This is a genomic window from Bartonella sp. AU15XJBT (assembly GCF_028618615.1).
GTDB lineage: Bacteria > Pseudomonadota > Alphaproteobacteria > Rhizobiales > Rhizobiaceae > Bartonella.
Window position 1 is genome coordinate 1 of record NZ_JAQITG010000007.1, and the last position, 57,671, is coordinate 57,671.

Sequence of the window (57,671 nt, forward strand, 5' to 3'; positions counted from 1 at the left end):
AGAGGCTTTAAATGATCTTTGAAAGGTCTTTGAAGATCCTTTGAGAACCACTTTAAAACTCTTTGAGAAAAAATAAATTGCTACAAAACCTAGTGGCAAATTATACAAAACCTACTGGCAAGCTACACTGGCAAGCTACAGCTACAACAAGCTACAACAGACAAGCTACAATCTGAAAAAAATGGTAGCGGAGGAGGGATTTGAACCCCCGACACAAGGATTATGATTCCTCTGCTCTAACCTACTGAGCTACTCCGCCAAAATAAAATTATATTGCAAATAATTACATCTTCTGCGGATATAAGGGGTAGAATAGTGACATGTCAAGCATCGTTTTTAAGCTTTTCTCTTGTCATTCTATTTTATCCTCGATATGTAAAAGTATAATTTTATAGATAAAGTAGGGTAAGGCATAAAAATGGTGCCACGTGTAGCGGTTTTAGGATGCGGTCATTGGGGTGAAAATCATATACGGACACTCCATTCTCTTGGGGCTTTAGCAGCAGTTTCTGATATTAATGCTGATCGCGCTGCCAGCTTTGCAGCAATGTATGGTGTAGAGGTTGTTCCACCAGATGATCTTTTCACTCATCAAAATATTGATGCGCTAGTATTAGCGCTGCCTCCACAATTTCATACGCAAAATGTGCTGCGGGCTGTTAAAAATGGTAAAGATGTTTTGGTGGAAAAACCAATAGCCTTGAATGTGGCTGATGCTAAACGCCAAGTTCAGGAGGCTGAAGCCTATGGGCGAGTTTTTATGGTGGGTCATATTTTACGTTTTCATCCCGCTTTTGAAAAAATGTGTGAATTGGTGAAAAACGGAGAATTGGGGGAGGTGCGGTATATTTATTCTCATCGATTAGGCTTTGGAAAATTTCACACACATAGTGATGCTTTATGGGATCTTGCCCCTCATGATCTCTCAATGATTTTAGCATTGACAGGATGTGAACCCTCCGAAATTCGCGGTGAGGGGACTGCTGTCGTTGATCAGATTTCCGATTTTTCCCATGTTCATATGACTTTTCCAAATGGTATACGGAGTCATCTTTTTGCTTCACGCTTGAGTCCTTATCGTGAGAGGCGTTTAACTGTTGTGGGGACAAAGGCTATGCTCATTTTTGATGATATGGAACCATGGAGCCGTAAATTGGCAATACACCATTTTGCCGTTTGGAAAGAGAATCAAGAGTGGGCTTTTAGCATGGAAGAGCTGAATTACATTGATGTTTGTGAAGATTTGCCGCTTACTTGCGAATTACGGCATTTTCTTTATTGTATTCAAATGCGTCAATTGCCTCGTACAAATGGTGATGATGCTATTGCGGTTTTACGGATTTTAACAGCTGCTGGTCTCAATTATGATAGATAAAAGAGATAAGTAGCGCTTTTGCATTTTTGTGATGATCAATGGAGTTAATATGCAATTCATCGACCTTGGGGCGCAGCGTGCGCGTATTGAAGATAAAATTAATTCTGCAATTGCGCATGTGGTCGCGAGTGGTCAGTATATTTTGGGGCCAAAAGTAACAGAGTTTGAAGGGAAATTGGCTGAATATCTTGGCGTTAAACATGTCATTGCATGTGCGAATGGAACAGATGCTTTGAAGATGCCTCTTATGGCTAAAAATATTGGTCCAGGGGATGCTGTGTTTTGTCCTAGCTTTACCTTTTCGGCAACGGCCGAAGTGGTGGCTTTGGTGGGGGCTGAGCCTGTTTTTATTGATGTGTTACCCGATACATTTAATATTGATGTTGAAAAACTTTCTCACGCTATCGAAATGGTTAAAAAAGAGGGACGGTTAAAGCCAAAGGCTATTATTGCCGTTGATTTATTTGGGCTTTCCGCTGACTATGTGCAGATTGCTCAAGTGGCAGCAAAGGAAAATCTTTTTGTCATTGAAGATGCTGCTCAATCTATGGGTGGAAGAAGCGGTAATACTATGTGCGGTGCTTTTGGTGATGTGGCTGCCACAAGTTTTTATCCTGCAAAACCATTAGGGTGTTATGGCGATGGAGGCGCTATGATGACCAATGATGATTATTTGGCAGAACTTTTACGCTCTATTTTGTTTCATGGTAAAGGTGAAACACAATATGATAATGTCCGGATTGGTATGAATTCGCGTCTTGATAGTATTCAGGCTGCAATTTTACTCGAAAAGTTTGTGATTTTTGAAGATGAAATGGAAAAGCGTGTAGAAATTGCTCAACGCTATTCCAATGGTTTAAGAGATATTGTTACAGTTCCAGAAATAGAAGAAAATATTCGTTCTGCTTATGCACAATATACGATTAAGGTCAAAGAGCGTGATAAATTAAAAGATTTTTTACAAAAAAATTCTATCCCTACAATGGTTTATTATAAAACCCCTTTGCATCAACAGCCAGCTTATAAACATTTTCCTTATGTAAAAGATTCCCTTTCTGTTTCAGAGTCTTTAGGGGAGTGTGTTTTAAGTTTACCAATGCATCCTTACTTGACGCAAACGGATCAGGATATGATTATAAAAAAAATAAGAGATTTTTATTCCTCTTGAGAGCGTGCTTTTATTTTTAAAACTTATGGTAAAAGCTTTATGGGTGGTCCATCTTAGAAGATATTTTTTGTTAGAGTGTGTGATGAATATTTTAAAGTATTATTTGCCTCTAGGACTCATGAAATGTTGTCTGGGCTGTGATATGACAAGTAAGTCGCATCGCTAGACAAGGAGATGGATTTTTTTAAATCGGTGTAGGGTAAGAAATTTTGTCTTTTCGCTTCAGAAGAAAGCCACGCTTAATGAAAAATATTTGGTTTTATGAAAGTTACCATGAACCTTTGTTGGTTTTATTCTTCATTTAAGGTGTTTTCAAAGGTAACTTATTTAACGGGACTTTTGGAGAGAAAAATTATTTTTTTGCGAATACGTGATGCTAGGTCGTTTTTGCTTTTGGATTTTTGAATCAATGTGTTGATGGGTGATTTATTCCCTTCTTGTAGGGCTATTTGAGCGGCTAATGTTGCTGCAAGTTCTTTTGTTTCTTCACGGAGTTTTTCCAGCAGTTGGTGGTTAGCAGTTGTATCAAGCCCATGCGTTTGGATTTTTTGTAAACGTTTCTGATAGTGTGCGATTTTTTCATGCATCGTTTTGCTTTCCTTTGGAGGTGTTTGTTGTGACGATATTTTGTTTGATTGCGATCGTTTCTTTGGGAAAAGCGTTTTGTGCAGAAAGGTATAGCTGATAAAGTTGTTCTTTTAATTGGCTCAGGTGTATTTTCTGTTGGGCATATTTTTTTTGCAAAGATTCGTACTTTTGTTGGTTTTTTGCTAATTCTACAGCATGTTGTGCGCGGACAAAATCGTGGTTTGCTTGTATTTCCGTGAGCGATAATGGAATTTGTGCACAAACATTTTTATGCGCAAAATGAACAGCTTTACGCCAAATAAGAGGGGATAAAAGCACCAGTAACCAAGAAGTGGAGGCGACGCCAAGAATAAAAAAAAGAAACGATTGGATAAGCATAATACCTCTTTTCAAATAAGAAACCGTTTAAAACGGATTCCATGTCGGTCTCGGTGTTAATTTTAAATACCCTATGTTAATACCAAGGCGTGCACCGATTCCTGTCCGTATTGGGATTAACAAGGTATCATGGTATTTAAGCACATGAAAACCAACCCCTGCAATTAAATAGGCCGAACCTGAAACACCGCCATAGCGTCTCCATAAATTATTTATGCTCTTAAGATTGTAAACCAAGATCATGAGACGGGAACCTTGGCCACCAAAATCCCATCCTACTGAGGGACCTTGCCAAAAAACTTTATGCTGACCATAACTTTTACTAAAAACTTTTCCTTCGCCATAGGTTAATCCAGCAAAAAAGGCACCAGAAGCTTCTTCTCCTAAAATATAGGCATTGGGATAACCGTATTTTGAAAAAATATTTTGAATTGCGATCGCCAGACCACTAGCTGTTTTTCCAAAAAAAATATGACCAGAATCAATAATTTCTTGAAGTGAATAATGGGGCTCGTTTTGCTCTATTGGTTTTAGTTGAGCATGTGTAGTGTTTATGGTGACGAATAAAAGGAAAATTAAAGATATAATATTTTTGTACCAGTATTTTAGCAGAGAGAGAGCCATAGAGTTTTCTCCTTTTATTAGTGACAAACAAAAAGATAATATTAGAATTTTCATTCTATTCAAATAAAAAATAAGGTGTAAGGTTATTTAAATTCTTGAATTTATTTCTGATTTTTTTTTAGCATGATTGTTAATGTTTTCTCTTATGCATTAGATGTTAAGAGTTTTCCTTTAAAATAAAGTTTGTTTTCTTGAATTTAGGAGTTTTCAACCGTTATGACGTTCGCTATTTCTTTGAAGCCTATGGATCTTGCTGCTTTGCTTTGTAGTCGTATTTGCCATGATTTGATTTCACCTGTGGGGGCTATTCAAAATGCAATGGAGCTTTATGACGACGGGGGCGCTGAAGAAGAGGCTTTGCAATTGGTGCGTTTATCCGTTGCGAGTGCTTCTGCACGTCTACAATTTGCGCGATTGGCTTTTGGTTTTGCTGGTGCAAGTGGCGGACAAATAGATACACGTGCTGCAGAGCAGGTTGCTCAACAATATATGCAGCAAGAAAAAGCAACTTTAAAATGGCAGGCTCCTTCTTTGTTGTTACAAAAAGATGAAGTTAAACTTTTGCTTAATTTGTTATTGATTGCCAATGCAACAGTTTCTCGTGGTGGTGAAATTGTTGTTATGATTGTGCAAGAGGGAAATAAACGTTCTTTTCGATTTGAGATTTTGGGTCAAACTCTCCGTATTCCTCCTCATTTTTTGGCATTATATCATAGAGAAGTTAAAGAAGAGCTTATTGATGCACATGTCATCCAATTTTATTACACAATGTTACTTGCTCAGATGACAGAGATGAAAATAAATATTGATGAAAGAGATCATTGTATTGTTTTAGAAAGTGTGAAAAAGCTTTGAATGAGAGAGAAGCGCTTAAGCCGTGTTGGGGAAAAAGAAACTTCGATTAAATTTACGAGCGATAGGAGTATATTTGTGAATAGGGTGTGGTTACTTCTTAAGCTTTAAGCGCTTTCTATATGAGATTTTTTGTGTGCGAGTTTTTTTATTTGTGACAGAGAAAAATCTTGGGAAAAATCTCGGCCCGCTACATTCCGAGATTTTACAATGTGTATTTTCACTGCTTAAGCGGTTTTTCGTACGTTTTCTTCAACTGGATCACGCAACACATAACCACGTCCCCAAACGGTATCAATGTAATTTACATTGGAAGAGACTGCTTCCAATTTTTTCCGTAATTTACAGATAAAAACATCGATAATTTTCAGTTCTGGTTCATCCATTCCACCATAGAGATGATTGAGAAACATTTCCTTGGTCAGTGTTGTACCTTTGCGCAAAGAGAGAAGCTCTAGCATTTGGTACTCTTTACCGGTTAAGTGAACAGGGCGTCCTGCAACTTCGACGGTTTTTGCGTCAAGGTTAACGGTGAGATCACCGGTAACAATAACTGATTGTGCATGTCCTTTAGAACGACGAACAACTGCATGAATACGCGCAATAAGTTCATCCTTATGAAAAGGTTTTGTCATATAGTCGTCTGCCCCAGAGCCAAAACCACGGACCTTGTCCTCAATGGCATTCATCCCGGAAAGGATAAGGACAGGCGTTTTTATTTTTGCCAACCTTAGAGTCCGCAAGACATCGTACCCTGACATATCAGGTAAATTCAGATCAAGCAAAATGATATCGTAATCATAGAGTTTTCCTAAATCGATACCTTCTTCACCAAGATCAGTGATATAAACATTAAAATTGGCTGACTTTAGCATCAACTCAATGCTTTGAGTAACCGCTCTATCATCTTCAATTAATAATACGCGCATTTTAGATCCCTCACTTCGCTCCTTTACGAATCACAAGGAGCATTTCTCTTTTATAAACAGTTAATAAAAACCACTGCTTATAAAAACAATTCATGAAATCAAACACTTAGCAATAAAGCGTTTATGAATATTTCAGTAGTACGCGTAACAATCACTACTAAATTCCCCACTATCCATGATAGTGGTTAACAAAATATTTTTATTTTTGAAAGAGGCTATAAAATTATTTTAAAAAAATCGCGGACTTTTTAACATAATAAAAAATGAAGGGTCTTTTCTATAAACTTTAACCTAAAAAAAATCTTGTAAAAAAGCCTTATAAATTACTTTTTTACAATTTCAGTGTTTATTTACGGAGCTTTAAACCTCTTTATTTTATAGTGGGAGGGAAAAGTAAAGAAATAGTTATGGCTCTTAAAGAAGGTTGTGTTTGCAGATGCTTTAAGGAAGGACGAAGTTATAGTCTCCTTAATGGACTGTTTTTTTCGGATAGGCATATAACTAAAACAATATGAATTGAGTATGGATGCGCGTTTTGAGTTGGCACAATCAAGGAGTAGTGAGTATGAAACCACGGGACAATATGGTGCGATTGAGGATGTTTCAAGTGCGTGGAAAGCGCCGTGAAATTGCACAGCTTGAGATGATGATTGCAGAATTTGAACGAATGGTGTTAGAACTGGAGTCACAGATTTGTCACGAAGAACGTAAATCTGGAAACAATGATGTTCACCATTTTGCTTATTCTGCTTTTGCGCGTGCAGCTCGGCAAAGACGCGATAATCTGCTCAATTCCATTCGTGATTTACAGCTTCAAAAAACAAATGCTGAAATTGCTCTTCATGAAGCTAATACAGAGCTACAACACGCACAGCTTTTGGAAGCACGAGAAAAGAAGACTGCCGCGGATGATGAAGATATTTTGATTCAATCTAATTCAATGGTTGGCTAATTCAATAACTGGGTGATCAAAACAATTATTGAAAGATCGATTTTTTCAGTTTTATCATTTTGAAAATAATATAAAAACAGCTAAACTCGATAAAAGTTTAGCTGTTTTTATTTCTATAAAGCGCTTTATGTTATCGAATCATGATCAATGGCAACTTAATGCCTGTAGTGTTGGATCTTGGTCGTTCGTAATCCCGCTAAGCCGTGTTCATCGATCAAACTTTGCCATGAAAGAAATTCTTCCACAGTCAAAGTATAACGTTGACACGCTTCGTCAAGGCTTAACAATCCACCTCTGACAGCCGCAACAACTTCAGCTTTGCGACGAATCACCCAGCGCCGTGTTGTTTGTGGCGGTAGGTCGGTAATTGTAAGTGGACTTCCATCTGGCCCAATAACATATTTCATTTGTGTTTTTATCAAATTGGTCATTCGTATCCTCTACCTTTAGTCAAGGACTTGATTCGTTTATAGAGCATGAAATTTAAAAAAGAACTAAACGCGCTGAAAGAAAAAATTAATAAAGTGATTGAGCGTGTAAAAAGAGGCTCAAGTGAACTGTGTAGAAGCGCCTCTTGTAACATTTTTCCTGATTTTATTTTGCCAGATTTCAAAGAAGAGAAAAAAGTTTTCCTAAATGATTTTCTCCAAGTGATTTCCATTATGCCTTATTTCTATCACTCTTTTTTATTTACAGCTGCTTTTAAGAAAATGATGCTATGGTTGTGGAAAGGATAAAAAAACAATATAAAGACAATCAATAGCATAAAAGTGGTGAAGAAGCGCGCATCAGAATGTTAACATATGAGTATCCATTAATAGAGCACTAAATAGAGAATGAATACATGTTTTTGAATAGTCTTGATTTACCAGGACAACCTAAGGACTCTCGCATTGTTGTTGCAATGTCAGGGGGGGTTGATTCATCTGTTGTTGCAGGCCTTTTGAAAAAGGAAGGGTATAATGTCATTGGCATTACATTACAGCTTTATGATCATGGGGCTGCAACGCATCGGGTAGGGGCGTGTTGTGCGGGACAAGATATTGAAGATGCGCGCCGTGTTGCAGAAACGTTGGGAATACCGCATTACGTTCTTGATTATGAAAAGCGCTTTCGCGAAGCTGTTATTGATCCTTTTGCAGAAAGCTATGCTCATGGAGAGACGCCAGTGCCATGTATTGCGTGTAATCAGACGGTTAAGTTTGCTGATTTATTAGCAACAGCACGTGAATTAGGGGCAGATGCTTTGGCAACGGGACATTATATTCGTTCGCGTTCTCATGGGGCACATCGAGCACTCTTTCGTCCTCTCGATAACGATCGTGATCAGAGTTATTTTCTTTTTGCAACGACACAAGAACAGATTGATTATTTGCGTTTTCCGCTTGGCGATCTTCCAAAAGCGCGCGTTCGTGAAATAGCTGCAGAAATGGGCTTTGTGGTTGCCAATAAGCATGATAGTCAGGATATTTGTTTTGTTCCACAAGGAAAATATTCAGATGTTATTGCAAAACTGCGTCCAGAAGCCGCTAATCCTGGCTTTATTGTCCATATCGATGGAAAGATTTTAGGCAAACATTCGGGAATTGTTAATTATACTGTTGGTCAACGTCGTGGTATTGGGGTGTCAACGGGTGAAGCGCTTTATGTGGTTTATCTCGATGTGGAAAATGCACGTGTTATTGTTGGTCCGCGTGAAATGTTGGAAACGCATAAGCTTTTTTTACGTGATGTGAATTGGCTTGGTGATGAGCTGTTAGATAATTTTCCTTCAGAAGGTATTGAGGTGGCTGTAAAGGTGCGTTCAACGCGTCCTCCCCACCTTGCGCGCTTGCATTATAAAGAAGGTGTTTTTTCTGTTGATCTGTTGGAATGTGAAAATGGTGTGGCACCAGGGCAAGCTTGCGTTCTTTATGATGGGAATGGTCATGAGGCGCGTATTCTTGGGGGAGGATTTGTAACGCATTCAGAACGTGCCGCTGACATTGAAATGATGTTGAAGCGTGTTTTATGCAATCTTGAAACAAAAGATTCTGTTTCCTCTCAACTTAAAACAACAGTTTCATAAAAAGATCGTGAATTAATTTATAATGGTAACTTTTATTCTCCAACTTGAATGAGAGATTTCCGTAAGATTTTCTCATTGCGGATTTGTTTTATGATCGAATCCATTAAAACCATGTTTCTTACACATTACACGTGGGATTATGGTGGGGAAAACCATAAAAGAAAAATGTAAAAATCTCTTTGATGAATGCTCTCAAATGCTAAGCGATAGCAACCTTGGGGGCTGGTGAAGAACATACATCATCGGATATTTGTTACAACTTAAAGTATTATCATCTTGTGTGGTCAAAGTCGGTAAAATGGGCGAGAGCGATCCCTGAGGCTGTGGCAACATTGAGGCTGTCAAAGCCGTCAGTCATGGGAATTCGTAAGGCTTTTGATTGTTGTAGTATATGGGGTGGTAAGCCATCTCCTTCTGTTCCAAAAATAAGTGCCATTCTTTTGTTTTTGTTTGCTTGCTTGAGCGTGTGCGAGGCAGAAGGAGAGAGTGCATAAAGATGAAAATTTTCATTGTGTAAAGCAGCTATAAAGTCATCTATATCAGCGTTTTGTGTATAGGGCACTTTTAGAGCAGCGCCGGCAGAAACCCTGATTGATTTGCGATAAAGTGGATCGCATGAGGTTTTGTCAACAATAATGCCGTGACTTGCAAAGGCTGCTGCATTACGAAAAATTGATCCCATATTATCATGATTCGAGATACCACATAAAACCAGAATCAAAGCTTTTTCTGGAAGATTTTTTAAAAAACTTTGTAATGATGGGAGCGTTTTGCGTTTACCGATACCCAGAACACCGCGATGAACATGGAAACCGGTGATATCATCCATGACTTTTTGTGGAACGCAATAAATGGGACATCGAGGCTGTGTTTTTTCTAAAAGTGGTAGAAGTCCAGGGAGGCGTTTTGCGACAATAAGTAGCGAGAGAGCAGAGAACTCTTTTGAATGCAATAATGCGGACAATGTTATTTTACCTTCAGCAATAAATTGCTGTTGTCGTCCAACGAGATCTTTTTCACGGATATTATGATAGTCTCTCAGACGTGGGTCATTCGTTTCGTCGATTGTTGTGATATTCAAATGCATGCGAGATTTTTAATGCTTTTTTCTTTCAATTTCCAGATGTTAGAATTTGCTTTAGTTTTAAGTTTTATTTTTAAAAAGAGAGATAAAAAAATATTATTTTTTAAAACTTATAGTAGAATTTGTGTTGACAACATATATTAATAAGTGTATTGTAGAAATACTGATGCGGGATAATAATATTGTTTTCGTATCGGGTGCAGTGTCTTGGGTCCCCGCTATTTCCCAAGCTCTGTATGCCCTTAAATTATAAGGGAAAAGAATCTGGGTCCCCAATGCCCAGATTCTTTTTGGGGGCATAACTCTTTTTCTAAGTTTTTTAGCAATCATATTTTAAAATGTCCTTAAGCTGTGAGGTTACAGGAGAGCGCTCAGTCATTTTTTCTAAGGTGAAAAGATGTTTATAGATGGCTTATAATGCACATCATAAGATATGAAAAATAATGCATGATCATGATATATTTGAGCCAAGGCCAAGTTTTTCGTTCATAAGACGTGAGACGGCTTTACGTTATTCAGAAAACGTTTAATAGAGGGGATGTATTTGTTTTTTGATGTGTATATTTCTCTCGGGAAAGCTGTTTGTTTATGACTTGTTTTCTTCATCCTTTATTGCTGATGTTCGTGTAACTTGAGCAGTTTTTGCGATAACAATAGTGAATTGAGACGTTTAGTGTATGATGAAGCTTCTGTAATATTGAGAAAATATTGCTGATATGCCAAAAATATCATTATAGGGCTAAAAATATTATTCCTTGTTTTGTGAGGAAAAGGATGGAGTTCATGAATGTGAAAATCAATATACAAAGCTTAACTTTATACTCTATTTTTATTGCGTGTATTGTTTTTGCTTTGAAATATTGGGCATATCACATTACAGGGTCGGTTGCGCTTTATTCTGATGCATTGGAATCAATTGTTAATATCCTTGCGTCATTGGCGGCATGGTGGGCTGTTAAAGTGAGTATGAAGCCTGCGGATCATGATCATCCTTTTGGACATCATAAAGCGGAATATTTTTCCGCGATTCTTGAAGGGATCCTCATTATTATTGCGGCAATTGTTATTTTAAGAGAAGCATGGATAGCGCTTTCTACTGTTAGATTATTGCAGAAACCTGGAATATGGCTTGTTATTCATCTTGTTGCAACTGTTATAAATTGCATGTGGGGAATGGTTCTTATTTGGCAGGGAAAACGTCATCGCTCACCGGCTCTTAAAGCTGATGGCGTGCATTTCATAACAGATGTTTTTACTTCGCTTGCAATTTTAATTGGTCTGATTGCTGGTTTTGTAGGGGGATGGGGCGTTTTAGATCCTATTTTAGCGATAATCGTTGCTGTTAATATTCTCTTACAAGGCTGGAAGGTAATTAGGAATGCTGTTCAAGGCTTAATGGATGTTGGCGTTGAATTGAATGAAACTATGCGGATTCGGGAGCTTATTTCTGCAAATGCTGATGGTGCACTTGAGATTCATGATTTACGGACGCGTGTTGCCGGTAGGGTTACTTTTATAGAGTTTCATTTGGTTGTGCCAGCTGTCATGCAGGTCGGAGAAGCTCATAAAATTTGTGATAAAATTGAAAGTGTTCTTCAAAAAGAATTTGATAATGTGCGTATTTCTATTCATGTCGAGCCTGAAGATGAGGCCAAATTGCCTCCCGGTACAACGATGATACCTTTTATATAAAAATTTTTTTCAAATTAGCTATCATGTTACAAACATTAATTTTTTACGGTGAGGTAGTTAATATCTCTTGAAAAGACAATCTTGCTCTTTCGTTGATTTTATTTTTGCATCAATAAAGTAGAAGGTTAAACTGAGTATTCTTAGGTAAGATTTATTCTGTTGCCGTACACTGTCATTTAAGGTGTGTGAGATAAGGCCTATAAAATTTGATCTATTAACTGTTTTTAGAGTGCGCGGTCAATATTGAGCAGGATGGCGCTTAAGCGAATCTCATGAAATGGTTAGCTGCTGAATTTTTTTTTAAGAGGACGGATTGTTTACGGGGACCTCGAGAATAGATCTCTTGTTTTTAAGGGCAAGGGAATGAAGCTTTCTAATAAGTTTAATGAAGCTTAATTATAAATTTTATATAAAAGTCATAATTTTTATAAATTACTTTATGAGACAACAATTATAATATATCTGGCTTTACTTATTCTTACAAAAAAATGTATGTCTTTTATATTTATAAAGATTAGAGTAGCAGTAATCTATAGATAATTCTTGGCTCGAAAATATGAAAAGAAAGCGTGATACGACAACAGAGTTTTGCTTGCCTTCTGCTTTCAGTCAGCAAAGGTAATTATAAATCCGTCACTTCTCCAAAAATGATTTTGTCATATTGTTATACAAAGTTAGATCAAGAAAACGTTGTTTTGCTCTTAAAACGATAAACAAATATGATTTTATCCGTATAGCTTGGACGAAGTTAGATGTTTATCTGAATAACTTCAGTATATCTATTAAGAATAAAAAAGTTCTTTCATATCGCTATGATGTTATTCAATGTTATTGAAGGGCTCTTAAAACAATGATTCCTGGTGTTTTTGCAACATAATCCATAAAAGGTGAATCGACGACTTTTTCATTTTCTTTTCGTGAAGAAGCATTTCGTAACATTGGTCCTTTATCTGTCATGATAAAGAACCCCACATGCGTTACATCCAATCCAGCAAGTTTTGTATAAATGCCAATGAAATCCCCTGATTTTAAACGGCTTATAACCTCTTCATTAATAAAGTTACTTGGAATATATGTTATTGTACGTTTCACAACTGGAAGTCCAGGGAGATAGTTTTCATCATCAGCTTTCTTATTGAGATATTTTTCTATGCTCACCGCATGAGGACTTATTTCAGCGGTAATATCAGTGGCGAGTTTATATTCTCTATACGCCCAGTCTGTAAAAAAATGTTTTCGATTTAAAAAATGAACATTACCCTTAATGTAACGTGTTTTTATGACGTTATTTATGAATTCTTTTGGAGATGTTGATTTGCGCAATGCTTCAACATAATCCAGATAAGTGAAGCAATCTAAGCCTCTAAAATCAATGATGAGTTTTTCTGGTGTCTTTTCTGAGCCCTGTAACATATTTGCTTTGTAAGGTGTCCCTAAAAAAGCTTCAGAAAGAAAGTCAATCGAGGCTCCATTTTCGTGATCATTTGTTTCTGAACGTTTTTTGAGAAGAGTATTTAATTTATTTAAAGTGTAGGGATCTAGCTCTACGTTGGTTGTTTGTGGTGTTTCTATTTTATTTTCTAAAACACCTTCTTGTGAATCAGAATTTTGAACATCACAGCCTGTCACGAACATTAAAGTGAGAATTAATAGGGATATTTTTCGCATTTTATACACCATTTTTGAATTTAACAGTTTATGGTCAACTCTCACTAAAAGTGGCATTTTCTCATGCTTATTAGATCATTATTGGATTTCATAATAGCATATAATCATTGATGGCTTCAATAAATATGATCAAGTTTTTACAGTGTTAAGCTATTCTGATGATGCTTCTTTAACTTTATCGTATAGTTTGAAGATGAGAACAATTTTAAGAACTTATCTTTTTGTAAGGTTTTCATTATTATGGGATATCTTATGTATTCAATAGAATTGAGATTTTTAAAAGTAGTGGTACGAGAAGGGGAAATGATGTCTGATAAAATCAATCATAATATCTATAAAATTTTTAGAATGTTCTGTATTCCCTGAGATCTTATGCATGATTTATAATCATGAATATTTGTTTGTTTAATATAAAAAATAATTTTATATTTTTATCTTGACTCTTACTTAAATTTTTACTTTGTTATTATTTTATATGTGAAAATTATACGATATAGAGTACTTAAAAAAGAAAGGGAGATAAAAGAAAGCGGGGGCGTAACGGTGTATGTAAAATGAGTAACTGAGTGTAAAATAGTGTGTATATCATGCAAGATGAGATGCTCAATCCGAAGTTTGTTCAGCGTGGGCTCGTTTTAGTGTTCATCACTTTATTGTTAGATATTCTTGGCATTGCGATCATTTGTCCTGTTTTGCCTGAATATTTTTCTCAATTAACTGGAAAAGATGTCAGTACATCTTTTGTCGAAAGAGGAAAATTACTTGCTGCTTATTCAGTGATGCAGTTTTTGTTTGCTCCTGTTATTGGCAATCTTTCTGATCGTTATGGTCGTCGTCCTATTTTGCTTGTCTCTATTATCTGCTTTGCTCTTGATAATCTGATATGTGCTATAGCATGGAGCTATTCTATGTTATTTATCGGGCGCCTTTTGTCAGGGATAAGTGGTGCTAGTTTTGCAACTTGTACAGCTTATCTTGCTGATATATCAGATGAAAAAAGCCGTACACGCAATTTTGGTCTATTAGGCGTTGCATCTGCATTAGGGTTTATTTTAGGGTCGTTTATTGGTGGTTTTTTAGGTCAGTTTGGTCCGCGTATTCCATTTTATTTTGCCGCTGGTTTTTCACTCATTAATTTTATTTTTGCGTGGGTTATGCTTCCAGAAACTCTTTCTTTATGGAATAGGCGCTTTTTTGATATTAAACGGGCAAATCCCTTAGGCGCTTTTTGGCAACTGAAGCAATATCCGATGGTTCTTTGGGTGTTATTGGTCTTTTTTCTTTATTGGTTTGCGGAATCGATATGGCTAAGTATTTGGGCATTCATTGCAAAAGAACGCTATGATTGGAGTTCGTTTTCCATTGGGCTATCTTATAGTGTTTTTGGTATAGGACAATTTATTGTCGTTGCACTTATTTTGCCTTATTTTTCTAGGCGATGGAGCGATTGGCGTATTACTATAGTAGGGCTTTTGTTTGCAGCTGTTGCTATGCTGGGTTATACATTCGCAACAAAGGGGTGGATGGTTTATATGGTTTGTGGGTGTACAATGCTTGAATATCTTGTTCATGCACCTATCCGCGCTATTGCTTCAGCACAGGTGCCGACAAATGTACAAGGAGAACTACAAGGAGCCATGACATCTGTTGTTTCATTGAGTTTGATATTTGGTTCTATTTTTTATGTTTTTCTCTTTGAATGTTTTACAGATAAGAATGCACTGTTTTATTTTTCTGGTGCTCCTTTTGTTGGAGGCTTTTTGCTTCTTGTCGTTGCAACGGTCATTTTTACCTTGCGGGTACGTTAATTTGTTGAAGGGAGTAAGTTAAGAATATTTTGTTCGAGAAGGAAACTGATTTTTTTGTGATATTTGTTTTGCAAAGTATTGTATAAAATATAGATATATCCTTTTCATTCATTGGGAATAATTTTTGTGTTTTGTAATATGGTTATGCATCGTAAAGCTCGTGTTTTTTGCTTATCACTAGCCAGTGCTTATGAAACAGTATGTTGAAAAAATGCATCGGTGTTAGATGCATCAATGTTGTGCGAATAATTTCAGATTTTTTATACCCAAATTGGAAGTAAAATATTGCGTATATTTATTTGTATCATTTCTGGAATCGAAAGAAAATCTCATTTGGAAAGAATATAAAATTGAAAAGCCGTTTTTAGTGTTTCCTTTTTCATTCGGTTTTACTGTTTTCAAAACTATTATTGACACTAATATTTTTTAAATAGTACAGATTTATTGCTTTGCCTCACACTTTTTATTTGTTTTGTCCTTTAATAGGAATGATGCTTCTGATGCATAGTAGAATGCTCAGAACTATCTTGTGAATCGAGCACTTGTTTTGAGAGGATCGTTTTCAATGAGTTTGCACCAATTTCGTGATAGTGTCGATGAAGAATAGAAGGTAACAGTTTTTGTAAATGGCATAAGATCCACAGTATACTGTTCTCTTTATTTATAAAAAGATGCAGCGTCCTCATTCACTTTGCCAGTTTTCAATGTACGATAGCTCTTAGTTAGGCACTCAAAATATGGACATACTCATCTTGCTTGGGGTGTGTAAGCCTATGATTTTGATTGATAGGATACAATCCTAAAGGAGGGGACTAAGAGAGGATGAGAATGAATAGGAGGAGAGTGAGAAAATTTTACGCTATCCAGCGCTCTCATTTAAGTTGCAAAATAATGAAAATAATACTTATTCCATAAATTGTTGGGAACAATATCGTTATGTATAGGAAAACGATAGAATTCAAAGAAGAGAAGCGAGAAGATGAGACATTTTGTCTTAAGATATTTTTTTATAATTCATAATGAGATCACAGAAATGCTGAAAGAGGTAGTGACTATCTTGTGGTCCTGGGGAAGCTTCGGGGTGATATTGAACAGAAAAAACGGGTTTTCCAATAATTCGAATACCACAGTTTGAACCATCAAAGAGAGAAATATGTGTTTCCTGAACATATTTTGGTAAAGAGGTTACATCGACAGCAAAACCGTGATTCATCGATACAATTTCAACTTTTCCAGTGTTAAGGTCTTTAACGGGGTGGTTTGCACCATGGTGTCCTTGGTGCATTTTTACGGTTTTTGCACCAACTGTCAGAGCGAGAAGTTGATGACCAAGACATATTCCAAAAATTGGTAAATTATGATCAATCAATGTGTTGATTGTTGGTATGGCATATTGAGCTGTCGCTGCGGGATCTCCAGGCCCATTAGAAAGAAAAATACCATCAGGATTCATTGCCAGAATTTCTTCTGCACTTGTGTGGGCGGGTACAACAGTAATGCGTGCTTTTTGTGTTGCCATAAGGCGAAGAATATTGCGTTTAATACCATAGTCAATGGCAACGATATGAAGATTATGCACATTGTTTGTGCCATACCCTTTATTCCAACGCCATGGTTCTTCATTCCATTGCATTGACGATTGAGATGTCACTTCTTTCGTAAGGTCAAGATTGATGAGACCGTGCCATTTTTGCGCACGTTTTTTTAAAGAAGGAATATCAAAATTCCCATCAGCATTATGCGCAATGACAGCATTTTGCGCACCTTTTTCACGAATAAGAATTGTGAGTGCACGTGTATCAATACCACAAAGTGCAATAATTTTATGGGCTTTAAGCCATTGATGAAGGTTTTCATTGGCACGATAATTTGAAGGAGGTGTAATATCTGCCTTGAAAATAGCGCCAACAGCACCGTGACAGTTGAGAGGGGTGAGAGCCTCAATATCTTCACTATTTGCTCCTACATTTCCTATATGAGGAAAAGTAAAATTAACGATTTGTTGTGTGTATGATGGATCTGTGAGGATTTCTTCATAGCCTGTGATGGCGGTATTAAAGCATATTTCAGCTTCAGCAATACCTGTCGCACCTGCTCCTTTGCCTTCAATGACGGTTCCATCAGCTAGGACTAAGAGGGCTGTAGGTTTGCTGACACTCCAAGGGCTGTTCGATGAAATCGTTTGTATCATAGTGTGTATCCACAATTTATTTTCTGAAAGGTATAATGATCAATTTTACACAAAAATCATACCTCTAACAGATGCTGTGTCTATTATTTTCGTCATGTTTTACTTAAAAAAGGGAGTATAAGGACATTCCATGAAGAGGTAAAGTCTTGTTTTTATCTTTTCTAAGATCGAGACTTCAATTATTTTTTTATCTTCCATTGCAAGATGGATAAAGATTAGTTAAAAGGCGTTTTCCGCTTGAACGAAATTGGATAAATTTATGTTGCGTGACCAGATTGATGGGGCTCTTAAGGCTGCTTTGAAAGCGCAAGATAGTATACGTCTTGCTACACTTCGTTTAATGAATGCTGCGGTTAGGGATCGTGATATTCTTTATTATGATGAAGGGAAGCGAGAAGTCGATGATCAGCAGATTCAGTCTGTTTTCACTAAAATGCTTCAACAGCGTGAAGCGTTAATGCGTGTCTATAAAGAGTCTGGTTGCTTGGAGTTAGCAGAGAAAGAACAAGCAGAAATAGACGTTATTCGTGAATTTCTTCCCTATCAGCTTAAGGAGATGGAAGTAGAACAGGTTATTTGTGAAGCTTTGGAACAAACGAAAGCTGAAAAATTACGTGATATCGGTAAGGTGATGGCTTGGCTTAAGGAACGGTATGCGGGGCAAATGAATTTTTCTAAAGTGTGCAATAGTCTTCGTAAAAAATTGCAATAGATCTTATCCAATTCAAAGGAATAGGAAAATATTTTTTATTGTGCAAAACCTTTGTCCGTCAGTAGGATACCAGTCAATGGTATTATTTATCTCATACATAAAGCTCTTATCAAAAAAATAATCCTTTGAAATGAACAAACCTGTTTTTTGGGGATTCATGGAGTAGTAAAATATTTTTTCTATCTTATATTTTGTCGTTCTCTAAAGTTGTTACATCATTAAAAAAACAAAAAGATTATAGTTTTTTTTTACTTTTAAAAAGATTTATTGTTTTCACTGTTAAAGATAAAAAATAGGGTGATGAGAAAAAGCTAACTCATAAAAATTTTAAACTTTTTGTTGGCGTGTATTGTCGTCTTTTTTGATGATTCAAAGCGTTTCTTTGATAAAAAGTTGCCGTTATTTTCCAAGAATGGTAGATTATTCGGCAAGAAGTTTAAATGCAGATGATCTTATCAATATGGTGTGTCTCTGCTTAATTCAAGCACTGGTTTTCATGATTGGGATAAAGAAAGCAGAACTTGAAAATGCTTTTTTAAATGGGGAACATTTTTAAGCGGGGATAAAGAGGTATTTCGAACAGAAGTCTTTGTTTGTCATTTATTTTGAGATGATTTTGAAAATTACTTTCTCAGATACTCCTTTAAAGTTATGCAAAATCTAGACATTATGCAGAATAAAATGAATATCCTCTATTTATGGTGGAGATATAGTGGTGAATTTGGTAAAAACAGTTCAGTTAGCAACAACGGCTTACCCGTTAACCGCAAACGGGAACGGCGTGCCCATAGCGCGTCTTGTTGGCCGATATGAATGTAATCGCGGGTTAGGTTGCCACTATTAAATAAATAGTGTCCTAAGGGGGTCGTTCCTAAATGCATCAAGGCTTGATTGTGTAGAAGGGTTTCTTGTGGGATGACAGTGCGTCCGAGGAGCCAAGGTTTATTATCTCCCATTAATATGACTTCGCGTAGCCAATAACGAGCACTTTTGGGGAGATGTTCTGCTTCTTCTTTTAATTTATCTCGCGTAATAAAACATTCGCGTCGTCGTTGAACTTGGAGGCAGGTGCAGTATTTTTTTAATCGAAGCGTCATCGAGCCCGATTCCATGAGCCAATCGCGAATGTTTTCTGGTACGGGAAGATTTTGATCAGAGAACCATTTCAGAGGTGGTAAGATGGAATCTTCAAGATCAGACATCATTTTACTCCACATCTAAAATCCTATTCCATATGTTATGCTAAGTGAGCTAAAGAGATAGCTCTATTGTAATACAGGCGTATAAAAGCAGCAAGATTTTAACAGGACAATATCAAAGGGAAAATCGAGAGAAAAGATCTTTAAAAGAAGAGAGGCGGAAAATAGATTATAGAGTTATTTTCATTAAAAGAGCAAAATAATCTATTATGCTTTATCTAAAGCACTTTCCCATAATACTTTATAGAATTTTCTTGATAGTACGAGGGGAATGGGTAGGGTATCTCGCGCTTTAACATTCGTTTGTAACGCATATGAAAAAGTGATGAAGAGTTCATCTATGTTAGACGATATTAAAGAGGAAATTTTAAGAGGAGTAAAGCCCTTATAGTTTAGAAAGTGAGATACTCAAACTTTTTGAATTGAGATGGAAAAGTGATCGTATTTTTTATAAGACAGAGTTTCATAAGAATGCATTTTGGAAAAAATTAAAATAGCTTATAGTATTTTATTTTATGTAATAATTAACTTATTATAATAAAGATATCTTCTGCTAAAATTATTTAGATTGTCTTTTGAATTATATTCATAGTCTAAATATAGATTCATTGTAAAAAACAATTTAAAAGAATACATCATTATTTATATTTTTATATTAAATGCTTTATATACCTTTAATTTATAAATAATAATAAATATAAAAAAGAAAAATGGATCATATAAACTTTATAGTATTTATTTTACGCTTACTTCCTATCTTTATCTTTGAAGAATGCAAAAGAGCTCTTCGGGTTTTTCAGTAAAAATGGTCTTATTGATGAAGTGTATAGGCGTTAAGTGTTATGCGGTAGGATCTTTAACATCACGATTGGTTTTGTAATCTTGTAGATTGCTATGACAGTGCGATGAGCTGGATTTGCACGTTTGGTCCAAAAATACGGGACAAAAATAAGTTCGTATTTCAGTAAAATAATGCATACACCCCTCCTGATCTGCGTAGGCTTATATAGATATGGAAGGGTGCATTATAAATGTTCTACTGCTTTTCGTTAAAATGCATGATGGTGCATGACAGAAATCATGACTTAAACATCTCACCATCATACCAAAAATGGTGTCAACGCGTTAGGGAGAAATATTTCAAAATATTCCAGTTGTTTTATTGAACACCAAAAGGTGATTGAAGCAATAAATGCCCTAAGATCGAATTTTTTGTCCTATCCATATAAGAATACAGGCTCCTATAAAACCTGAAATAAGATAACCGAGCCAACCAGCAAAATTTACGCCTAAAAGACTAAAAAGGAAGCTCGCTAACGCAGCACCAATAATCCCTAAGATAATATTTATCAATATCCCTGTTTGGCTTTTCATAATATACTGTGCAGCCCAACCTGCAACCCCGCCGATAACAATAGCTGCAATCCAACCGATGTTTGCATTTTCCATGATACTCTCCTTTGCCTGAATCTAGATTGTAACTAGAGTAAACTTTGTAAAGATCAAGGTTTATTCCTTTTTACCCAGTGGAAAGGATATTTTTGTTAGAGATTTTACTTATTACTTTCCTGTATATTAAACTAATATTCATATTACTATAATTATAATATTTAATAAGTCTAAATATATATAACAAATTTTAATTATAAATAAATTATTTAATTGAAAAACATGAATTAAAAAAGAAAATATTTGTAAAGATACTTTAAGAATGCATAAAGTGTATTTGTCAGCTTTTTTAACTATCTTTCTTTCCCAAGTTTTGAAAAAAAATAATTGTGATTAAAACAATAAATCAAATGGATATTAAAGATTTGGAGTTTGCAGATTGATATCAATATTTTTTGAACTGAGATTAAAACTGTTTTGCTAATGCGTTATAAAATGCTGTATAAGTTCAATCTCTACAAATATTGATACAAATGTTTATGGACATAAACGTTACAATTGGGTGGGGTTTCGCATTCTTTATCGGATATTTCTTTATTTTTCTGCTGCTGTGAAGTGGTAGCTTTTTTACAAGGTGAATTTAGGTTGACATTATCATATTTTTAGTCATCTCCTATAGAGGTCTCTCTTAATGCTCCCAAGCCTCATTTTTACGATGGCGTCCGTGAAGGGTGGTAAATTCATTGAGCATCCCACTTTAGGCTTCATAAAAAACAAGCCAGCACCATCACACACTTGCCCCGAATGTTGCACAGTTCTTGGTTCTTAAGACGTTTTATAAGAGGCCTTTTAAGTCCTTTCTTGTATATCTTCTTGTGTAGTTTCACTCCACGCAGAATTCCCTACTTGTACCGTGCAAGCATATAGTTTGGATTGTTAACATAGAACATGCTTGAAATGAGAGAATCTTATGATATTCGGGTGTCTCATTCAATATGAAAAGTAAATTAATCATTATAAATTAATATGTTGCTTTATATGGCTAATAGTTTTTGGTATATTTAACAGTTTTTCCTTTGAAATAGTGAGGACTTCTTTCTGTAAAAACTTTATTCTACATGGCCGAACAGCTTGTAGAAGAGGAAGCAAATGATTTTTAGGAATTCATTATGAATAAATGAAAAATGAAAGAAATTTACGCTATTGAAGAGAGCTCATTTAAATCGTCATAAAAATATTTTTATTAAATCAATATGTTAGGCAAGATATTTGAATGTTCAAAATTGAATCATTGATGTGATGTATTTTTTGTTTGTTTTATTTTAAAAGTTTAAGGTTTTTCTGTCTGTTCTTCAGCAGGATTGCGTAGGCGCGAACTTTGAAGAAGTCCCTGTTCTTCTAAAATAGGGTAGATCATTGAGGTCAACAGAGAGTTAATTTGTTTGAGGTCGCGGACAGTATCAAGATGAAGACTGGATGATTCTACATTTTTGAGATCTCCTTCACGTAAGCGTTTAAAATGTTTTAAACTCATTTCTTTTTCTAAGCTTCGTAGTTGATCTTTTTTTTGAACCAATAGATGTGCCGTGTGCGTGTCACGGGAGACGAGAACATTAAATGCAATATGCGCGTTGGCCAGTACAATGGCATGGAAACGAAGAAGATCATTCCAGCCTTCGCTGCTGAACTTTAGATTTTTTTGTTGTTTCTTTTTAACCAGCATCAGCATATTATGAATAATGATATCGCCTGCTTGGTCTAATTTTATACAGGCGCCTAGAAGTTCTTGCGTTTGAAGAGCTTCTTCATCTGATAATTTTTGTCCCGCTAATCGTGCAAGATAAAGTTTTATGGCGATATGTTTTTTGTCCAATATGGTATTTAGTTGATTGAGTTCAGCAATAATATTGGGATCAGGCTTTTCATAAAGTCCCATGATTTTTTCTAGCATGATGTCGACAAGATCACAAATATGAATAACCTCACGCATGACATTCGAGAGCGCTAGAGCTGGGCGTTCAAGAACGCTATCATCAAGGGCTGTTTGATCCGATAAATTAAGCGTTTTATCAGCTTGTGTTTTTTTTGTACTCATATGAACGATTTGAGTGGTTAATTTTAAAACCCATTTTGAAAGCGGTATTCCAGCTAGGAGAATGAAAACATTAAAAACGATATGGGCGTTGATCACTTGCGTAGGGGCGTTATTGCCAAGCCATGTGATGGGTGGTTGAAAAGCCAGAAATAAGATCAGCACAAGGATTGAACCGGCTCCACGCATGAGTAAATTTCCCAAGGGAACGAGACGGGTGTTCGGAGAAGCGTTGCGTGTTAAAAGGGGAGCTATAAGAGAAGAACCGAAATTGACACCAAGAACCATAACAACGCAAAGTTGCGTATGGATAAGGTCATAGTTGGCAAAATTAACCAGCAAAATGATTCCTGCAATGGATGAATGTAAGAGGTAAGTTAAAGCCGCAGCCAACAAAAAAGTTGAAACAGGATCGGTTGAAAGATAACGAATGATGCTCGGTAAAATTTCGCTATCCCGTAAAGGTTCTGTTGCTGTACTTATCATTTGTAAAGACAAAATCAAAAGACCAATACCGATGACAATACGTCCTATTTGGCGCCACTCACGTTTTTCCGTTGTCATGAAGATACAAGTGCCTATTAAAAGACAAAGGGGCACAATAAGTGTGAGATCGTAGGTGAGAATTTTGATAACGAGTGCTGATCCTAATTCTCCTCCACGTACAGCCATAAGTCCCGCTACTCCAGAGACAAAACCAGATTCAACGAAAGAACCAACAAGGAGTGTTATGGCTGTAGAACTCTGTAAAATCATCGCTGTAAAAAGCCCAAAACTTACAGCAAACAATGGTTTTGAAATGACGTGACGCATGTTATATTTAAGCCTGTCACCATAGGCGCGTTCAATTCCTGTGCGTACCATGCGTGTGGCCCAGAGAAGTAAAGAAACAGCGCCAGCAAGATGGAGGAGCACCAATGAGCCATTCATGATACTTTTTCTTTCTCTTTTGTTTATGAATAGGGTTAACTCAAAATTGATCAATTAAAGTTGATTGTTTTTACTTTGCTTTTGCTTTTAATACTTGATTAAAATCATAACCGCTTGGATTTTGAAAAACCTTTAGACCAAAAAAGGGAAGAATGGAGTAAAGGTGGTCAAAAATATCACCTTGAATTTGTTCATAGTCTAGCCAAACGGTGGTGTTTGTAAAGCAATAGATTTCCAAGGGTAAACCATTTTCTGTAGGGGGTAGTTGTCGGGCCATAAAGGTCATATTGGGGTTGATGTTGAGATGCTGTTGTAGATAAGCAAAAACATAAGCACGAAAAGTTCCAATATTGGTTAAACGACGCGTATTGGCTAAAACATCATGGTTTTTATCTAATTGAGCATTCCATTGATTAATTTCTGCTATTTTTTGCGTAAAATAATCTTCTAATAAATTAAATCGGGAAAGATATTTTTGTTCTTCTTCTGTGAGAAAATGGATACTGGATTGATCAATAAAAAGGGAACGTTTGATGCGTCTGCCACCTGATTCTTGCATTCCACGCCAATTTTTAAAAGGGTCGGTTACAAGCTTACGGATAGGAACTGAAGTGATGGTGTTGTCAAAATTTTGAACTTTAACAGTATGAAGGGCAATTTCAATAACATCACCATCAGCACCGAGATTGGGAATTTCAATCCAATCGCCAACACGAACCATATCGGTGGATGAAATTTGAATGCCGGCAACGAGAGAAAGAAGTGTATCTTGAAAAATTAACATGAGAACCGCGGCCATTGCACCAAGACCGGAGAAGAGAATAAGAGGAGAGCGGTCAATTAATGTGGCGACCATTAAAACTGCCGCAATCGCAAAAAGTGCAATTTTAGCAATTTGAATATAACCTTTTATTGGTTTTAGTCGTGCTGTTGGTCGTTGTTCGTAAAGGATGTTAATGATATTGAGACTGGCAGAAATTGTTAGAACAACAAAAAAGATAATGAAAGCGTTGGCAACATTATCGATGACAGTGCTGAATGCATCGGGTAATGTTGGTATGAAATTAACACCGACTGAAAGAATAAAAGCTGAAATAATATTCGCTAGGTATTGAATAGCATTTTTAATATCAGTCGTTGTATTCTTGGGGAGGAAAGAAGAGAGCTTTTTTGCTCCGTGAATGAGTAATTTTCGTCCTACAAAGTTGATTAAAAGGGCCACTATAGTAAGAATAATAAGCCAAGAAATAGCTTCTAACCACGGATATTGAACAATAAATTCGATCACTTTTTTACTCTCCATTTTTAAAATTATAGGCAGTTGAGAGATTAAAATTTTACAACTGATTAAGAGGAAGTCTTGGAATTATGCTCTAAAGTCGTTAAATATGCAAAAAAGAATTTTAAAACTCTGTGAGAGATAATGCGTTTTCCGCCTGATTTCCTTAATGAACTGCGTAGCAGACTTCCAATTTCAACAGTGATTGGTCAACGGGTGGACTTTGACACGCGAAAAAGTAAGCCTTCACGGGGAGATTTTTGGTGTTGTTGTCCATTTCATGGTGAGAAAACGCCTAGTTTTCATTGTGATGATCATAAAGGGCGTTATTATTGTTTTGGTTGTGGTGTAAGCGGAGATATTTTTACCTTCCTGTGCGAGCTTGATGGATTGAACTTTTCAGAAAGTGTTGAGCGTTTGGCTGATTTTGCGGGAATGAAACTTCCCGTTTGGGATCCACAAAGTCATCAACGTCAAATGGAAAAAGCGGACCTTTATGATGTGATGAAAATTGCTACAGACTTTTTTCAATATCATTTACGCGAGAAAGGAGGTGCGCAGGCTTGTCGTTATCTGGATGCACGTGGTGTTACGCAAAAGCTTATAGAGCGTTTTCGAATTGGTTTTGCACCGGTGAGGCGTACAGCTTTGAAAGAGGCTTTAAGTGCACGGGGTATTTCAATAAAGCAAATGGAAGAATGTGGACTTCTCACGGTGCATGAGGAGAGCACGGATTCTTATGACCGATTTAGAAATCGCATTATGTTTCCTATCGAAGATTTGCGCGGACGTGTGGTGGCTTTCGGAGGGCGTGCATTAGAGAAAGAGACACGAGCAAAATATCTCAACAGTCCTGAAACAGTTCTATTTCATAAAGGAAATATACTGTATAATGCGGCAGCGGCTCGCAAAAATAGTCGCTTTGTTGGCGATGAAAAAATTCATTCACTTCTTGTTGTCGAGGGGTATATGGATGTCATTGCATTGACTAAAGTCGGTTTTGAGGGTGTTGTCGCGCCCTTAGGGACAGCATTAACGGAAGCACAAATTGAGCTTTTATGGCAGATAGGCAAAGAGCCCATTTTGTGTTTTGATGGTGATGATGCTGGTTTAAAGGCTGCTTTTCGCGTTGCTGATCGGGTATTGCCTCTTTTAAAGGTTGGGGTTTGTGTCCGCTTTGTTTTGTTGCCACAAGGAAAAGATCCTGATGAAATTGTTTGTGCTGGTGGTGCACAGCTTTTTTCTTCTTTTTTGCAAAAAGCAATTCCTTTGATTGAGCTTTTATGGTGGCGTGCTACCTATGGAAAGAATTTTGAAACTCCAGAGACACGAGCGACACTCGAAAAACAACTCAAACAACAAATTTTTACAATTAAGGATGAAGATGTCCGTCGTTATTATTTGCAAGATGTAAAAAAACGCCTTTTTGATTTTTTTCGTCCCTCTTTTTCAAAAAAGAAAGGGGGAGGGCGATATGAACAGACTTCACCCAATAGATTCTTTAAAGATCAATCCTTTTCTCTGTTAGCAAATTCTGAAATAGTACGAAATTCTTCGCAAGCTATTCCTTTACGTGAAGCTGTGATTTTACTCACTTTAGCTTACTATCCTGAGTTATGGCATGAAAATTTTGAGATTCTCTCTGAATTAGAATTAAAAAATACACAATTGATCTGTTTTCACCAAACGATGTTGGAAATTCTTGGAGAGCAGACGCTCCATGATAAAGAGACAATGGTTGCGTTCTTAGAAAAAAGAGGGCAAAAGGCTCTATTAGAGCGTATGAAACAGCTTGTGCAAAATATTGGTATGCGTATTATCTTTGGGGGAGCTTCTATCGAAGATGCACGAGCTATATTAAAACAAGCTGTCTACTTGCATCTTCAGGAACACCACCTACATAAGAGGTTACAGGATATTGAAGAGCAACTTGTAGAAAATCCTAAGAGTGAGGTTTTTGATCTCCTTCGGGAGATAAAAAATGAGCTGGAGCAGATGCAGGCAACAGAAGCATTAATTGAAGGGTTTGGAAGTTGGTTGGATGAAAAAATAGACGGGAATACACAAGATACGATAAAATGATTCGCTTTTTTAATGCGAATCAGTCACTTAAATTTTAGATGAGGAAGTTTATGTAGAGTGACATTTTTATAAAGATGACAATTAAATTTTAGAATAAATTTTAGGAAAAGCGGGAAATTGGTTCTTACGATAGGGTGCAGAGATTATCTCAGAAGGGCTGAGAGGTGTCGGGGAAACTTCTGGAGTTTTCCCGCGTTTTTGTCTGGATGTCAGGTTTATCTGGATATCAGGGCGTATACGAAATGTATTCTTTCCAATAGTAATCTCTTAAAAGGAAGTATATAGGAGAAACTATTGGTTGATTATAAGTGAGAACAAAAAAGCTGGTCACATGGAAACTATGAAGTGATCGAGTGGAGTTATGGTATGGCAACAAAGGTTAAACAGAAAGATAATGCGGAAGTAACAAGCCAAGCGAGTTTGGATAGTCCTCTTCTTGATTTTTCTGATGATGCCATCAAGAAAATGATTAAACTTGCCAAAAAAAATGGTTACGTAACGATGGATGAACTCAATGCCGTTCTTCCTTCTGATGAGGTTACATCTGAACAAATTGAAGATATCTTGGCGATGTTCTCTGAGATGGGGGTTAATGTTGTCGATGATGAGGATGAAGTTGAGTCTGAAAATTATGAAGACGAAGTTACGGTAGAAGGGGGTGACTTAGTAGAGGCCTCTAGCCACGCACTTGCAACGACAACGAATAAGCGCGAAGTAACAGATCGTACGGATGATCCGGTGCGTATGTATTTACGTGAGATGGGAGCTGTTGAGCTTCTTTCACGGGAAGGCGAAATTGCCATTGCTAAGCGTATTGAAGCAGGGCGTGAGACAATGATTGCGGGACTTTGTGAGAGTCCTTTGACTTTTCAGGCTCTGATTATTTGGCGTGATGAGTTAAAAGAACAGCGTATTCTTCTTCGTGAAATTATTGATCTTGAAACAACTTATGCGGGTCCAGAAGCAAAGCAGGCTCCTGTGATTGAGCGAAGTGAAGTTGATAAGATAAAAGAAGAAAAGATGTCTTCTGGTATACGTAATATGGGGGAAAATGTAGCAGAAAGAAGCATTGAAGAAGATGATGAAGAAGACGATGATGATGTTAATTTATCCCTTGCAGCAATGGAAAATGAGCTTTGTCCTCAAGTTATGGAAACATTGGATTTTATTGCTCAAACCTATGTAAAATTACGCAAATTACAAGATCAGCATGTTGAAAGCAGTTTGGCAGAGCGTAAAGAGGGGGCTCTTACAGCTTCTCAAAAGAAAAAATATATTCAATTAAAGGGTGAGTTAATTCAAGCAGTGAAATCTCTCTCTTTGAACCAAAATCGTATCGAAGCTTTGGTTGAACAGCTTTATGACATCAATAAGAGATTGATTCATAATGAAGGTAAGCTGAAACGAATCGCTAACAGTTATGGCATTGGCCATGAGGATTTTTTAAGAGAATACCAAGGACGTGAGTTGGATGCAGATTGGATGAATTATATTGCCACTTTGCCTGCGCCGGGTTGGAAAGAATTTTCAATGCGTGAAGCAAAAGAAATTCAAAAATTGCGGAGTGAAATACAAAATCTTGCGCAAGAAACGGCTATTTCGATTGGTGAATTTCGTCGGATTGTTATGCAGGTGCAGAAAGGTGAACGTGAATCAACCATTGCGAAAAAGGAGATGGTCGAATCTAATTTACGTCTTGTCATTTCAATTGCAAAAAAATACACTAATCGTGGTTTGCAGTTTCTTGATCTTATTCAAGAGGGCAATATCGGTTTGATGAAGGCTGTGGATAAGTTTGAATATCGACGCGGCTACAAGTTTTCAACTTATGCAACATGGTGGATTCGTCAGGCCATTACGCGTTCAATTGCGGATCAGGCACGCACTATTCGTATTCCTGTTCATATGATTGAAACAATTAACAAAATCGTTCGTACCTCACGTCAGATTCTCCATGAAATTGGACGAGAGCCAACACCAGAAGAATTATCTAGCAAGCTTTCTATGCCGTTAGAAAAAGTGAGAAAGGTTCTTAAAATTGCAAAAGAGCCTATTTCACTCGAGACGCCTGTTGGTGATGAAGATGATTCCCATTTGGGTGATTTTATTGAGGATAGGAATGCATTATTACCTATTGATGCTGCTATCCAGGCTAATCTGCGTGATACAACAACACGTGTTCTTGCTTCATTAACACCACGGGAAGAACGTGTTTTGCGGATGCGTTTCGGGATAGGGATGAATACAGATCACACTTTGGAAGAAGTAGGACAACAGTTCTCAGTTACAAGAGAACGTATTCGTCAGATTGAAGCAAAGGCACTTCGTAAATTGAAGCATCCTAGCCGCTCACGAAAATTGCGCAGTTTTCTCGATTCTTAAATAAAAGAATTGGCGCATTTTAATTGTTCCCTCTTTCTTCTTCATGGAGGGGGGCTTGTATACTTGGATGCTTTTTTTAAGAAAAAAATGGGAAGACTTTGAATAATCTAGAAAGTTTGCGATATTTAACGTTTTTCGTAGCTTTGGCGCTTTGTACTTCTCTCGGTCTCAAAAGAACAGATATAGGGCAAAGGGTAGTTATGGAGTAGAGAGTAAAGGAGGGGCTTTCAAGAAATGAACGATAAAATATTATTTTGCCTAGAGTCGTTTTTTTTTAAGAGATGGGATATCTCAAGAATAAACTTATAGTGCAGCGTACTGTCTTTTTGATGAGAAAGGTTATTCTTTGCAGAATTATTTTATCATTTTAGGTGACGCATTTTATTCTTTGTCGATTGACAAAGGAATTTTTCAATAGATTATGTTCATTTATATGCGCTATTTTTTGAATATTCGCTTTTTCTTCAGATAGATTTTAAGAAAATTGTATGAAATACGCATTGAGTTGAATCTTTTTAAGAGACAGAAATAGATGAATTTATAGAAATTTTTTCTTTTTTCTTTTTTATCGATCGTCTTCATTAAAAAAGGTGTGCCTGAGTTTATGAGTGGAGAACTTCCTTTTTGGAAAGTAAAAAAATTAGAAGAATTTTCCTTCGCTGAGTGGGAGAGTCTTTGTGATGGCTGTGGTCGTTGTTGTCTCCACAAAGTTGAGGATGATGATACGGGTGATCTTTATGCAACCAGTATTGCTTGTCGTCTTTTAGATGGGGAAACTTGCCAGTGTCGAGACTATGGTCATCGTAAATCAATTGTACCAGATTGTATATCGTTAGACATTACAACCGTTAAAACGGTGCGTTGGCTTCCAGAAAGTTGCGCTTATAAATTAATTTATGAAGGAAAAGATCTCCCATGGTGGCATCCATTGGTATCAGGAGATTGTCAAACGGTGCATAAAGCATATATTTCTGCTCGTGGATATATAGAGATCTACGAAGACGAATTATCATCTGAAGAAGATTATCTCACTCATATTACTGGTCTTCTATGTGAAGGCCAGTGATATGAGTATTTTATACAATGGTTGGTGTTTTAATCGATCGCAAAGACGACAGTGACACTCACATTATAATTTAATTCACCCCCTGCAAAATTTGTATCTGCGTAGCTTGCATCTGCTGCTCTACTCATGAGACGCGGTGTTGGGCGGTAGTAATCATCTTTTTCATTGATTTCAATAATTTTTCCTAATTTTAAGTCGGCAGCTTGTGCTATTGTTTGCGCTTTTTCAATGGCTTCAGTAATGGCTTTTTTACGTGCTTCTTGATAAAATGGCTTTGTATCTGCGTTGGTAAAAGTAATACCATTCACTGAATTAATTCCCAGTGCCATGGCTTGATCAAAGATTTTACCAGCATTGCTAAGATCACGAATGCGTACAGTTAAAGAATTTGAAACGTGATAGAGTTTTTCATTATTCTTTTTTTCGTGGGACGACTGATAAATAGATAAACCTGATGTTTGTAAATCATTTGCGTGGATGCCATTATTTTTAAAGGCATTTATAATATCATTCATAGATTTATTATTGGAAGCTAATGCTTTTTGAGCCGTTTTGTCATCCGTAATAACGGCAAGATTAATAATTGCCATATCCGGTGCAGCTGGACTTTCTCCGATTGCAGTCACTGTAATCGTTGCATCTCTTTTATTTTCTTCAGCATAAGCATGTACGACAGTCAATGAAGCGGCTAAGAGTGTGAATGTTAATAGAGCTATTTTAACCAAAAAACTCTTCAGTGGTTGAATTTTCTTTTCTATCATATCTATTCCTTTTCATTTGTCATTATTACTCTCTCATTTTTGAGAGTTCTTGTAAAGAAATTAGGGCATTAGAAAAAAAACCAATAGAAAAGAGAAAAAGATGGGTTATAATCTAAGTCAGCTCTTGTATCATAGAGCATTTTAGTTTAGAGAGAGACCACCTGTGTGGGGCCTGTAGCTCAATTGGTTAGAGCCAGCGGCTCATAACCGCTTGGTTGGGGGTTCGAGTCCCTCCGGGCCCACCAATAGGGAATTGTCCAATAGGAAAATGATTAGTTTAGTAAAAGTTTGGGGATTCTACATCCTTCGTTCTTTTGGCTTATTTCTCCGTTTGTTCTAAATTCTTTTGTCATTTTTTTGCAGTGTTTTTCTATCAGTCATTTTAATATATAAAGTGATGATATACTTTTTAGTCTCATCAAAGAAATGCTTTCATTTGCAACATTAGAGCATCTGGATTAATTTGATATGTGTTTCTGTTTACGTTTTTAATTCATACGTTGTTTTTTATTTTTTCTGTGTGATGTTCTTCATAACAAGGGCTTAATATTTTCATGAGATGAGTTTATTTGTGCTTGTTCTGCCAAATGGACTGCCCTCAATAGAATCAATGCTAAACGTTGTGCGCGTTTATAACAAACATCCCGAAAAATGGTGAGTGTGAACCCGCTTTCTTTGAATGATCTTTACGATTTTGAGATGTTCGAATAACATCATCATGATAAAATATTGTATATGAAAGGATATGATCTATAGACCTTCATAGGAGTTATGGGCGTAATCATAGTAATATTTGTTGATATTTTTTTCATGAAAAAAGTTTTTTCTGATTTTTGAAACGTATTGTTTATAGGGGCGGTGGAGTGTTTTCTAAAAAGAATTTGATCAATCGTCCTTTGAGATCCCAATTGAGGGATTGTGGGTGGTGCCTTATGTTATCCAAATTTTACTGTGATAGGTGTTTTATTATTCTGTAAGAATATTTTCTGCAATATTGGAAAGTTCATTAAAATGGTACCTCTTTACCATTGTGCGTTTTCTACCTAATGCTCAAATTATATTTCTTATGTCATTCAAATTGTTATTGAAGTCACAAGGTCTTTTTTTGATTTTACGCTCATAAAGCATTGGCAGTATTTCGGTAAAACTTGCTCTTTTTTGGTATTGCTAAAATTTTTTCCTATTGATTGTGAAAAGAGTTTTCTCTTTTCTGCAAAATAATTGGCAGGGGAAGTGATTTCTTGTTGGAAAAGTACTCTTCTTCTTCGAAGATAATCATTTTTCATTTACGTGAGAAAATTTTTTCCTTGTTGTAAATCTACATACAATTTACGTACGGAGATCATGAGTGATGATTTATTTTATTTTTTTAAACATCGCCATTTTTATTCATGATAACGAATCAGTATTTAAAAAGTGTTTTTAGAGGGGAGGTTGCCTTGTAAATGCATTACAGGGTTTTAGGGGACGCGGCTGTTTATAAGAACTTATTCCTATAACATTGTTATATCCTTGCTTTGCAATATTGTTTAAAAAACATAGATGGTGCTATGTAGAATAAAATTGTGATATATTATTTCTTTTGAAATAAGCTTTTTCGTGTTCTCTTATAAAGAGTTCAGGAGTATCTTCAGAGATATTTTCACACTAATTTGTTATTGGCCCGAATCACAAGATTTGCGTAACATTATTCGCGTTGTTGATAGATCATACCAATTTTCATAAGAAGGTCTGGATCGAGCGATGCTTTCTGTTTCATCATGGTACATAACTCATAGAATTTTATCTGATTTCATAAAATAAGTTTGTACACAATTGCTTCCATACTGCCTATTGCAAATATTTTTTTCTAAGGTATGAGATATGTTTAAACGCTTTAGCGTTATATAGTTTGACAATATGGAGTATGACTATGAAGAATGATGAAAAATTTGAGGCGGCTTTATCGGATATTATTGTGAAATGGGAGTCTTTATCGACGTCTCAAAAGCAAGCGATATTGGATAGAGTAGAAAATTCTACAACTGCTCCTCATTCAACAGAACATTTAAAGCTTCAATCTTCTTTTTATCTCCAGACGAAATCAAAGCTATAAGTTTTAAGTCTTCATCGGAGATATTGAAGCCGGTTATGACATATATGGCGCTAGCATTTCCGAGTGTATTTAGAATAGCCATAAGTTTATCGACTGAAGGTCTCTTTCCTCCTTTTATCATTTGTTGGACATAGTTTTGTCCACAGCCTGCTGCTCTGCTTATTTCGATCATCGTTCGTCCGTCACTCTTTATTAATTCAATTAAGCGTTGGAACCAATCTTTTTCAGTCTTTGTCATTTTTAGACCTTTACACATTTACGCTATAGCGTTAATATTGCATCGCGAATCCAGAATATATGATACAAGGAGCGTGAAAATATCCATGCGTAGCTCTTCGCTAATGAAGCATATAGAGTTGTTTTTAACTAATAACAAAATGTCCCCATACACTTTTAGATTCGAATCAATAAAAATGGTTCCTTAGTTTCACGGTTGTAGAGAAATCACTGCGTCTACCAGAAACAGTGATACGCACGCGTGTGTTCATGAGATTTCGCTGTGATAGTATACGTAGCAGCATTATAAATCAAGATATACCCCAACATCAGCATTTGTAAAAAATTCTGCGTTAAGTCGGTATGGGAGCATATAACGAAGCTTTACAGTCTCAAGAGACAAGATTGTGGTTGTAGAAAAAAACATAAATTCATAAGTTTAAAATGCTCATTTCTTTTTTATTGTAATAAATTAGGTCACTATCAGATGGTATGTCGTATGTGTACGTTAAAAAACTTTAGAAATATCAAAAAAAATGATTTTGGTGTTTTTATAGAACACAAAAATAATTTGAAGCATGAAGGTGGTTGTTTGCTGGAATGGGATATCCGCGACCAATGCTTCTATGAGGATGGGTGTGCTTTTGATGACACGACGGTTTATAATAAAGTCTGTGTTTTTGAGGATATTTTTGTTTATGGCAATGCGCTAATATATGGTCGTCTAGGGGGGACAAGAATTTGCATGTTTATGAGAGGGGAGGACTTTATTGTCATTTGAATATGAGTGGAGAGGCATATGTTTACACTAATGTAGTCGTTTTGGGTCAAATTTTGAATGCTCAATATATTGAAGTTTGTCGTAATACTTTTGATTATAGAAAGGCTCGTGTTTATAATAATGTTTTGGTTTGCGGTGATGTAAAGATTTGTGGGAAGGTAAAACTTTACAGAAAAGCTGTGCTTTGTGACGCTGAAGATCTTTGTAATAATGAAAAAAATTCCACATACAGCCATATTCCATATGGCGTAAAAGAGGAAAATGGGAATGTTTCGGGGAAGGCGTGTATTGATTTTATCACGTTGTTCGTTTTGTTGGAAGTCCCTTATTTTTTATATTTTGGATCAATAAATATGTCGCAAATAATTGGTGTGGGCGTGTGGATTTAGCCGCTTTCAGGGTGTTTTTTGCGTCATTTATCAATGTTTTAATGGAGAAAATACGAATGCCGAGGGTGATTATTCGCACTTGGAATATGGAGTTTATTGCCTTCTTTTTTGATAGAGAATGAAACAAAATAAATTGCTTAAGATGATCACTTGAGCGGCAATGAGAGGAGATCAAAATGAGTATAAACGAAATTTTATTGGGAGCAATGATCGTTGTTTTGTTGTTCAGCGGGTTTATATTTCGGTTTGCTTTATATTATCGCAGTCAAATTAAAGCTCTAAAAGAGGAATCCAGAAGGATAAAGCATGAGTTTTTAAGGGATTCTATGAAGATGACTGAAGAACGAGATAGAGTTCTTAGAGAGCAAAATATGGTGATTAAAAGACGCGATCAAGCAATTGAAAAACTGAAAAAACGAATTAAGCAATATGAAGAAAACGAAAAGAAATATCAAAAAGTGCTTAAATCTGAAGGTGATAAAGAGTGATTGTATTCATATTTTGTATCGAATTTATGCATTAAAAGATTTGGAGATGTGTTAGAAAGATTGGAAATAATGAGAGAGACATGACTTTCATGAAGTCTATTATAAGTGTTCGTGGAGAGATTGTATAGGAAGAGAATATTCGAGTTTACTCTGTTCTATAGTTTATAAAATCGTTACAGTTGATAGAAAGCTAGTCGTTGGCGGTCAAAATAAAAGTTTATGGTGATGCCTCAGTTTATAGCTTAGGGGTATTAGTAAAGGGTATCTATACGATCCAGCAATTGTTATGGTGATTTATATTATTGTAGAAAACAATTTTGCGCGTTCCTTTTAGATTTTAGGTATAATGCTGCGATAGTTTCAAGGAATAGGCGTAAAAAATTTCATGATAATAGAAAGAAATATTTGTTTTTTATGAAGGCGAAGGCGATAAGTCAGTTATGATTATCCGATACAGAATAGGAAGATGAACGTAAAAGATATTGATATCTGAAAAAGCAATTACATTCCTAAATTATGCTTTGTTTTCTCTTCATAGGTGTTTGTTTTATGAAAAATACAGGACTTGAGGGATTTACTGCTTGATAAATGCTATCAAAACTCAATTATATTTGAAAATAAACATACACCCTGCGAAAATTTAACTTTCACTTACACGTATTAAAAGTAACACAAAAAAATTTCTTTCACTGAGAAAAAATCAGTCACTTTTATTCATTACAAAAACATAGCCCAAAATCCCATTATACAAACTGAACTCTTATCTTAATGGTGAAGAATGTTAAGACTGGAGTTCTTTAATAAGAGCTTTATGGGTAATTTCTTTGATTTGTTCAATATTCATGAGGATATCTTGTTTTGTTGGATACCCTTTACTAGAAAAAGCAATTTTTTGTGCATCTCCTGAGATTAAACGCCAGTACCATTGATTGTGAACTCCTTGAAACACCTCAAAATACATGTTTCTCACCTCATAAAATAGCTGATAATTTTCAGGATAAATACTCAACTAACCCATTTACGAATACTAATGTATGTCTCTATAGGAAGTCGTCAATATATTCCCCTTAAATTTTCTGACCTTAAAAAATAATTTCTATGAGAGCTATTATCCTTTTAACAAGAAAAAATTTCTTGTCAATAAGATATGAATGAGAATTTTATACTATAAAATTATTTTTTTTAATTTAATGACACTATACGTTTATTTACAATAAAAATATTTTTCTTTTATAGTATAACTTTTATAGAGCACACAAACTTCCACCAGCATGGATAAAGGAAAAATACTTTTCTCCATACTGGTGGCTCTTAATTATTTCTTGTTTTCTCTTTTGAAATAGACGTTTATTGACTAGCTATAACTTCTTTTTGGGATACGCTTCGAATGAGTAAATCAATGAATAAGCTAAGGGTATAAGAATTAGCCATTTTGGCTTTCATATCGATCAGAGAAGTTGCAGTTTTAGGGTTAAGGCCATTTGATAAACCTTGTCTTGACAAATATTGCTGCAATTTTTCATAAGAGCTGTCAATTTTTTCTTGATTTAGTTTTTCATTACGATCACTATTGGCAAGTGTTTCTTCTAGCCCCTCAATTTTTTTAATAAAATAATTCCAGTCAAAATCACCTTTTGTATATTCGGCGTCAAACATTTTTCCTTGTCCGGTTAAAAGCCAATTAATGTTGACACCATATAACGTGCGGTATGTTTGTAAGACACTAAGATTGGGTTCTCTCTCTCCACGCTCATAAAAAGCAATGGAATTTTTTGTCATGCTAAAACTTTTAGCTAAAGTTTCACGCGATGGATCGCCTAAAGCAAGACGTACATAACGTAAACGTTTTCCAAATATGGTTTTTGATTCAGTTTCAGGACGTGCCACGAATTATCTCCCTCGGTAAATCATCATGGTATAAATCATTAAATAATAAAAGCACACTATGTATTAATATTCTATGACATAATGTCAATATTCATCGTTTTAATTTTTCTTTATTTTTTTATTTTAATGGATAGAAAACAATCTTTCACTTATTGTAATTGACGATTAATATTCATCTCAAAACAAAATTCTTTGTTTACTGCATTTGTCTCTTGCTTTTTTTGAGAAAATTTTCATGTAACTTTACCATATATATTCTATACACCTCTGCATTAAGAGATGCAACTTTAAAGAGATACAAGCTTTTGATTTGCACTATTTGTCTGCTGTAGATGAATTAGAAAATAAACTTTGAGGAATGATCATGGCCCTGTTACGCTATTTTGGTTTTGCTTTTTTTTTCACGATTATTGGTGTCTTTTTAGGAGGGGCTATTGGTTGGTTTGAAACGGGAAGCATTACTGGTTTTCTTAAATATTTTTTTATTTGCTGTGTTTTAGGGGTTTTGGAAATTTCTTTATCTTTTGATAATTCTATTATCAATGCACGTGTTCTTAGTAGAATGAATCCGTTATGGCGTCGTCGTTTTCTTATATGGGGTATTTTGATTGCTGTATTTGGGATGCGGATTGTTTTTCCTTTGTTGGTGGTTGTCGTTGCTGTTGGAATTAATCCAATTGCGGCAGTTAAATTAGCGATAGGGGAACCACATCTATATGCTGAAGTCTTAACCGATGCGCATATGGGAATTGCCGCTTTTGGAGGAACTTTCCTTATGATGGTTGGCTTAAAATATTTTTTTGATTCTGAAAAAGAGGTGCATTGGCTTAATGTTATAGAGAGACCTGCTCAAAAGTTTGGGGCGCTTGTTGGGATTGATATTGCAATTGTTTTGATTTTGATCTTATTCGTGTCAGGGCAGATTGTTGCGGAAGATAAAGTCACTTTTTTATTAGCAGCCCTTTATGGGCTTTTGACTTTTATAGGTGTTGAAGTTGTCGGTCATCTCTTAGATGCTCCTAAAAAGACTTTGACGAGCGTGGCTCAAGGGGGACTAGGGGCGTTCCTTTATTTAGAAGTTCTTGATGCGAGTTTTTCTTTCGATGGTGTGGTTGGAGCTTTTGCTTTTTCACACAACCTTTTTATTATCGCAATTGGTCTTGGTATCGGTGCATTTTATGTTCGTTCTATGACAATTATGTTGGTCGAGTCAGGGACATTGTTGCATTATCGTTATTTGGAGCATGGTGCTTTTTATGCAATTTTAGTTCTTGCCGTGATTATGTATCTGCAAACGATTATACCAGTTCCTGAAGTATTAACAGGACTTGTGGGAGTCTGTATTATTGGAATGGCATTGTATTCTTCGATTCGTTTTAAGCGTCGTCAATTGGATAAACATGTTGCTTCTTAAGTAATGAAAACTTCATATTTTCTCATGCTTTTGTTTATCGCATATCCTTAATAAAAGAGAACTTTCATGCAAAACAAAATGCTATAGTCTTTCTTATTGGTGTCCTTATTTTAAAGTTGAAGCTATGATATGATTCTTCCCATGAAGGGAATAATTTAAAATCTCTTGGATAGCTTTGACTTAAATACAAGGTGCAAACGGGCGCTATACTTTTACCCGCTTTCAGTACGATGAAAGCTTTTATATTTAACGATTCATAAGAAGCATTTTTGTTGCTTTCTTGAGTGATTTTTATTTACATATTTATCCTAGTTGTGATGTGTAAAATGGTTTATTCATTATGAATAAGTTTGAAATGAGAGAATTTTATCCTATTCTGGTCTCTCACTTAAATATGTAACAACTCACTTAAATATGTAAAGAATAATGTATTTCTTATAAATCAGTGCTTTATAATAGGTAGTCAGAAAACAATATTTTAGGAGACCATTAACAGTTCTATACCAGCTTCGTTCATCGTTTTAAGCATCGTGTTTAGGGATTCGTTTACATCAATACCAGCGCAGGCATTTAATGAAACACTGACTTTAAAACCACATTGTATGGCGTGAAGAGCGGAAAATCCAACACAAAAGTCCGTTGCTAAGCCACACATAACGAGCTTGGTAAAACCGTGTTCTTTGAGATAAGCTTGTAAACCTGTTGATGTTTTTTGATCATTTTCAAGAAAAGCAGAATAGCTATCCATTTTTTGATTATAGCCTTTTCTAAGGATAAGTTGTGCCTTTTCCACTCTGAGAGATGGATAAAATTCTGCTCCTTGTGTTCCTTGTATGCAATGATCAGGCCAAAGTATTTGAGGACCATAGTCAAGATTGGTGGTATCATAGGGCTTTTTTTCAGGATAGCAGGAAGCAAAGCTGCAGTGGTTTTTGGGGTGCCAGTCTTGGGTTAAGATAACGTGGTCAAAATGATTGATAAGATTATTGATGGCGGGTAAAATAACATCACCTTGTGGTACTGCAAGTGCTCCACCGGGTAAGAAGTCATTTTGAACATCAATGACGAGTAAGGCTTTTTTTTCCATAAATATATTATTCCTATAGGAGGTGAGCTTTTATCGTATTTTAAAAAAGCTATATTTCGTCTTGAAGTTTTGAAATGACTTGTTGAATATTGATCTTATTTTTATAATTATCAAGCCAAAAGAGGGGGACGGGTAAGTTTTTACAATTCATTTTATAGTTTTTTACGAAGTGTAACCACGTACCAATGGGAAGTGCACTGTAGTCATTTGTTGCGACATGTTGGCGCAAAGCCTTCATGATCATTGGGCTTGGGACGTCAGATCCCATAAGGCGGCGGTCATTTTGTAAACGTAATTTAAGCCACATTAAAGCAAGGGGTGAAGTCCATTGTTTCCCGTAACAAAAAATCGATGAAAAAAGGAAAGGATTTTTTACTGCGTAAGTTAAAGCCCATAAAGCCAAAAAAGAAGGTGCATAGAGAATTACTTTTCTTTTTGGTTCCATATTACATTGATAGGTTGGTTTAATACGATAAAAATACAATGTTATATCTGGTATGGAAAAGAGGGGCAATGTTTGATAACATGTTTCAGGTACAGCTAAAAAGATTTGCTTTTTGCTTCTTGAGGGGATGTTTTTTTGCATTTAGAACCATACTGGGGCTTGTGAGATTAAAAAAAATGTACCAATATTAAAGTGAAAAGCTTTTGAGATGATGTAAGCGCTATTTACTGTACAGTTTCAAAAAGCGAAAGCAGTTTTTTCAAAATCCTAATCTTTAATATCGCACAATATAAAGAGAAGTTTATGGCACGTCAATTTATCTACCATATGGCTGGACTCAACAAGTCTTACGGCAATAAAAAAATTTTAGAAAATATTCATTTGTCTTTTTATCCAGATGCGAAGATCGGTATTTTAGGGCCAAATGGTGCGGGTAAATCAACTATTTTACGTATTATGGCTGGGCTAGATAAGGAATATACGGGAGAAGCGTGGCTTTCTGAAGGAGCACGTTGTGGCTATCTACCACAAGAACCTGTGCTTGATGCAAGCAAAGATGTGCGTGGCAATGTGATGGAAGGTGTTGCAGATAAACAGGCCATTCTTGAGCGTTATAACGAATTGATGATGAATTATAGCGAGGAAACGGCTGATGAAAGTGCACAGCTTCAGGATATTATTGACAGTCAGAATCTTTGGGATTTAGAAAGTCAAGTGGAAATGGCAATGGCTGCTCTTGGTTGTCCGCCAGCTGAGGGGGATGTGATAAAACTTTCGGGTGGTGAAAAGCGGCGTGTGGCGCTTTGTAAATTGCTTTTGTCAAAACCTGATTTGTTGCTTTTGGATGAACCGACAAACCATTTAGATGCTGAAACGACAGCTTGGCTTGAAAGGCATCTGCGTGAATATCCTGGCGCCGTGCTTTTGATAACCCATGATCGTTATTTTCTCGATAATGTTACGGGTTGGATTTTAGAGTTAGATCGCGGTAGAGGTATCCCTTATGAGGGGAACTATTCTGCTTATTTGGGGGCTAAAGCCAAGCGTTTGGCTCAAGAGGGGCGTGAAGAGGCTGCGCGTCAACGTGCTTTATCACGTGAGCAAGAATGGATCGCTTCTAGTCCAAAAGGGCGGCAAGCAAAGTCAAAAGCGCGGATTAAAGCTTATGATGAGTTGGTTCAGGCGGCACGTGAACGTCGTCCTGGAGAGGCGCAAATTATTATTCCTATTGGAGAAAGATTAGGACAGGTTGTCATTGAAGTTGATCATCTCTCTAAAGCTTATAGCGAACGTGTGTTGATTGATTCTCTCTCTTTTAAACTTCCTGCTGGGGGCATTGTCGGCGTTATTGGTGCTAATGGTATGGGAAAGTCGACATTGTTTAAAATGTTGACAGGACAAGAACAGCCCGATTCAGGCCAAATACGGATTGGTGAAACAGTTCACATGAGTTATGTGGATCAGAGTCGCGATTCTTTGGCGGGTGATAAAACTGTTTGGGAGGAGATTTCTGGTGGAAATGACATTATTAAGTTAGGCAAATATGAAATGAATAGTCGTGCTTATTGCGGGGCTTTTAATTTCAAGGGGGCCGATCAGCAGCAGAAGGTGGCAAATTTATCAGGAGGGCAGCGCAATCGTGTCCATTTGGCGAAACTTCTAAAAGAGGGGGGGAATGTGCTTCTTCTTGATGAACCGACAAATGATCTTGATACTGAAACGTTGGGTGCATTGGAAGATGCATTAGAAAATTTTGCTGGTTGTGCCGTGATCATATCGCACGATCGTATGTTTCTTGATCGATTGGCAACGCATATTTTAGCCTTTGAAGGTGATGGCCATGTGGAATGGTTTGAAGGTAATTTTGCTGAATATGAGGCTGATAAAGTTCGCCGTCTTGGGGGTGAAGCCCTTAACCCTAAGCACGCAAATTATAAGCCTCTTACACGCTAGAATTTCTTATCTTATGGGAACTTTATTGAGAAAATAGTGTGTTTTTGTGTTTATGATTTCATCAATAATGTCGTGTGTATTCCGTGGAAGTTTTTATTCATGGGAAAGAGGAGAGGCTCTTTATGAGACCATGACGAAAAGAAAGCTATTCTATTTGTGATATATACTATTCTTGCTTGTAAAATTGCCATGAAGAGGGGAAATCTTTCATAGAAAGTGCCATTGTACAAATGCTCTGGTCGTTGAGCATTAGCGTCTTTAATTTAAAGCTACAAACTGAAACCATCCTATTATTTATTCTCTTCCAATGTTGGATAATTTTTGTTTTGAGATAGCTATAAGAGGCATTTCACTTATTTTCTGTGTTTTTGTCCATAGGCCGCCATTTCTGAGGTGCAAGAGAATAGTTTAATTGATTTACCATGAATAGGTTTGAAATGAGAAAAGATGACGATATTTAGCCTTTTATTTAAGTTAAAAATGATAAATAATCATTATAAATCAAATTGTTATAATTATTTATGGGTAATGAGATAAGATCTGTTCATCTTTTACAGTAGCCTATTTTTTTCATAGGATGATAAAATGGCGGGAATGAAATAGATAAGAATATGCGCATTATGCTTGACTTTTTTTTCTATAAACAAATGTTTATAGGAAGGTTTAGGGGATAATTATGAAAAAAAGTACAAGTTTAGATGCAATGACTGTGCTGCTGAAAGCGGTAGCAGAAGTAAACCATTTACGTGTTCTTAGGCTCTTGCATCATGAAGATTTAACAATCGCTGATTTTATTTTTATCCTTGACCAGTCGCAAGTGTGTATATCACGATATTTATGTTTATTGTACGAAGCACGATTGATTGAGCGTTATCAGAAGGGAGGTTGTCTTTATTTTAAGCTTTGTCATGATTTTTGGGGTAAAGATATTGTGATGGGCATTTTTTCGGCTTTTCCAAAGCATGATGTGTTGTTAGCGCACGATTTAGAACGTTTGAAGGATGTCAAAAAGCAGCGTCAAAAAACGAGGAAGAAGCATTTTTTACAAAATATGTCGCAATGGGATCTCTTACGATCGTCCTATATGGTAGATCACAGTGTGGAAAATGCTTTACTTAAAATCGTGGGTGATAAGCCATTTCAGACGATGCTAAATATTGGAATGGGTGGAGATTTTGTTTTAAAATTGTTTTCTGATCTTTATACGCATGCGATTGAAATCGTGCTTGATCGTGATGTTTTGCACTTGCCTGTTGGAGAGACAACTTTTGATTTAGTCATTCTTCATTGGGTTTTACATTTTCTTGAAAATCCTGAAATGGCTCTTCATAAAATATCAGGTGTTTTGCGTCCTCATGGGCGTTTATTGATTGTGGATTTTGGTTATCATAAAGCTGAATCTTCACATTCTGATCAAGCGCATATGGGGTTTGGATTTTCGGCTTTACAAATAGAACAATGGCTTAAAAATGCAGGACTTGTTTTAGAACAAACGATTTGTCTTACTCCTATACAAAGTGAAAACAGTGAGGAGTGTGTGGTGACACTTTGGCTTGCTCGTGATCCCCGTTTATTGGTTGATGATATCAAAGATAAACAAGTCAATTTTGCATAAATCTCGTTTGTTAATGTGCTTTATTCTCTGATTTTTCTCAAGGAATAGTGCAGAGATGAAATTTTATTAAATCATTGAAAAGTTATTATTTTTTATATTTGCATTATGTTTTTATATGAGGATATTGGTGTTTCATAGGGGCGTGGAGGCTGTGTAATGAACTCTTATAGATGAAAGGCTATGAAGATTGTTATTTAAGGTGCCTTGATATCATATTTTTAATTAATCAATAAATTGATTTTAAAAGATCATTCATCTTTTAAAACTCCAATAAGAGTCTTGAATACAAGAATATTTTTTTATTTCAAACCTTTTATTTTACAATCCAAAGGCGTCTGTTTGTCTGTTACAAGAGGAGTTTTTTTGTGTCAATAAAATCGTTTGAAAGAGGAAATAGATCTTTCGCGCATTTTCTCAATGTAAAAGCAGTTGCAATATAATGTGGTGGTGGTTCGCACCTTCATACATGTTAAAGATAGTGGTTCCTAATCTTAAGTTATCTCTTTAAGAGTACCAAGAGATGGGGTGAAACAGGGTTAAGGGTATGGATGAGAAATGCCTTAGAGTTTTTCATGGGGAAAAACATTAAAGAATGAGAAAAGCAAAGACGTGGGGCAATGCGCTAAAAGATATGGATGTTTTTGAAAGCCGTAAAGGACATTAAAGGGTGATGTGATGGTAAAGATAGAAACTGGTTTCTACTCTTTCCTATTCTTTTCAAAATGAGGCGCTCTTCTAGCTTCAGAGATGACTCAAACAGATCTATGCAATATTTTTTTCCAATTTGGTCTATCAAAGCTGGGACTGCTTAACGTGGTTTTCATTCGCTTTGATCTTTGTCTCAAACATGCTGTTATGTTTGGAATATATGTTGATTTACAAGCCATAGAAAGACAAAAGCTTAGTAGATAACATCATATAATCACTCATAAATTGGTTATGGATCAGAGAGATATAGCGAATTTTATAAAACATTTTGTGAAACAATAATTATAACACATCTGGCTTTACTTTTATTTCTTCTTACAAGCATTCATATATATGCTTTGCATTATATTCATAAAAATCAAATTGGCGGTGATTTGTGGGTAATCCGTGGCGGAAAGTAAGAAAGAAAAGCGTCATATTACACTAAAGTTTTCTATCTCTTTACCATGAAAAGCCATGAAGGTTATTAATAAGTCCATTTTTCTTGCCAAAAGTGGATTTCTTTTTTTGTTGACGCGCGCATCTTATGGCGCAGCTCGTGGGTGAAATAGCATAAAATTTATAGGGCGGCATGGTCTTTAGTTTAAATAAAAGTTGTAAGCTGGCATCATTATTCTATTTTCAGTTTTCAATATTGTGTCGTCCTTGCTTTAAAATGGGCTCATCGGAGATATTTTGATTCCTTTTTATCGTTTTTATTCATAGGCCAATCTTACTTATGATGGGCCATAGTATGGGTTTGATTGATTCCATATAAGAAGATTTAAAATAAGGGACGCTTATAAGATCGGGAACGGTCATTTAATATGTAAAATGACCAATAATTATTAAAATCAATGTCTTGATATGTGACAAGTAGCATAGCAATTTTTGAACATAAAAATTGTTTTATTTATCATTTTGCAAGGCAGTTTAAGTGGTAAAGTTTAAAAGGAAATATCTGCTTAATCATTTTTTATGATACCACATAGGGATTTGTTGGCTATTGTTAAGATAGCTTATCGTTATTGGAAGTGATCATAGTGCATGATTCGAAATAAATACCTTCAGAGTTTTCGTTTTTTGTAAGCTGTTTAAATTTTTCATTGATGTTGTTGCGTAAGAGATTTGACAATATTTTTAAATGATCATTTTCAGAAATTTTCATGAAGATAGATAAGACTTTTTTCTTTAATTAATTGTTTTAATTTAAATAATTCATATTTTCTTTTGAACAGGTGTTTCTGCTTTTATTGTATAAGGCTTAAAGACGACGTTTTTCTTTTGTGGTGATCGCTGCTGGGCTAGTGATTCTGCTGATTCTATTTTTTATAGGGCGAATATATACAGATTACTTATTTTTTAATTATGATCACCCGAGTTGTGAAAGAAATTATTATAAAAATTATAATGGTGGTAGATTCTGATTGATGCTTGCCGAAATAAAATTGCTTCAAATTGGGGCATTTTTGAATTTTTTTTGCCTAAATTTCAACATTTTTAAACAATTTATAATTCTTTTGTGTTTTTTTGCGGAGGAGATGATAAGAATTTCTTGTTGTTTAAAGCATTTTATTCCATAGCAAGAATATTGCATCGGCTATCTTAGTGGTTGATGCGAGAAGACGATCGGGGAACCTCCTCCCCCCCCCCCGCGTGGATCCCCTAGATTGTCTGGCCTGACTGAGGATTTCCTCAGTCAGGTTTTTTTATAAATTGTTTTTAGGGCTTTGTAAGGTGTTTGCAGGGGCCTTAAAAGGCGTAAGGTTTGCTATTGTGTAGCATGTAGTACTAGGGGGATAAGAGTTTATTGAGTCGTTCGTATTATCGTGTTCATTTTCAATGATGAGAGTTTTTCTTTATTGAGAAATCGTTGAATGCTATAAAGAGAATCTGTGTTTGATTCTGTGATCTTTAGGTAAGAGATAATGGGATTTTTCTCCGGTCGTATCGCTTTTATTTTATTTATTTTTCTTATTTTTGGCGTTAGCATTTTTGCTTCCCGCAGTGTTGTCGTTCATAAGTTTCTTTCCGGCTACATTTCTTCTTCTTCTTCTTCTTCTTCTCAGCAGGTTGAGGTAACAGAGGAGTTGTTGCTAGAGAGATGGGCAATGGCTTTTCCAGATGTTATTGAGCGCCTTTCTAAGATGAGCCCTCAGCAGCAAGAGCTGTTTATTGAGCAAGTGCGTCGCGATGCGGTTTCATTTGCTTCTGGAAGTGGTCAGAGTCGTGAAGAGGCTCACAAGTTTGGTGAAACTGTCGCTATGGCTCTTTCAAAAGCGATGTCTCGCCCTTCCATTGCGAATGCTTATTTTTAACTATTTTTTTAATCACACTTTTAGGTTTTATTTTAAGGGGCAGAGCTTTTCGTGAAGTTTTGAAAAGTGCGAAGAAAGTAATCAATTTGTAAGATAATTAGCAAAATTTATCTTATCCAAAAGGTAGTCAATCAGAGTATTAAGAATAAGGTTGCGATCATTACAAAAGTGATCGCAAGTTCATCGAGGACACTTCACGGTGAACGGCGTTATCGATGTCTACAATGATAAAAGAAATAAAAAACAGCTCAAATCAAAACCGTATTTTCATAAAGGGTGAGAATAATTTGAGAGCGCTCATTTGTAGAAAAGAAAAGGTATGAATTGCTGTAACAGAATACGTTAAGCACATTTTTATATGCTCGTTATTTTTTCTGTTTAATAGAGAAGATGGAAAATTTTTAAAAGGCTTGAGCTTCCTTTTTCTTGCAGCTTTTAGGATGTTTACTCACTTGTCCGATTTTTGAAGATGAGGTGCAAGGCTAATAAAAGGCGGATAAGATGATAATCTGGGATAAGGCAAAAAATATTTCGATGAGGATAAGAAGTTCATTTTCCTTCAAAAGACTTTGAAGGTATTGCGTTTTCGAGTATTTAAAAAAACAGACAAAAATAATCGTTAAGCTTTGTTGTAGAAACAAAGAAGGATATGATTTTTTAAAGATATTTTTTTATAATGGTCATTTATCATTTTATATGTGAAATGCGAACCTCGAACATTGTGAAGTTCTCTCGTTTTAAATCTATTAAAGCAATCAAAATCAGTTTTTTGCACAACACAAAGCAAGGGGCTTTTGTGGATAAAAGCTCTTTTTAGAAAGAAGTAAAAAGCTTCTTTGAATCATCCAAATATTAAAGGCTATTGTAATATTTTGAATGCGTAAAGAGTATGAGGATTTTGTATCTCTATGAGCTTTTTATGCACAATGATATGTTTTGCGATTGGGATATGTTTTGCGATTGGCTTTGCTTGATGGTTTATTGGGTATTAAAGAGTATTGCGGGCATTTATTGGCGCGTGGGAAGCATTGATAACGATTTTTATTTTTTGTGAAACTTGTGCGATATCGAGGATCTTCAGTAAAGATTGTCTTTATTGCTTTGTGGAATTGATCTCAATAAAGAATTTGCTCATTGTCTGTAAAAAAATATTATGCCTATTTAAATTGCTATTTTTGTACTATAAAAATTGAGCGATACAATAGCAATAACAGAAATGGATAGAGTATATCATTTTATTGAATATGCTATAAGATTAACTATAGTCTCTTTATTTTTTTTATTTTATAATATAGGAAATCTATAATTTGTGCATAAAGAGATTTTCTTTTGTTGCAGAATTTTATCTTGAAATTGTCTTAGTATTTCCTTTTTCAAGCCGTTCTTTTGCTTTCTTTTTTTGTACAATACGCTCGCAAATTATTTGCGGATAGAATTTGAGAATGTTGTGAAGAGAAAGAAAATGCAATTTTTGAAAATCTTGTTAAATACAGCGTGTGCTGTATTTTTTGTATTTGATATAAGCTGGACTCATAGTGCTTTAAATATTGCAGAATCAAAAGAAGGCTCAGTGATTGTTGCTTCTAAGACACCTGCTCGTCCTTATGAGTTTCTTATTCAGAAACTTGCAACTAAGCATAATGTTCCCGTTAATTTAGCACATGCTGTTGTAAAAGTTGAAAGTAATTATAAGGCGGGCATAAAAGGGGCGGCGGGCGAAATAGGTTTGATGCAAATAAAACCCTCTACGGCACGAGGCTTGGGTTTTAGTGGTTCTGTAAAAGATTTGTACGATCCTGCAACCAATCTTGAATATGGTATGCGTTATTTAGCACGGGCCTATAAACTCAGCGGAGGAAGTACGTGTGGTACAATCCTTAAATATAACGCAGGTCATGCAGCAAAAAAAATGAATTCCATTTCGGCGAAATATTGCGCAAAAGTGAAAATGTATTTGGCTTCATTAAAATAAAAACGTCTTTTGAAAGAGATTGGCTCTAAAATATTTTAAGATGCTATTTTCACGGAGCAAAAAATGTTTTATAAGTTAGTGTGTCAGTCGGCTGGGCAGCCGCGCTTGTCCAATGCTGAAAAGCGGCAGGTGAGGAAAGTCCGGGCTCCATGGAAAGACGGTGCCGGGTAACACCCGGCGGGGGTGACCCTAGGGAAAGTGCCACAGAAAGTAAACCGCCTATTTTTATAGGTAAGGGTGAAAGGGTGGAGTAAGAGCCCACCGCGCATTCAGTAATGAATGTGGCAAGGTAAACCCCACCGGGAGCAAGACCAAATAGAAATGACGTGCAAGATTTAATTTGCAGCCGATTTCCGGGCGAGTCATTCGGGTAGGTTGCACGAGGCGGGTGGTAACATCCGTCCAAGATGAATGGTTGCCATGTAAAGTACAAGCTTTACTATACAGAACCCGGCTTATAGGCCGACTGATATTTCATGATGCGCGATATTTTATAAGATCAATGACATATGGATTTTTATGGAGTCTGTGTTTGAAATGGACACTTAAATAAAGAGCGTTTTAAAAAATTATAACATTTCTTTAAGTATAATACGTTAGGGTGTGTCTTGGGATAGCTTTAGCTTTTTCGCTCATAATGATTAATATGAAAGTTGAAGATTGGGTTATTCTAATATCGGTTGCCATGAGAGGGCTGTTGATTTGAAACAGCATAACTTCAAGACGGATTATTTTGACAAAACAGGATCAAAGAGCTGAACGCCATATTCCAGTGTTGTTGCAGCCAGTTTTGACTGGGCTTATGCCATTGGTTGGAGCAAAAGTGATTGATGGTACTTTTGGTGCTGGTGGTTATACGCGCGCTTTGTTAAAGGCAGGGGCAGAAGTGATTGCTCTTGATCGTGATCCTCATGCTATTGATGCAGGACAATCCCTTGTTGATGAATTTTTTCCACGGCTTCGTTTGGTCCATATGGAATTTTCACAGCTTGATCGTGTCGTTGAAGAGAAGGTGGATGCGGTTATTTTGGATATTGGTGTTTCTTCAATGCAGCTTGATGAAGCAGAAAGAGGCTTTTCTTTTCAAAAAGATGGTCCCTTAGATATGCGAATGGCTCAGACGGGTTTTACAGCGAGCGATGTTATCAATCATTTAAAAGCAAGGGATTTAGCGCGTATTTTTAAGATATTAGGAGAAGAGCGTTATGCAGGGCGAATTGCACGAATGATTGAAAAACGTCGTGTTGTTCAGCCTTTTTTGCGAACAGGTGATTTGGCCTATGCTATCGAAGCGTTGGTAGGGCGTAAGCCTGGAGATCGCATTCATCCTGCAACACGTGTATTTCAAGCTCTTCGTATCTATGTTAATGATGAAATCGGTGAATTAGCGCGTGGTTTATTTGCTGCTGAACGCGTTTTAAAAGCTGGAGGCCGTTTGGGGGTTGTCAGTTTTCATTCTCTTGAAGATCGTATGGTCAAAAGATTTTTTTCGGCTCGTTCTGGAGAATGTATAAGATCACGCTATTTGCCTGAAATAAAGCATTCTCCAGCAACGTTTTTTCCTTTGTTTAAAGGAGGAATAACGGCAAATAAAGAGGAGTTACAGCAAAATCCTCGTTCACGTTCTGCAAGATTGCGTATGGGGGTGCGGACTGACGCAGAGGCTCTTGCAGAAGATATGAAATTATTTTGTTTAGCAGAAATTGCCAGTTTTGAAGGTGGCAAGAAATGACAGTTTTCCGTACATTTGATATGATTTTAGTGATGATTATGATTTGTATGGCAGGTCTTACTTATAAAGTAAAATATGATGTTCAAAAACGAATGAGCGAGGTTCGTCATCTTGAACATGAAATTGCTGCAGCAAAAAATACGGTGAGTTTGCTTCATGCTGAGTGGGCTGTCATGATAAAGCCTTCACGCATGCAAAAACTTGCAAAACGTTATCAAAAAGAACTTGGGTTAGAGGTTATAAAGCCGCGTCAAATCGTGGAGTTTAAAGACATTCCGGTACGGGAACACGATCCAATTGAAGAAGTGATTAAACAAAATATCTTGGAAGATAATCAGGATATTTTGGTAAATAATCGGGCTTCTCAAGTCAATGGCGTTGTTCAAAAAGGCGCACAGCAATGAAGTCGCCCTTTTTATTCTCACAGAAAAAAAAGCGCTTAAAAAATTCGTTGAATAATCATAATGCTTTTGTTCGTCATCCCTATTCTAGTCGTCCACGTTTGCTTTTTTCGTTGTTCTGTTTTTTAATTTTATATGGCATCATAGGGGCTTGCCTTATTTCTTATGGGTTGGAAGGTGGACAGATTGAAGAAGCTAAGGGACCAGGCGTTCTTCAATTGATGGCACGGCCTGATATTGTTGATCGTAATGGTCGTTTATTAGCAACAGATATTAAAACCTATTCACTTTTTGCTGAGCCACGGCGTATTATTGATGTGGATGAAACAATTGAATTGCTCTCAACAGTTTTGCCTGATCTAAATTGGCAGGAAACTTATAAGCGTTTAAAAAGAAAAACCGGTTTTTCTTGGATACAGCGTGGGTTAACACCCATGCAGAAGACGCAAATTATGGCTCTTGGTATTCCAGGAATTGGTTTTCGGACTGAAATTCGTCGTTTTTATCCCGATGGACCTATAACCTCCCATATTCTCGGCATAGTCAATGTGGATAATCAGGGCATTGCAGGTATGGAAAAATATATCGATGATACGGGGTTGAGTGCTCTGCGTGCTGCTGGTCTTGCCGTGGAAGAATCATTAAAACAAGTTCAGCTTTCGATTGATGTGCGTGTTCAGGCAATCGTTCATGATGAACTTATTCAGGCTATGAAGCGTTATAAGGCAATTGCAGCAGGCGCTGTTATTTTAAATATCCATACGGGGGAAGTTTTGGCTTTGGCATCACTACCGGATTTTGATCCTGGAAATCCTATTGAAGCTTTAAAAAGTGATCGTCTTAATCGAATGACTGCTGGAACTTTTGAAATGGGATCGATCATTAAAAGTTTTACGACAGCCATGGCCCTTGATTCCGATATTTTTCATTTAAACAGTATTATTGATGCTTCAAAGCCCATAAAAGCAAGTAGTGGCTATACGATTCATGATTTTCATGGAAAAAATCGTCCCTTAACGTTATGGGAGGTTTTTATTTATTCTTCCAACATTGGTTCTGCTAAAGAGGCATTAGCGATAGGGATTGATAAACATCGTGGTTTTTTGCAAAAACTTGGGCTTTTGGATCGTCTCACAACAGAGTTGCCTGAAGTTGCCCATCCTATTGTGCCACGTCATTGGAAGGATATCCATTCTATGACAATTTCTTTTGGGCATGGTATGGCAACAACCCCCTTGCAAACAGCCGTTGGGGCTGCTGCTTTAATGAATGGTGGTTGGTTGATTGAGCCAACATTTTTAAAACGGACAAAAGAACAAACTTTACACCATGCAAAACAGGTTTTGCAGGCCAAAACAAGTCAAAATATGCGTTACCTTTATAAATTAAATAGTGATATTGGTTCTGGGCGTAATGCAAAAGTAGAAGGTTATCGGGTGGGTGGAAAGACAGGAACAGCTGAGAAAGTTGAAAATGGAAAATATTCTAAAACAAAAAATTTCAATAGTTTTCTGGCTGCTTTTCCGATTGATGATCCTGCTTATGTTGTTTTAACAATTATTGATGAACCTAAGCCAGAGGAGGGGAAAAATTCCGCAACAGCAGGGATGAATGCTGGACCAATGCTTGCTAATATTGTTCGTCGCTCAGCGAGTTTTCTTGGTGTAAAGCCCGATTTTAAAAAAGAATATGAGCCTCTTTTAGGTAAAAAGAGCCATTCAAGTTTCGTTAAACAACGGTAAAATGAATATAAAGGTGCGTCGTTATGTTGTTTGGAAAAGTTTTTACAGAATGTTTTGAAGATCAGAAGCTTTCTTCAATGGAAATAACAGGAATCAGTGCAGATTCTCGACAAGTCTTGCCAGGCTATGTTTTTGTCGCTGTTCAAGGAAAACAAGGGGATGGAAGACACTATATCAATGATGCGATAAAGCGTGGAGCACGTGCAATCGTTACTGATTGTCAGGCTATTTTTGAGGATTTATCTGTTCCAATTTTACGTGTTTTGAATGTTCGTCATAGTCTCGCGTTGGCAGCTGCCCGTTTTTATGGTTCTCAGCCTGAAACGGTTGTTGCTGTGACGGGTACAAGCGGAAAAACATCTGTTGTCTCTTTTATTCGGCAAATTTGGACTCATGTTGGATTGTGTGCTGCGAGTATAGGAACAGTTGGTGTTGTTTCTCCTAAACGGAATGATTATGGTTCTCTCACAACACCTGATCCAGTCGTCTTGCACCGTCTTCTTTGTGAAATTTCTCATGAAGGTGTGACTCATGCAGCTCTTGAAGCCTCTTCACATGGGCTTGATCAAGGACGACTTGATGGAGTCCGTTTAACGGCTGGGGCTTTTACCAATTTAGGGCGAGATCACATGGATTATCACAGGTGCGTAGAGGATTATTTGCGGGCTAAAATGAGGTTATTTGATACACTTTTGCCTGTATCTGCTCCTGCTCTGATTTTTGCTGATGATGTCTATTCACAAAAAGTTATTGATGTAGTTACACAAGCGCGCCGCCGTGTCTTGACAATTGGACGTAAGGGGCAATTTATCACGATTAATCGTGTTGAACATCAACGCTCAAAACAGTGTATTGAGTGTCGTGTGGAAAACAAGATTTATACATTTGATTTGCCTTTAGCTGGAGATTTTCAGGTGGCCAATGCGCTTGTGGCAGCAGGACTAGCCATTGCAACAGGTATTTCACCTCGTAAGGTTTTTTCTGCGCTTGAAACTTTGCAGGGAGCACCTGGGCGGTTAGAGCTTGTTGGAAAGACAGAAAAGAATGCGCCTGTTTATATTGATTATGCGCATAAACCAGAAGCTTTGGAGCAGGTTTTGCTTTCTGTTCGTCCCTTTACGCAAGGGCGTTTGGTTGTTGTTTTTGGTTGTGGAGGGGATCGAGATCAAGGAAAAAGAGCTTTGATGGGAAAAATTGCAGCGGATAAAGCGGATATTGTTATTGTAACGGATGATAATCCTCGCACAGAAATGCCAGAAAAAATACGCAAGGATATTTTACAGGCGGTACCAACAGCAATAGAGATAGCAGATCGTGGTGAGGCTATTTCTTATGGGGTGGGGCTTTTGAAAGCTGGTGATACACTCATTATTGCTGGAAAAGGTCATGAAGATGGCCAAATTATAGGGCAAACAACTTATCCTTTTTCAGATCGTCTGAAAGCAATAGAAGCTCTAGAGGACCGGAGGAGATGACAGCTTTATGGGATAAACAAGCACTTGTTACTGCAATTGATGGTGTCGTAATTGGAAGCGTGCCAGAAACTTTTCCTGGAGTCTCCATTGATAGTCGTACTCTTGCAGAAGGCGATATTTTTTTCTGCATTAAGGGACATTATCTTGATGGTCATGATTTTGCTCTGCAAGCTTATGCACAAGGTGCAGGCGTTCTTATTGTTGCGGAAAACCGTTTGAGAGATATGGAAAAGATATCTGCTCCACTCATTGTTGTTTCTGATGTTTTGCAAGCCTTAGAAAAACTTGGGAAAGCCGCACGCAAACGTTCAAGAGCTAAAATTATTGCGATAACAGGTTCGGTTGGAAAAACAACAACAAAAGAAGCTTTGAAACAAGTACTGGCAACGGTTGGCAACGTTCATGCGAATCTTGCTTCTTTAAATAATTGCTGGGGGGTCCCGCTTACTTTAGCGCGGATGCCTATGGAGAGTGATTATGGTATCTTTGAAATTGGCATGAATCATAAAGATGAAATTCGCCCATTGGTCCAACTGGTTTGTCCGCATGTTGCTCTCATTACACATATTTGTGCAGGGCATATGGGTTTTTTCAAAGATCTTGAAGAAATAGCAGAGGCAAAAGCTGAAATTTTTGAAGGATTGGATGAGGAAGGTACTGCCATTTTAAATGCGGATAGTGCTTTTTTTTCTTATCTCGTTCAAAAAGCAAGGCAATGCGGTGTGAAAAAGATCTTAAGCTTTGGTGAGACTGAAAATGCTGATTATCAGGCGCGGGATATACATCTTTTAACCGATCGTTCTTCTATGATGGTGCGTATTGGAGGACAAGATAGGGAGGTCAAAATTGGTGCTCCTGGACGCCATATTGTGCAAAATAGTTTAGGAGTTATCGCGGCTTGTGATGCTATTGGTGTTGATTTGGATTCTGTTGTGTTTTCTTTGAGCCATTTTTCTTCTCAAAGGGGGCGGGGTATTCGTTATCGGTTGTCTTTACCAAATGGGGGTGAATTTTATCTCATTGATGAAAGCTATAATGCTAATCCCGCATCTATGCGTGCTGCTCTTGAGCTTCTTGCTACAGGACCAGTAGGAGAGGAGGGGCGGCGAATTGCTGTTTTAGGGGATATGCTAGAGTTAGGAGAGTATAGTGAAAAACTTCATCGTGATTTAATAAAGCCAATACGTCTTTGTGGTGCTAATCCCGTTTTTTTATTTGGTGAGGCGATGAAATCTTTAGTCAGTGATTTGTCTGCTGATGTTAAGGTGCATTATGCTGAAAATATTGAGAAAATTTTACCGCTTCTTTTGGCAGAAATTTCTCCTGGGGATCTGCTTATGATTAAATCATCCAATAGCCTTTGTTCATCAAATATTGTTACTGTATTGCTTGATCGCTATAAAGCGGTTTCTTCATAGTTTTAAGAGGTTTTTTGTCCCATGATGCTGTTTTTTTCTTCGTTTAGTGATTGGCTTCCGGGTGTGAATGTTTTCCGCTACATTACTTTTCGCACGATAGCAGCAATGCTGACTTCGGGACTCATTGTTTTTTTGTTTGGGCCTAGCATCATTGCTTCTCTTAAATTGCGCCAGGGAAAAGGGCAACCAATTCGTGCCGATGGACCTCAAACACATTTTAAAAAGGCTGGGACGCCTACAATGGGTGGATTGATGATTTTAACGGGTATTGTCGTATCGGCATTGTTGTGGTGTAATTTATCGAACATTTATTTTTGGGTATCGCTCTTGGTTATGCTTTCTTTTGGGGCAATTGGGTTTTATGACGATTATCTTAAGGTTACAAAACAAACAGACAAAGGATTTTCTGGGAAAGCACGGTTAAGCTTGGAGTTTATTGTTGCAGCAATTGCTGCTTTTGTCATCCTGCAAATTGGCTCATCTGGATTCGCTTTGCCTTTTTTGAAAGATTATCTTATCAATTTGGGTTGGTTTTTCATTCCTTTTTCTGCTTTTGTCATTGTCGCGACGGGGAATGCGGTTAATTTGACAGATGGACTTGATGGGCTTGCTATTGTTCCTGTGATGGTTGCAGCCTTATCTTTTGCTTTGATTGCTTATCTTTGTGGTAATATGAATTTTGCTGATTATCTCCAAATACACTATGTATCGGGAACAGGTGAACTTGCTGTTTTATTGGGAGCTGTTGTTGGGGCAGGGCTTGGCTTTTTATGGTTTAATGCACCGCCTGCTGCTATCTTTATGGGAGATACTGGCTCGTTGGCTCTTGGAGGATTATTGGGGACTGTTGCGGTCTCTACGAAGCATGAGATTGTTTTGGCTCTTATTGGCGGGCTGTTTGTTGTGGAAGCTTTTTCGGTCGTTATTCAAGTTGGTTATTTCAAATTGACAAGAAAACGCGTGTTTCTTATGGCACCGATCCATCATCATTTTGAGAAAAAAGGCTGGACTGAAAGCCAAGTGGTGATACGCTTCTGGATTATTTCAATTGTTCTTGCTCTCATTGGTCTTTCAACACTTAAATTGCGGTGAGATTTTGATTTCTGTTGCGTGTTATAAAGGTCAAAAAGTTGCTCTGTTTGGATTAGGGGCGTCTGGATTAGCAACGGCACAAGCATTGATGCATGGCGGTGCGGAAGTGGTGGCATGGGATGATAATCCTGTAAGCGTGCAAGCAGCTTTTGAGAAAAATATTCCAACAAGCGATCTTCATGATGAAGACTGGTCAGAATTTGTTGCATTGATTCTCGCCCCTGGAGTTCCTTTAAATTATCCTCAACCCCATTGGGTTGTTGAAAAAGCGCGAAAAAAAAATATAGAAATTATCGGTGATATTGAATTATTTGTTCGTGCGCGCCATCATTTTTTACAGCATTCTGGTTTTTGTGATGAGGATGTTCCTTTCATTGCGATTACGGGAACGAATGGAAAGTCGACAACAACGGCTTTGCTTGCGCATTTGTTGGAAAAAATGGGCTATGATGTGCAGATGGGGGGAAATATTGGACAGGCAATATTGACGCTTAAGCCTTTTGTTAAAAAACGTATCTATGTGATTGAATGTTCATCGTTTCAAATTGATCTTACTCCCTCTCTGCAGCCAACCATTGGGCTTTTATTGAATTTGACACCTGATCATATTGATCGCCATGGGAGTTTTTCCCGTTATATGCAAACCAAAAGGCATTTGGTTGCTCAGGCTTCTCAGGCTTTTATTTCAGTTGATGATGCAGCTTGTGAGATTTTGTATCAACAATTGCTTCACGAGGGGCATCAAATTGAGGCAATTTCCAAGGATCATTTTGTTGAAAATGGTTTTTATGCAGATGGAACTAAGCTCTTTTCTGTTCGTCAAGGACAGCGACATATGCTTGCAGATCTTGATTCTATGGCTGCTTTGCGTGGAGGTCATAATGCGCAAAATGCTCTTATGGCATTGGCAACATTGCAGGCTTTAAAAATAACCGATCACTCTATGAACAAGCATTTGGCAAGCTATAAAGGGTTGCCTCACCGTATGCAGCAGGTACGTAAGATGGGGTCGGTGTTGTTTATCAATGATAGCAAGGCGACGAATGCAGATGCAACAGCGCCTGCACTTTGCGCCTTTAATGATATTTTTTGGATTGTTGGGGGACAAGCAAAAAAGGGAGGGATTGAGTCTCTTAGAGAATTTTTTCCTAAAATTCGTAAAGCCTATTTGATTGGGAGTGCGGCGGAAGAATTT

At 36.7% G+C, this 57,671-nt stretch carries 44 protein-coding genes, 2 tRNA genes, 1 other RNA gene and 1 pseudogene (1 of these 48 running past the window's edge); 30 read left to right on the forward strand and 18 right to left on the reverse strand.

Annotation, left to right across the window (positions count from 1 at the left end; genetic code table 11):
• Window positions 1–182 precede the first annotated feature (182 nt).
• Window positions 183–259 (reverse strand) — tRNA-Met (locus PVV57_RS04610).
• 159 nt (window positions 260–418) lie between these two features.
• Between PVV57_RS04610 and PVV57_RS04615 the strand changes: the two genes are divergently transcribed.
• Window positions 419–1,375 carry a Gfo/Idh/MocA family protein gene (locus tag PVV57_RS04615; protein ID WP_273783555.1) on the forward strand — a complete coding sequence of 319 codons (957 nt, stop codon included), beginning with the start codon at window positions 419–421 and terminating at the stop codon, window positions 1,373–1,375.
• Window positions 1,376–1,424: 49 nt separating this feature from the next.
• Complete coding sequence (locus PVV57_RS04620) at window positions 1,425–2,543, forward strand: DegT/DnrJ/EryC1/StrS aminotransferase family protein (RefSeq protein WP_273717916.1); 1,119 nt, start codon at window positions 1,425–1,427, stop codon at window positions 2,541–2,543.
• 323 nt (window positions 2,544–2,866) lie between these two features.
• Here the strand turns inward: PVV57_RS04620 and PVV57_RS04625 are convergent.
• Window positions 2,867–3,509: pseudogene (locus PVV57_RS04625) on the reverse strand (hypothetical protein).
• 27 nt (window positions 3,510–3,536) lie between these two features.
• The gene (locus tag PVV57_RS04630; RefSeq protein ID WP_273717914.1) at window positions 3,537–4,133 is read right to left on the reverse strand and encodes a DUF1134 domain-containing protein; all 597 of its coding nucleotides are present in this window, start codon (window positions 4,131–4,133) and stop codon (window positions 3,537–3,539) included.
• A gap of 216 nt (window positions 4,134–4,349) precedes the next feature.
• Between PVV57_RS04630 and chpT the strand changes: the two genes are divergently transcribed.
• Window positions 4,350–4,988: a histidine phosphotransferase ChpT gene (gene chpT, locus PVV57_RS04635; protein ID WP_273717912.1), complete on the forward strand. Its 639-nt coding sequence runs from the start codon at window positions 4,350–4,352 to the stop codon at window positions 4,986–4,988.
• A gap of 224 nt (window positions 4,989–5,212) precedes the next feature.
• On the opposite strand, the gene ctrA is transcribed toward chpT, so the two are convergent.
• Window positions 5,213–5,914 (reverse strand): response regulator transcription factor CtrA, encoded by a 702-nt coding sequence (gene ctrA, locus PVV57_RS04640; RefSeq protein WP_254492950.1) that lies wholly within the window; start codon window positions 5,912–5,914, stop codon window positions 5,213–5,215.
• A 565-nt stretch (window positions 5,915–6,479) separates the two neighbouring features.
• On the opposite strand from ctrA, the gene PVV57_RS04645 reads away from it, so the two are divergent.
• The gene (locus tag PVV57_RS04645; protein ID WP_273717907.1) at window positions 6,480–6,866 is read left to right on the forward strand and encodes a flagellar export protein FliJ; all 387 of its coding nucleotides are present in this window, start codon (window positions 6,480–6,482) and stop codon (window positions 6,864–6,866) included.
• Window positions 6,867–7,021: 155 nt separating this feature from the next.
• On the opposite strand, the gene PVV57_RS04650 is transcribed toward PVV57_RS04645, so the two are convergent.
• Complete coding sequence (locus PVV57_RS04650) at window positions 7,022–7,297, reverse strand: DUF1153 domain-containing protein (protein ID WP_273717905.1); 276 nt, start codon at window positions 7,295–7,297, stop codon at window positions 7,022–7,024.
• A 45-nt stretch (window positions 7,298–7,342) separates the two neighbouring features.
• Between PVV57_RS04650 and PVV57_RS04655 the strand changes: the two genes are divergently transcribed.
• Together PVV57_RS04655 and mnmA are read left to right on the forward strand one after the other, a co-directional pair.
• Complete coding sequence (locus PVV57_RS04655) at window positions 7,343–7,603, forward strand: hypothetical protein (RefSeq protein ID WP_273717904.1); 261 nt, start codon at window positions 7,343–7,345, stop codon at window positions 7,601–7,603.
• 107 nt (window positions 7,604–7,710) lie between these two features.
• Window positions 7,711–8,934 carry a tRNA 2-thiouridine(34) synthase MnmA gene (gene mnmA / locus PVV57_RS04660; protein WP_273717902.1) on the forward strand — a complete coding sequence of 408 codons (1,224 nt, stop codon included), beginning with the start codon at window positions 7,711–7,713 and terminating at the stop codon, window positions 8,932–8,934.
• A 271-nt stretch (window positions 8,935–9,205) separates the two neighbouring features.
• Here mnmA and PVV57_RS04665 read toward each other — a convergent pair whose 3' ends face one another.
• Window positions 9,206–10,021, reverse strand: a complete 816-nt coding sequence (locus PVV57_RS04665) for an RNA methyltransferase (protein WP_273717899.1) — start codon at window positions 10,019–10,021, stop codon at window positions 9,206–9,208.
• Between the two features lie 780 nt (window positions 10,022–10,801).
• On the opposite strand from PVV57_RS04665, the gene PVV57_RS04670 reads away from it, so the two are divergent.
• Window positions 10,802–11,710 (forward strand): cation diffusion facilitator family transporter, encoded by a 909-nt coding sequence (locus tag PVV57_RS04670; RefSeq protein WP_273717897.1) that lies wholly within the window; start codon window positions 10,802–10,804, stop codon window positions 11,708–11,710.
• Between the two features lie 828 nt (window positions 11,711–12,538).
• On the opposite strand, the gene PVV57_RS04675 is transcribed toward PVV57_RS04670, so the two are convergent.
• A complete protein-coding gene (locus PVV57_RS04675) occupies window positions 12,539–13,378 on the reverse strand; it encodes a DUF1460 domain-containing protein (RefSeq protein ID WP_273717895.1) in 840 nt (279 codons plus the stop codon).
• Window positions 13,379–13,965: 587 nt separating this feature from the next.
• Between PVV57_RS04675 and PVV57_RS04680 the strand changes: the two genes are divergently transcribed.
• Window positions 13,966–15,186 (forward strand): MFS transporter, encoded by a 1,221-nt coding sequence (locus PVV57_RS04680; protein ID WP_273717893.1) that lies wholly within the window; start codon window positions 13,966–13,968, stop codon window positions 15,184–15,186.
• A gap of 994 nt (window positions 15,187–16,180) precedes the next feature.
• Here the strand turns inward: PVV57_RS04680 and carA are convergent.
• The gene (gene carA, locus PVV57_RS04685) at window positions 16,181–17,377 is read right to left on the reverse strand and encodes a glutamine-hydrolyzing carbamoyl-phosphate synthase small subunit (protein ID WP_273717891.1); all 1,197 of its coding nucleotides are present in this window, start codon (window positions 17,375–17,377) and stop codon (window positions 16,181–16,183) included.
• A 259-nt stretch (window positions 17,378–17,636) separates the two neighbouring features.
• On the opposite strand from carA, the gene PVV57_RS04690 reads away from it, so the two are divergent.
• Window positions 17,637–18,089 (forward strand): GatB/YqeY domain-containing protein, encoded by a 453-nt coding sequence (locus PVV57_RS04690; RefSeq protein WP_273717889.1) that lies wholly within the window; start codon window positions 17,637–17,639, stop codon window positions 18,087–18,089.
• Window positions 18,090–18,781: 692 nt separating this feature from the next.
• On the opposite strand, the gene ubiC is transcribed toward PVV57_RS04690, so the two are convergent.
• The 4 genes from ubiC to PVV57_RS04710 form a co-directional block, all read right to left on the reverse strand.
• On the reverse strand, window positions 18,782–19,294 hold the full coding sequence (ubiC, locus tag PVV57_RS04695) for a chorismate lyase (protein ID WP_273783593.1): 513 nt from the start codon (window positions 19,292–19,294) through the stop codon (window positions 18,782–18,784).
• A gap of 1,191 nt (window positions 19,295–20,485) precedes the next feature.
• Window positions 20,486–20,737 (reverse strand): GlsB/YeaQ/YmgE family stress response membrane protein, encoded by a 252-nt coding sequence (locus PVV57_RS04700; RefSeq protein ID WP_273717887.1) that lies wholly within the window; start codon window positions 20,735–20,737, stop codon window positions 20,486–20,488.
• Window positions 20,738–22,007: 1,270 nt separating this feature from the next.
• Complete coding sequence (locus PVV57_RS04705) at window positions 22,008–23,699, reverse strand: Na/Pi cotransporter family protein (protein WP_273717885.1); 1,692 nt, start codon at window positions 23,697–23,699, stop codon at window positions 22,008–22,010.
• Window positions 23,700–23,769: 70 nt separating this feature from the next.
• The gene (locus tag PVV57_RS04710) at window positions 23,770–24,987 is read right to left on the reverse strand and encodes a mechanosensitive ion channel family protein (protein ID WP_273717883.1); all 1,218 of its coding nucleotides are present in this window, start codon (window positions 24,985–24,987) and stop codon (window positions 23,770–23,772) included.
• Window positions 24,988–25,122: 135 nt separating this feature from the next.
• Between PVV57_RS04710 and dnaG the strand changes: the two genes are divergently transcribed.
• The 3 genes from dnaG (at window position 25,123) to PVV57_RS04725 (ending at window position 30,508) form a co-directional block, all read left to right on the forward strand.
• Window positions 25,123–27,060, forward strand: coding sequence for a DNA primase (gene dnaG, locus PVV57_RS04715; protein WP_273783556.1), 1,938 nt, complete (start codon window positions 25,123–25,125; stop codon window positions 27,058–27,060).
• Window positions 27,061–27,426: 366 nt separating this feature from the next.
• The gene (gene rpoD, locus PVV57_RS04720; RefSeq protein WP_273717881.1) at window positions 27,427–29,442 is read left to right on the forward strand and encodes an RNA polymerase sigma factor RpoD; all 2,016 of its coding nucleotides are present in this window, start codon (window positions 27,427–27,429) and stop codon (window positions 29,440–29,442) included.
• A 604-nt stretch (window positions 29,443–30,046) separates the two neighbouring features.
• Window positions 30,047–30,508 (forward strand): YcgN family cysteine cluster protein, encoded by a 462-nt coding sequence (locus tag PVV57_RS04725; RefSeq protein ID WP_273717879.1) that lies wholly within the window; start codon window positions 30,047–30,049, stop codon window positions 30,506–30,508.
• A gap of 29 nt (window positions 30,509–30,537) precedes the next feature.
• Here the strand turns inward: PVV57_RS04725 and PVV57_RS04730 are convergent, their stop codons facing one another.
• Window positions 30,538–31,269, reverse strand: coding sequence for an SIMPL domain-containing protein (locus PVV57_RS04730; RefSeq protein WP_273783557.1), 732 nt, complete (start codon window positions 31,267–31,269; stop codon window positions 30,538–30,540).
• A gap of 168 nt (window positions 31,270–31,437) precedes the next feature.
• Here PVV57_RS04730 and PVV57_RS04735 point away from each other — a divergent pair.
• Together PVV57_RS04735 and PVV57_RS04740 are read left to right on the forward strand one after the other, a co-directional pair.
• A tRNA-Ile gene (locus PVV57_RS04735) sits at window positions 31,438–31,514 on the forward strand.
• Window positions 31,515–33,181: 1,667 nt separating this feature from the next.
• Entirely contained in the window at window positions 33,182–33,364 is a 183-nt protein-coding gene (locus PVV57_RS04740; RefSeq protein ID WP_273717876.1) for a hypothetical protein, read from the forward strand.
• On the opposite strand, the gene PVV57_RS04745 is transcribed toward PVV57_RS04740, so the two are convergent.
• The gene (locus tag PVV57_RS04745; RefSeq protein ID WP_212112251.1) at window positions 33,288–33,602 is read right to left on the reverse strand and encodes a helix-turn-helix domain-containing protein; all 315 of its coding nucleotides are present in this window, start codon (window positions 33,600–33,602) and stop codon (window positions 33,288–33,290) included. The two genes, PVV57_RS04740 and PVV57_RS04745, sit on opposite strands and share 77 nt — an antisense overlap.
• Window positions 33,603–34,079: 477 nt before the next feature.
• Here PVV57_RS04745 and PVV57_RS04750 point away from each other — a divergent pair, with 477 nt between their 5' ends.
• The 3 genes from PVV57_RS04750 (at window position 34,080) to PVV57_RS04760 (ending at window position 35,238) form a co-directional block, all read left to right on the forward strand.
• A complete protein-coding gene (locus PVV57_RS04750) occupies window positions 34,080–34,361 on the forward strand; it encodes a hypothetical protein (RefSeq protein ID WP_273717870.1) in 282 nt (93 codons plus the stop codon).
• A 53-nt stretch (window positions 34,362–34,414) separates the two neighbouring features.
• Complete coding sequence (locus tag PVV57_RS04755; RefSeq protein WP_273783559.1) at window positions 34,415–34,750, forward strand: hypothetical protein; 336 nt, start codon at window positions 34,415–34,417, stop codon at window positions 34,748–34,750.
• A gap of 176 nt (window positions 34,751–34,926) precedes the next feature.
• Complete coding sequence (locus PVV57_RS04760) at window positions 34,927–35,238, forward strand: hypothetical protein (protein ID WP_273717866.1); 312 nt, start codon at window positions 34,927–34,929, stop codon at window positions 35,236–35,238.
• Between the two features lie 781 nt (window positions 35,239–36,019).
• Here the strand turns inward: PVV57_RS04760 and PVV57_RS04765 are convergent.
• Entirely contained in the window at window positions 36,020–36,199 is a 180-nt protein-coding gene (locus tag PVV57_RS04765; protein ID WP_139413477.1) for a YegP family protein, read from the reverse strand.
• 386 nt (window positions 36,200–36,585) lie between these two features.
• The gene (locus PVV57_RS04770) at window positions 36,586–37,125 is read right to left on the reverse strand and encodes a helix-turn-helix transcriptional regulator (protein WP_273717862.1); all 540 of its coding nucleotides are present in this window, start codon (window positions 37,123–37,125) and stop codon (window positions 36,586–36,588) included.
• Between the two features lie 364 nt (window positions 37,126–37,489).
• Between PVV57_RS04770 and PVV57_RS04775 the strand changes: the two genes are divergently transcribed.
• Window positions 37,490–38,539: a DUF475 domain-containing protein gene (locus PVV57_RS04775; RefSeq protein WP_273717861.1), complete on the forward strand. Its 1,050-nt coding sequence runs from the start codon at window positions 37,490–37,492 to the stop codon at window positions 38,537–38,539.
• Between the two features lie 478 nt (window positions 38,540–39,017).
• Here PVV57_RS04775 and pncA read toward each other — a convergent pair whose 3' ends face one another.
• Together pncA and PVV57_RS04785 are read right to left on the reverse strand one after the other, a co-directional pair.
• Window positions 39,018–39,626, reverse strand: coding sequence for a bifunctional nicotinamidase/pyrazinamidase (pncA, locus tag PVV57_RS04780; RefSeq protein WP_273717858.1), 609 nt, complete (start codon window positions 39,624–39,626; stop codon window positions 39,018–39,020).
• 49 nt (window positions 39,627–39,675) lie between these two features.
• Entirely contained in the window at window positions 39,676–40,212 is a 537-nt protein-coding gene (locus PVV57_RS04785) for a hypothetical protein (protein WP_273717856.1), read from the reverse strand.
• A gap of 162 nt (window positions 40,213–40,374) precedes the next feature.
• Between PVV57_RS04785 and ettA the strand changes: the two genes are divergently transcribed.
• The 12 genes from ettA to murD form a co-directional block, all read left to right on the forward strand.
• A complete protein-coding gene (gene ettA, locus PVV57_RS04790) occupies window positions 40,375–42,024 on the forward strand; it encodes an energy-dependent translational throttle protein EttA (RefSeq protein ID WP_273717854.1) in 1,650 nt (549 codons plus the stop codon).
• Between the two features lie 676 nt (window positions 42,025–42,700).
• Window positions 42,701–43,639 carry an ArsR family transcriptional regulator gene (locus PVV57_RS04795; RefSeq protein WP_273717853.1) on the forward strand — a complete coding sequence of 313 codons (939 nt, stop codon included), beginning with the start codon at window positions 42,701–42,703 and terminating at the stop codon, window positions 43,637–43,639.
• Between the two features lie 2,615 nt (window positions 43,640–46,254).
• Window positions 46,255–46,644, forward strand: coding sequence for a hypothetical protein (locus PVV57_RS04800; protein WP_273717852.1), 390 nt, complete (start codon window positions 46,255–46,257; stop codon window positions 46,642–46,644).
• 1,462 nt (window positions 46,645–48,106) lie between these two features.
• Window positions 48,107–48,616 carry a lytic transglycosylase domain-containing protein gene (locus tag PVV57_RS04805; RefSeq protein WP_273717851.1) on the forward strand — a complete coding sequence of 170 codons (510 nt, stop codon included), beginning with the start codon at window positions 48,107–48,109 and terminating at the stop codon, window positions 48,614–48,616.
• A gap of 83 nt (window positions 48,617–48,699) precedes the next feature.
• An RNA gene (gene rnpB, locus PVV57_RS04810) (RNase P RNA component class A) lies at window positions 48,700–49,090 on the forward strand.
• A gap of 259 nt (window positions 49,091–49,349) precedes the next feature.
• A complete protein-coding gene (gene rsmH / locus PVV57_RS04815; RefSeq protein ID WP_273717849.1) occupies window positions 49,350–50,348 on the forward strand; it encodes a 16S rRNA (cytosine(1402)-N(4))-methyltransferase RsmH in 999 nt (332 codons plus the stop codon).
• The gene (locus PVV57_RS04820) at window positions 50,345–50,752 is read left to right on the forward strand and encodes a hypothetical protein (RefSeq protein ID WP_273717848.1); all 408 of its coding nucleotides are present in this window, start codon (window positions 50,345–50,347) and stop codon (window positions 50,750–50,752) included. Before rsmH ends, PVV57_RS04820 begins: the two co-directional genes overlap by 4 nt.
• Window positions 50,749–52,491, forward strand: a complete 1,743-nt coding sequence (locus PVV57_RS04825; protein WP_273783561.1) for a penicillin-binding protein 2 — start codon at window positions 50,749–50,751, stop codon at window positions 52,489–52,491. Before PVV57_RS04820 ends, PVV57_RS04825 begins: the two co-directional genes overlap by 4 nt.
• Before the next feature lie 23 nt (window positions 52,492–52,514).
• Window positions 52,515–53,966 (forward strand): UDP-N-acetylmuramoyl-L-alanyl-D-glutamate--2,6-diaminopimelate ligase, encoded by a 1,452-nt coding sequence (locus tag PVV57_RS04830; protein ID WP_273783563.1) that lies wholly within the window; start codon window positions 52,515–52,517, stop codon window positions 53,964–53,966.
• On the forward strand, window positions 53,963–55,384 hold the full coding sequence (gene murF / locus PVV57_RS04835; protein ID WP_273783565.1) for a UDP-N-acetylmuramoyl-tripeptide--D-alanyl-D-alanine ligase: 1,422 nt from the start codon (window positions 53,963–53,965) through the stop codon (window positions 55,382–55,384). Before PVV57_RS04830 ends, murF begins: the two co-directional genes overlap by 4 nt.
• Before the next feature lie 21 nt (window positions 55,385–55,405).
• Window positions 55,406–56,476, forward strand: coding sequence for a phospho-N-acetylmuramoyl-pentapeptide-transferase (gene mraY, locus PVV57_RS04840; protein WP_273717841.1), 1,071 nt, complete (start codon window positions 55,406–55,408; stop codon window positions 56,474–56,476).
• Window positions 56,477–56,480: 4 nt separating this feature from the next.
• Window positions 56,481–57,671 carry the 5' portion of a UDP-N-acetylmuramoyl-L-alanine--D-glutamate ligase gene (gene murD, locus PVV57_RS04845; RefSeq protein ID WP_273717839.1) on the forward strand. 204 nt of this gene lie beyond the right edge of the window, so only the first 1,191 of its 1,395 coding nucleotides appear in the window; it begins with the start codon at window positions 56,481–56,483; the stop codon falls past the right edge of the window.

What these genes read in the sequence shown, in the direction of transcription:
- PVV57_RS04655 (WP_273717904.1), top strand. Translation starts at nt 7,343, where the DNA reads ATGAAATTTAAAAAAGAACTAAACGCGCTGAAAGAAAAAATTAATAAA.
- PVV57_RS04670 (WP_273717897.1), top strand. Translation starts at nt 10,802, where the DNA reads ATGAATGTGAAAATCAATATACAAAGCTTAACTTTATACTCTATTTTT.
- PVV57_RS04765 (WP_139413477.1), bottom strand. Translation starts at nt 36,199, where the DNA reads ATGTATTTTGAGGTGTTTCAAGGAGTTCACAATCAATGGTACTGGCGT.
- PVV57_RS04830 (WP_273783563.1), top strand. Translation starts at nt 52,515, where the DNA reads ATGTTGTTTGGAAAAGTTTTTACAGAATGTTTTGAAGATCAGAAGCTT.
- PVV57_RS04805 (WP_273717851.1), top strand. Translation starts at nt 48,107, where the DNA reads ATGCAATTTTTGAAAATCTTGTTAAATACAGCGTGTGCTGTATTTTTT.
- PVV57_RS04700 (WP_273717887.1), bottom strand. Translation starts at nt 20,737, where the DNA reads ATGGAAAATGCAAACATCGGTTGGATTGCAGCTATTGTTATCGGCGGG.
- PVV57_RS04645 (WP_273717907.1), top strand. Translation starts at nt 6,480, where the DNA reads ATGAAACCACGGGACAATATGGTGCGATTGAGGATGTTTCAAGTGCGT.
- PVV57_RS04630 (WP_273717914.1), bottom strand. Translation starts at nt 4,133, where the DNA reads ATGGCTCTCTCTCTGCTAAAATACTGGTACAAAAATATTATATCTTTA.
- PVV57_RS04665 (WP_273717899.1), bottom strand. Translation starts at nt 10,021, where the DNA reads ATGCATTTGAATATCACAACAATCGACGAAACGAATGACCCACGTCTG.
- PVV57_RS04825 (WP_273783561.1), top strand. Translation starts at nt 50,749, where the DNA reads ATGAAGTCGCCCTTTTTATTCTCACAGAAAAAAAAGCGCTTAAAAAAT.
- ettA (WP_273717854.1), top strand. Translation starts at nt 40,375, where the DNA reads ATGGCACGTCAATTTATCTACCATATGGCTGGACTCAACAAGTCTTAC.
- PVV57_RS04725 (WP_273717879.1), top strand. Translation starts at nt 30,047, where the DNA reads ATGAGTGGAGAACTTCCTTTTTGGAAAGTAAAAAAATTAGAAGAATTT.
- mraY (WP_273717841.1), top strand. Translation starts at nt 55,406, where the DNA reads ATGATGCTGTTTTTTTCTTCGTTTAGTGATTGGCTTCCGGGTGTGAAT.
- PVV57_RS04750 (WP_273717870.1), top strand. Translation starts at nt 34,080, where the DNA reads ATGTGTACGTTAAAAAACTTTAGAAATATCAAAAAAAATGATTTTGGT.
- PVV57_RS04650 (WP_273717905.1), bottom strand. Translation starts at nt 7,297, where the DNA reads ATGACCAATTTGATAAAAACACAAATGAAATATGTTATTGGGCCAGAT.
- PVV57_RS04740 (WP_273717876.1), top strand. Translation starts at nt 33,182, where the DNA reads ATGAAGAATGATGAAAAATTTGAGGCGGCTTTATCGGATATTATTGTG.
- ctrA (WP_254492950.1), bottom strand. Translation starts at nt 5,914, where the DNA reads ATGCGCGTATTATTAATTGAAGATGATAGAGCGGTTACTCAAAGCATT.
- PVV57_RS04775 (WP_273717861.1), top strand. Translation starts at nt 37,490, where the DNA reads ATGGCCCTGTTACGCTATTTTGGTTTTGCTTTTTTTTTCACGATTATT.
- PVV57_RS04615 (WP_273783555.1), top strand. Translation starts at nt 419, where the DNA reads ATGGTGCCACGTGTAGCGGTTTTAGGATGCGGTCATTGGGGTGAAAAT.
- PVV57_RS04730 (WP_273783557.1), bottom strand. Translation starts at nt 31,269, where the DNA reads ATGATAGAAAAGAAAATTCAACCACTGAAGAGTTTTTTGGTTAAAATA.
- PVV57_RS04690 (WP_273717889.1), top strand. Translation starts at nt 17,637, where the DNA reads ATGTTGCGTGACCAGATTGATGGGGCTCTTAAGGCTGCTTTGAAAGCG.
- PVV57_RS04675 (WP_273717895.1), bottom strand. Translation starts at nt 13,378, where the DNA reads ATGCGAAAAATATCCCTATTAATTCTCACTTTAATGTTCGTGACAGGC.
- mnmA (WP_273717902.1), top strand. Translation starts at nt 7,711, where the DNA reads ATGTTTTTGAATAGTCTTGATTTACCAGGACAACCTAAGGACTCTCGC.
- murF (WP_273783565.1), top strand. Translation starts at nt 53,963, where the DNA reads ATGACAGCTTTATGGGATAAACAAGCACTTGTTACTGCAATTGATGGT.
- PVV57_RS04760 (WP_273717866.1), top strand. Translation starts at nt 34,927, where the DNA reads ATGAGTATAAACGAAATTTTATTGGGAGCAATGATCGTTGTTTTGTTG.
- carA (WP_273717891.1), bottom strand. Translation starts at nt 17,377, where the DNA reads ATGATACAAACGATTTCATCGAACAGCCCTTGGAGTGTCAGCAAACCT.
- PVV57_RS04680 (WP_273717893.1), top strand. Translation starts at nt 13,966, where the DNA reads ATGCAAGATGAGATGCTCAATCCGAAGTTTGTTCAGCGTGGGCTCGTT.
- PVV57_RS04705 (WP_273717885.1), bottom strand. Translation starts at nt 23,699, where the DNA reads ATGAATGGCTCATTGGTGCTCCTCCATCTTGCTGGCGCTGTTTCTTTA.
- dnaG (WP_273783556.1), top strand. Translation starts at nt 25,123, where the DNA reads ATGCGTTTTCCGCCTGATTTCCTTAATGAACTGCGTAGCAGACTTCCA.
- PVV57_RS04820 (WP_273717848.1), top strand. Translation starts at nt 50,345, where the DNA reads ATGACAGTTTTCCGTACATTTGATATGATTTTAGTGATGATTATGATT.
- PVV57_RS04620 (WP_273717916.1), top strand. Translation starts at nt 1,425, where the DNA reads ATGCAATTCATCGACCTTGGGGCGCAGCGTGCGCGTATTGAAGATAAA.
- PVV57_RS04795 (WP_273717853.1), top strand. Translation starts at nt 42,701, where the DNA reads ATGAAAAAAAGTACAAGTTTAGATGCAATGACTGTGCTGCTGAAAGCG.
- pncA (WP_273717858.1), bottom strand. Translation starts at nt 39,626, where the DNA reads ATGGAAAAAAAAGCCTTACTCGTCATTGATGTTCAAAATGACTTCTTA.
- rpoD (WP_273717881.1), top strand. Translation starts at nt 27,427, where the DNA reads ATGGCAACAAAGGTTAAACAGAAAGATAATGCGGAAGTAACAAGCCAA.
- chpT (WP_273717912.1), top strand. Translation starts at nt 4,350, where the DNA reads ATGACGTTCGCTATTTCTTTGAAGCCTATGGATCTTGCTGCTTTGCTT.
- PVV57_RS04745 (WP_212112251.1), bottom strand. Translation starts at nt 33,602, where the DNA reads ATGACAAAGACTGAAAAAGATTGGTTCCAACGCTTAATTGAATTAATA.
- PVV57_RS04800 (WP_273717852.1), top strand. Translation starts at nt 46,255, where the DNA reads ATGGGATTTTTCTCCGGTCGTATCGCTTTTATTTTATTTATTTTTCTT.
- ubiC (WP_273783593.1), bottom strand. Translation starts at nt 19,294, where the DNA reads ATGATGTCTGATCTTGAAGATTCCATCTTACCACCTCTGAAATGGTTC.
- PVV57_RS04785 (WP_273717856.1), bottom strand. Translation starts at nt 40,212, where the DNA reads ATGCAAAAAAACATCCCCTCAAGAAGCAAAAAGCAAATCTTTTTAGCT.